This is a genomic window from Mesorhizobium sp. BHbdii (assembly GCF_053848045.1).
On the sequence record NZ_JBSPKX010000008.1, the window covers coordinates 1 to 57,671 of the forward strand.

Genomic DNA, 57,671 nt, shown 5'->3' on the forward strand with positions numbered 1-57,671 from the left:
ATGAACAAGCTGGTGACGATGATGGCAGCTGCGGCATCAATCGCAATTGGATCTGTGGCTTCGGCGACCACGGCCAATGCCGGCGGCGTACTCGACAAAGTGCTCGCCACAAAGACGCTGAAAGTGGCGGCTGGGACGGATTGGGGGAAAATGTCATTCCTAAACGACAAACGCGAGCTTGACGGTTATGATATAGATGTCGCCAAGGGCATCGCGGAACATCTGGGCGTGCAGGTCGAGTTTGTGACGCCGGGCTGGGATGTCATAGCCGCAGGCAGGTGGCAGGGCCGTTGGGACATGGCTCTGGGTCAGATGGTGCCGACTAAGGCTCGGGCTGAAAAGTTTGCTTTCCCTGCGTTCTACATCTACGGCGTGGCAGTCGCTGTTGTTCACAAAGATAGCAAGGCGACCAAGCTTTCCGATCTCGACGGCAAGGTAGTCGGTGCCACAGCAAACACGACCTCAGAGTTTTATGCCCGTCACAACCTGACACCGGACTGGATTGACGCTAAGCCAATTGAATACCAATTCAAGCCGGGGGAGGTGAAGACCTACGACAGCACCAATGTTGCGCTTGACGACCTTCGCCTCGGCGATGGTGTTCGTCTTGATGCGGTCGTCACTGACAAAACGCTGGCGGTCAATGCAATCGACGCCGGCTATCCATTGAAGGAAATCGGCGGCGCTCTGTTCTCCTATCCTGGCGCTATTGCAATCGAACCTGGCGACAAGGAATTTAGTGACAAGATTGCGGTCGCCATCAAGAGCATGAGGGATGATGGCACGCTCTCCAAGCTATCGATGAAGTGGTATGGGGTGGACTACTCCGTTGAAGAATAACGGTCGCGAAGCTGTGGCGGCCCAGGCTGGTCCGGGCCGCTTTCTTTTATAAAAAGGCTGCTCATGCTCTACCAGGATACAGTCGAATCCGAGGTTCTCGTCCACAAGCCGTGGTTCATCGCCTCGATGTTCGCAGTTGTGCTCGCGGTTTTTCTTATGTTCAACCTCACGGGCACCACCATGGGCGAGCTCATGCGGCCGGTCATCGGCGATCCGCTGACGAGCGGCTTTTACGGGCGCTTCGCGATTGCTTTTGTGATTGCCGTTATTTTCTGCTTCAACCTCGTGCTGATCGGTTTTGCGCCGCTCAAGGTGCAGATCGGCGTCGTATGGTTCGAACTGCTGATCCTGTTTCTGGCGTTCTTCGAGTCATTTGACTTAAGCATGCCCTTCATCTGGAAGAACCTGCCCTTCCTGATCACGCAGGGGGTAGTGACGACAATCTATGTTTCGGCGATTTCACTCGTTTTCGCGTCGCTTATCGCGATCATTGCCGCCATTGCGAAACTGTCCAGCAACGGCTTTGCCTACGCGATCGCCAGCTTTTACACTTCGTTCTTCCGCGGTCTGCCGCTTCTCATGCAGATTTATCTGATCTATCTCGGCCTGCCGCAGCTGGGCATTGTGATGAATGCCGTGCCCTCGGGGATCTTGGCACTCTCGCTTTGCGTTGGTGCGTACATGACGGAAATCTTCCGCGCTGGTATCCAAAGCATCGACCGCGGCCAGTGGGAGGCATCCCGGTCTATGGGTTTCGGCTTTGGGCTCACCATGCGCAAAATCATCCTGCCGCAGGCGCTTCCCGTGATCATTCCCCCCATGGGAAACGAGTTCATCGCGATGCTGAAGAACAGCTCGCTGCTCTCGGTCCTCGGCGTGTCAGAGCTGACGTTCCTTGCTCGCACACTTGGCCAAGAAACCTTTAATCACATGGAGATGCTGATAGCGGTGGCAATTATCTATTGGATTCTGTCCATCTGCCTCGAGCTGATTCAATCCAGGATCGAGTGCTATTTTGCCAGGAGCAAGGTGCGATGACCGTCGACAGCATAGTTCAAGTGAAGGGCGGTCCAAACTGGTACTCTAAGGCGCCTGCCGATATGCCGTATCCAGAGTCAAGCTCGGATCGAAAGTCATCGAGCCAGAGGCAAGCGGCAGTGAGCGACACAGTCATCGAAGCCAGGAATGTCTCGAAGTGGTACGGCGCCTTCAAAGCACTGACTGATGTCAACCTCACCGTCCGCAAAGGCGAACGCGTCGTCATCTGCGGCCCTTCCGGATCGGGAAAGTCGACGCTGATCCGCTGCTTCAATCGGCTCGAGGCGCACCAGGAGGGCGAGATCACCGTAAACGGGATCAGGTTGCACAGCAAGATGCGCGACGTGGGTGAAGTTCGCAAGAACGTCGGCATGGTGTTCCAGCACTTCAACCTCTTCCCGCATATGACGGTGCTGATGAACTGCATGTGTGGCCCGATGTGGATCAAAGGCGTGCCCGAGGCCGAGGCTAGGAGGCTCGCCCTCAAATTCCTCGAGCGCGTGCGCATACCGGAGCAGGCGAACAAATTTCCGGGCCAGCTCTCCGGAGGCCAGCAGCAGCGCGTTGCAATTGCCCGTTCCCTCTGCATGGAGCCTGCCGTGATGCTCTTCGACGAGCCGACCTCGTCGCTCGATCCGGAGATGGTCGCTGAAGTGCTCGAGACGATGACCAGTCTCGCGCGTGACGGCATGACCATGGTCTGCGTCACCCACGAGATGGGTTTCGCACGATCCGTTGCCGACCGGGTGATCTTTATGGATACAGGCCACATCGTCGAAGAAGGCAAGCCGCACGACTTCTTCACCAATCCACAACACGAAAGAACAAAGCTCTTCCTCAGCCAGATCTTGAAGCACTGAGGGAGGGGACATACTGCCATCCACAGAATGCAGATCTGGATCAGCAACGACCAGGCTTCATCGATCTCAACGAGAATGATCAAGATAGCATTGGGTTTGCAATGACAAAGTTCCCAAACGATTTTCCGGATTTCGGGCTGACACCCGAGGAGAGGCGATTTACCGAGCGCGGCCATTTTTATGAGCGGCCCGGTATGGATGGCGCGCGTGGCGAGATCTGGTGCTACAGCGACCGATTTTCATATCGTCCAGGCGACACAGTGCGGCTGCAGGTAAGTTCGACCGCACCGCGCTTCGCCATTGAGATCATGCGCGACGGTGCGACCGAAACAAAGGTATTTGAGCAGAGGGGCATCGCCGCACATTGGCAGGACACGCCGGACCAGTGCTCGGTCGAGGGCTGCGGCTGGGACACGACCTTGGAGTTCAAAATTGGAGAGGACTGGACGTCCGGCGCCTACCGCTTGAAGCTGACGGCGGACGGCGACAGCGGCCGACCAATACATTGTCATCACATTGTGATCGTGCTGCCAAAAGTAGGTCGCAAACCTGGCCGTATCCTCCAAGTGGCAGCGACCGGCACCTGGCTCGCCTACAATACCTGGGGCGGCTCAAATCACTACGATGGCATCACGGGTCCGGAGCGTAACCAATATTCGCCCATCGTCTCCACGCAACGGCCATGGTGCCGCGGCTTCGTCGTCCTTCCGCCGCAAGCCCCGCGGGTGCCGCTGGAAATGATGATGGCCCCCAGGACGGTACCGCGTCATCCACACAAGGAATGGGCCTACGCGACTGGCCACTCGAGGAAATACGCCTCTGCCGGATGGGCAAGCTACGACAGCCAGTTCTTCCGCTTCGCCGAGCGCGCTGGGTATGGTATCGATCTCGCCAGCCAGCACGACCTGCATTTCTCACCGGATATCCTGCTCGATTACGACTGCGTCGCCTTCGTCGGCCATGACGAGTACTGGACTTGGGAAATGCGCGACGCGGTTGACGCTTTCGTCGAGCAGGGCGGGCGTGTGGCGCGCTTCGCCGGCAACTTCATGTGGCAGACCAGACTGGAGGACGAGGGGCGTCGGCAGGTCTGTTACAAATACCGGGCGCGTGCTGAGGATCCGATTTACAAAAGCGGCGACGTTACCCGCGCCACCAATTCGTGGGAAGCGCCGGAAATCGGAAGGCCAGGCGCAAAGACTTTTGGTCTCAACGCTACCAATGGCATCTATGTCGGCTGGGGAGGGTGCGCACCGCGCGGTGTGCGAGGCTTCCCCATCTATCGGCCGTCCCACTGGGCCTTTGCCGGCACCGGTCTCTTTTACGGCGATTTGCTCGGCGCCGAGAGCCACATTTATGGCTATGAGGTGGACGGGCTGGATTACGAAATCCGCAACGGCCTGCCTTATCCTTCGCCTAAAAGCGGCGCGCCGGACGGGCTCGAAATCCTTGCTCTCGGCATGGCCACCCTGGTCGAAGAAAGCGCCGATTTGGCGCCCGAAGACGAGATAATCAGCGACGGAGACGGTCGGTTCGTCGCCGAGTTGCTGTTCGGCGAGGCGAACAGCGCCAATATAGACAAGGTCAAACGCACGAGCGGAATGATCGTCAATTTCAAGCGAGGTAAGGGTGAGGTGTTTCATGCCGGGAGCTGTGAATGGGTGGCAGGCCTTCTGAGGCAGGACGCCATGGTCGAATGTGTGACCAGCAATGTCCTTAACCGCTATCTCGAGGGCAGGTAGCATCCCACGTGGCTAATCCGACACACTATCCTCGACGCAAAGATGACTGAGGCACCACCAGCTAACCCAAACACCCACTCTATTGTCAGTGACACAGGTGTTTTCGGAGTCTAAAATGACATATGCGAAGCCGCGTTCGTTCGGAATTCTACTCCTTGACCGCGGGCTGCCGCCCGGTGCCCCGCCACCGACGCTGGCCCACGCGCCGATGCGAAATCCCGCTACCTTCAATTTCCCAACTACCTACGAAACAGTGGATGGAGCTTTTGCGGAGAATGTGATCTGCGGCGATCCAGCACTTGAGGCGGCATGCATTGCGGCTGCCCAACGTTTGGTCGAGCAAGGTGCGGTTGCCATAAGCTCAAACTGCGGGTTCTTCATCCGCCATCAGGCGGCGGTGGCCGCGTCGGTGAAAGTGCCCGTTGTGATGTCAAGCCTGCTCCTGGTACCCATGCTGCTCCGCCAGCTGCCGCTGGCGGCCAAACTCGCAGTCGTGACCGCCGACTCAACGCATTGCAGCGAAGGTCTGCTCGGTGTCAAGGATCCAGCCGAACGGGGAAGGGTGATTATCGGCGGCGTCGAAGGCGGCAAGCTGTGGCAAAACGAGATGAAGCTCCCCCCAATGCCCACCGATGTCGCTGATATTGAGTCGGATGTTACCGCCTGCGTCGCACGCCTCCTCGCCTCGCATCCGGAGATGGCGGCGATTCTGTTCGAATGCAGCGGCTTCCCGGTCGTGGCACCGGCGATCCGCCGCATGACGGGGCTGCCCGTCTACGACATTACGACCCTCTGCCGCATGACATTCGCGTCTGTTGGGTGAAAAATTCAACGCACCGACGTACCATCGTGAATTTCCAGCGCGGCAGGGGCGAGGTGTTTCGTGCCGGAGCTGTGAATGGGTGGTGAGCCTGCTGACGACCCCGCGTCCTGCTGCGGCGTGACCGCGCCGCTCTTGATCGCCTTGCGCCGCCGGACGAACAGCTGCGAGGTCGCCAGTCCAGTCTCGCGCGCGATCGCCGACACATTCGCCCCAGGCTTCAGCGTCCCCTCGATCAGCCGCGCCTTCGCCTCCGCCGACCAGCGCCGCCGCGGCGCTGCGGACTTACATTCAGCCGGTTCGGAACCGTCTCAAGGGAATGTAAACTTCTCATTAGGCATAGGCGCGGACATAGAAATTGACACAATAAGCTCCTCAGCTTCTTCAGTGTCATCGTCAATACAAGCATACAAGCGGTGTTTCGGCAGCACCTTTCAGGCTGGCTGATCCGCAACAAGTGAACGTATGGCCCGTCCCGTCTGCAAGGGTGTCGTTGAAGATTTCTCTGCTCAGTCTGCGTCAACGTATCCGGTCTCGGGGTCATGCCCCGGCCAAGATGGAGATCCGCGCAGCTGGTCAGCCCGGTCTTGAGCGACCGTTCACTTCGGCCAGGTTTCCAGACCGCCGTTCAAACTGTCAGGCCAACTTCCTTTCACCACGCTCACCAGCTCAAGTGCTGGTGAGCGCCCTGTTCCTATGCCTCCGCGATCGGGAATCGAAACCGCGATCCTTGCGCAGCACCGTCCGGGCGATGCGTGCCAGCTTGGCCGCTAGCGCGACCACGACAACGTTGTGATTTTTCTGTTTGAGGGGTGATTTTCGCCCAACGGGGGTCAGACTCAATCTCGCTGCAAATGAAGCATGATGTCGCGCCATTTCGAGAGGGTATCAGCGCGATGGAACGGAGATTTGGGTCGACGAGACTGGCGCCGGCGGGGTTGCTCGTTGAGCATGCCGAAATCGACACGGATTGCGTATTTCTTGACGTGCGCGCAGCAGCGCTTTCGGCAACATGCCCGTGCTGCGGGACGAGTTCACGCCGGACCCAGAGCCGATATATGCGGCAAGCCGCCGATCTGCCCATCGCTGGCCGGCGGGTGGTCTTGCGGGTGACGGTTCGCCGATTCTGGTGCGATGCCGTTCTTTGCCGCCGCCGCATTTTTGCCGAGCGGTTTGGCGCCGATGTTTTGGCCCCGTTATCACGGAGAACCGGACGCCTTGAGACAATCGTTCATCACTTGGGGACTGGCGCTGGGCGGCAGGCCTGCGGCAGCCTTGCCGATCGCCTGATGATGCCGGTGAGCAAGGATACCGCTGTTGCGTGTCGTGCGCCGCAGGACTGAACAGCCGCGTGATGAACTCGCCATCATCGGCATGACGACTTCGCCTTCCGGCGCGGCCAGCGATACGGGACGATTGTCTGCGATTTCGAACGCCGCAGGCCGGTGACATTGCTGCCCGATCGCGAACAGGCGACATCGCAGGCTTGGTTGGCGAACCATCCCTCCATTGTGGCTGTCGCTCGCGATCGGGGTGGCGGATATGGCGAGGCGATCCCCAAGGCCTTGCCTGATGCCGATCAGGTGGCCGACCGCTGGCATCTGATGGAAAACGCCAGCCGCGCTTTCCTTGATGCAGTCAGCAAGTCCATGCGGCATATCCGAAGACCGTCGGCAGCACCATCATCCATCCAAAGCTTCTCACCTATACCGAGCGGCTGCAATATGAAGGATATCTGCGCCGGCAGGAGACGAACGAGGCCATTCTGGAATTATCGAAGCGAGGTGTGCCGATCAAACAGATCGTGAAGCGTACCGGGCATAGCCGCAAGCTCGTCCGCAGCATCCTGCGCGGTCAGCGCTGAGTTCGCTCGAGGAATGGCTTCCCTGGCTTGACGGCCGCTGGGAGCAGGGCGCGCGCAATGCTTCGGCGCTCTGGGGCGAAATGCGCGAGAAGGGCTTCCGCGGCCAACTCGGCGTGGTCTCTGAATGGGCGCAGCGCAGACGCATTGCTGAAAGGGCCGATCAAAGCGCACTTGCCCGCACGCCTTCGGCACGAAGCATCGCCAGGCTCATGACGCTGGCGCGTGACGACCTGTCCAAATCGGACGCTGTACTGATCGCGGCGATCGAGAACAATGTTCCTGACCTCGTCACCGCGCGAACGCTGATCGACGCTTTCAGCAGATGATCCGATCAAGGGCGGTCGCAAAACTGGACGCTTGGCTCGAGAGGGCGCGAAGGCAAGCCTCGTCGACTCTTTTGCAAACGGGGTCGAAAAGGACATCGCCGCAGTCCGCAACGCCTCCGTGGGTCGAATGGCCAGACCGAAGGCCAGATCACCAAGCTCAAACTCATCAAGCGGCAAATGTACGGCCGCGCCAAGATTGATCTGCTCCAGGCGCGCCTCGTCGGTGCAACTTAGGCTGTGCCCGCAGCGAGAGTGCGTCAGAGCCCCTTTTGCGCAAAAATGCGGGGTCCCGATTCCAGGTCATTACATTGATACCATTCGGCGCAGTGCGTTGCCGACGCCGCCTCGCGCGCGTTGATCTCGCACGATAGGCATCCTCACGGCGCTCATAGTCGGATCTTGGAAGCGGAACGCCGGGCAGCGTAACCGCTGAAGATGTACTACTGATAAGTCACCTCAATCAGTCTCCAATATTGTAAGGAGGCGCTATTCCGCAACCGTAGACTTCCGCTAAGCCTTTGTTGCGGCCATCACTGATGTTGCGCCGCGTAGATGGCTTCACGCTAGGCCTTCAACCTGCTTGAAGTGTCGTTCCGGAACTCGCTCGAACCGACTTACCGTCCACGATGGTGCGCAACCCGGAGGCTGCGTGGACCCGCCTTTCAATTGGTAACGCGCGCGTCGGCGTCGAAACGTAATATACCGGAAGATTTGTTCGCATTCAGATTCGAGCTTTAGAGGGGTGATCGTCAGCTGCCGCCACTCGAACTTTTGGTCGCCGCTGGCACCACGGTTTGGCTTCCTCCAGATCGCGTGCGACACGGACCAGTGTAGCCTCGTCGCCAAAGCGGCCGACGATCTGAATACCGATCGGCAGCCCGCTGGTGCTTTGTGCCAAAGGCAAGGAGACTGAAGGCTGTCCGGTGACATTGAAGATGCCAGTGTACTGACAAATGGCCGTATCCGCTTCCACGTATTCCTCGGGGGAGATCATCGGGTTGATCGCAGAATAGATGCCCCCATGTGGCACAGCCACGGTCGGCATTGTGGGGGTCAGCAGTATATCGAAGGCGTGAATTGCCTCGCCCACGCCGAAACGCAATTTCCGGAGGGCCTCTTCTAAGTCCCATGCTCGGGAAAGAGGTAAATCGCGGCCAAATTCGTACCGTTTGAGGTTGACCGGCTCCAAGGTGTTTGCGCTGATAGTGCGCCCCATGGCTCGCGCCGCTTCTTCGAGCCAATTCGGGGTCGATGAGGCGACATATGTTCTGCTGTACTCAATGGGCTCATACGGCGGCTCGATATCCGTCACCGTGTGCCCCATCTCCTGCAGAAGCGCTGCCGCCGCCTCGACAGCCTGCAGCACTTCCGACTCGAGGTTCACCGCGCCCCAACTGGTTCTCGCGACCCCGACCCGCAGATGACCAGTGGGCTGTGAGAGTTCCTCCACATAGGGCCGGTTCGGCTGGACGATGATAAACGGATCGCCGGGGTGAGGACCGGAAAAGACGTCCAGGGCGGCGGCCATGTCGCGCACAGTTCGACATAGAACAAACGCGCGGCCGCGACCAAACGATTTGTCCTGGTTGTTTGGACCGCCGGAGACGCGTCCGCGGGACGGGTTCAGCCCGACAAGGCCGCACCAAGACGCTGGGATGCGAGTTGACCCACCGCCGTCGCTGGCATGTGCAATCGGAGTAATGCCGGCCGAAACCGCCGCTGCGGCTCCCCCGGAGGAGCCACCTGCGGAGCGTTCCAAAGCCCATGGATTGCGGGTGATGCCATTGAGAAGGGATTCCGTTAGAACGGTGGATGCGAGCTCGGGTGTTGCTGTTCTTCCTAAAATCCGAAGCCCAGCCTCCCGTGCCCGACGAAAAAAAAAGCTGTCAGCATCGGAGCGGCAGCCTTTAAACAGACGGCTTCCGTTTTCTTGGAGGCGGCCAGCTTCGGTTTCGCCAAAATCCTTGCGTAAGAATGGCACGCCATGGAAGAGCCCTCCGTCCGCTCCGGCAACGGACTCAGCATCTTCATAGAACTCGATCACAGCATTGATGCGCGGATTGACCGCGTCATGGGCTTGGCGGGCCAAACGCGTCAGTTCCACAGCAGTCACTTCGCCAGCGCTGACGAGAGAGGCCAAACCGGTCGCATCGTACTCTACGTATTCACTTAACCTCATCGCAGTTATCCTTATTCCCCCTTTGCCTCGGGTCAGCGACAGAGAGTAATGGCATGCACAAGCGAACCCAAATTGCCAACCAGAGCTGGATCCAAGTGGAGTGAAAAGCTGTCCAACGGGCAGCGCAGCGCCAGGTGGCGGTCCTAGGGCAGACCTACAATCGAATTCAAGCAAGCGGTGATCAAAGTTGGTTAAAGATGTACTTCGTCTCAAACTCAGATGCAGATCGAGTATAGCGCCCGTTGCTGACCATCGTGGTTCCCGTCTAGAAGGCGCGATCCGCCCACTGCAAGATCGGCTAAAGTTCGAAAGCGCGGTCAATCCGCGCCTGTCCATTAGACACTCACCCCCGGTATCGGCTCGCGTCAAATGCAATTTCGATATTGCAATCATCTGGCTACGTGATGGATTTCAACTCCACAATCCGGCAGCTAGCCTTCTGACGAGTCGCCTCTGGTGAGCTGGAACCGCGCCTGTTGTTGTAATCGGCATGGGCGAGGCGGCGAGGGCCTATGCGCTGGAGGTCATGACGGATCTCAATTGCCGCTTCGGCAAGGAATCACGCACTCCCAAGAACCTGCATCGCCTCCTTACCGACCATGAGAACCCGGAGGTGCGATGTGTCGGAACTAGGTTTGCACGCTGGCACAGGCTCTGACGCTGCGCTACCACAAGGCGCTGTCCATCATCGACCGACTGATCTCGCGCTCACGCGCTATCCCTCAAGAGCGTGTGCGTCTACCTAATCATAATCGATCGGGAACTAGATTGGCGCATTGTCCGTCGTCCGGGGAATTTGAGACAACTAGCGCTCTGATTCAGCGGAGGCTCTGGCGCATCTCGGTGGTCATCTTAAGCGGCGTCTCTGCGGTGTCGCAATCGCCGTTGTTCGATGGTCTTTCGCTTGATCCTTTCTCGTTGCAACAGGATGGTCTGGCCGCGTCAGAAGTAGACGTCCGCAGGCGTCAGATCGTCGGGGCTCTCGTGGTATCGCCGATAATTGTAGTTATCGACGAAGGCGGCGATCTGGCCTTCAAGATCGCCCGGCAGATCGTTCTGTTCAAGCAGTAATGCGCCGACGAGGCGGAGCATGGCGTCGTCATCGGTAGGATCTCGACAACCTCGATCCCTCCGCTCGATCTCGCCATTGACCGTTCGGACGGGCTAATAGCCGGTATGACCATGACGGTAACACCTTGTTACCCGCTGGAGAGAGCCTTTTCGGCGTATTATGCGACCATTCGGGACAGGGGCACTGGGAGCACGCCAAGTGCCGGCAGGCCGATACACTGGATGAGCTGCGAGCTCGTGTTGATATCTGGCCGGCCCTCCGATCTGCCAAGATGCACTGTGGGCGTGGATCCGTAGGTGTCGCGTCGCCCGTCGGCTCTCGAACTAAACTAAAGGCGTGGCTGAGGCCTTCAGCCATCTAGGTTTGAGATGGATACGATATCGATTATGTTCTTGCCAATTGCTTGGTCGGTGGACGTAGGATGAGCATCGGCAGTCGCAGAGAGGTACGCGCCCTCGCCGCTAAAGCCGACAAGAATCCTAATCGGTTTCCTAGATCCAAAATCAATAACCTGACGTGCGCGAACTGGTACGTTCAAAGTAACCAGGCCGGTAAAAAGGGAACAGCTCATGAACATTCTAATAAAGATGATAGCAGGTGCAGCATCGCTTGCGTTTGCGTCCGCGGGTTTGCCGTCCGCGGCTAATGCCGGCGCTGTACTCGACAACGTGCTCGCCACAAATACGCTAAGAGTGGCGGTCGGGACGGACTGGGGGACGATTTCGTTCTTGAACGACAAGCACGAGCTCGATGGTTCTGATGTGGATGTCGCCAAGGCTATCGCGGAAAATCTGGGCGTGAAGGTCGAATTCGTGACGCCGGCCTGGGATATTATCACCTCAGGCATGTGGCAGGGTCGTTGGGACATGGCCATGGGCGAGATGGTACCCACCAAGGCCCGCGCCGAAAAACTTGGGTTCCCGGCCGTGTACGCCTACGGGGCGGCGGTCGCTGTCGTTCACAACGATAGCAAGGCGACCAAGCTTTCCGATCTCGACGGCAAGGTAGTGGGTGTCACAGCAAGCGGAGCGGCCGAGTCTTATGCCAATCACACCCTGACCCCGGACTGGGCAGGCGCTAAGCCAATAGAATTCAAGTTCACGCCGGGCAAGGTGAAGACCTATGCAACTGACAATGTTGCGTTCGACGACCTTCGGCTCGGCGACGGGGTTCGTCTGGATGCGGTTCTCACTGACCGAACGGCGGTGCGCAGTGCGATGAAAGCTGGCTATCCATTGAAGGGGCTCAGCGAGCCCCTATTCTTCTCGACGAGCGCTATTGCAATTCAACCCGGCGACAAGGAGTTCAGCGACAAGATTGCGGCCGCCGTCAAGAGCATGAGGAATGATGGCACCCTCGCCAAGATAATGATCAAGTGGTACGGCGTGGATCGATCCGTCGAAGAGTAAAGTTGCGAAGCTGTAGGGGCCCCGGGCTAGCCCGGGCCGAGCGCGGCCATTTTTACGAGCGGCCGGTTGCGGCTGCAGGTAAGTTCGACCGCACCGCGCTTCGCCACTGAAATCATGCGCGACGGCATGACCGAAATTCTAATCCCCGTTTCAACCGAGCATATCTACCTGCCGGAGGCGGACCCGAAGCATTTTTATTTCGGACAAATTGCAGGCTGAACAGACCACATCAGTGGCACACACGGGCAAGCTAGTCCCATGTCTACCCCCACCGCCACCCTTTCAAATTTGAACGGAGATTAACTCGATAAAGAACTGCACTTCGAACTTGGCGAGTTTTAAGCGGTCTGGCAGCCGTGAAAGCAGAGATGGCAAAGAGAGGGATAGTGGCGTCTCCTTTCGCTCAACAGGCGCCGTCAACGGTAAAGAAGATTGGGCGCCACGCCGTTCCGCCGGGCGACGGATGGCACTGTCTCGCCCGGCTCAAAACTCTCCTCGAACATCCGCAGCTTCTGCTCCGTCGACTGACTGAGACCCTTTATCTCCCTCCGGTTTGAGGGAGAGTCCTAGGTTTCATTTCTGGCCTTTGGCAGTCTGTTTTTCCAGTGTGGATTTCGGTGCGAACTCGGCCGGCGGCATGTTGCCGAGGGCCGAGTGTGGTCGGTAGTGGTTGTACAACTCAGCGACGGAACGCCCACGGGACCTGTATTGAGCGCGAGCTTCTTTATCCATGGCATCCATGGGCTGCGCGGCAAGTCTTTATCCATGAAGTAATCGAGAAGGGTGACGCGTCGGTCTTCCGCTGCACCCTTTCTGGCCAGCCATTGCACCGGTGGTTGGAGGTTCCGGCGTGGATGTTCGATCGGGCCCCCAGCGCGAGCTGGCGTATCACTACTGCTCCGCACGTCGACCTTGCCGCGCTTGGCGCCCTGGTGACACTGCTCCGGGACACCGGTACCCCATCGCAATCGCAGGAGATGGGCGCAGCATTGGGCTCTCACGACGCGAATCGGGGAGATATCATGCCGCGCCAGCCCACGACATGCCAGTTCGATCTGTTCTCGAAGCTGAACGACGCCGAGACGGTGCAGACGCCGCAATGGCAGGCGCTGCCCGCCGAGGCGCGTCGATCAGTGACGAAGCTGATTGTCAGCCTGATTCTCGATCACGTCGACGGCGACCGCTCTCCCGGACAGGAGGAGGTACGTCAGGGCAATGATCGCCTGCTGCTGGGATTGAAGGGCAGTCTCAACGAGTATGAACTCGATCTTCTGCGCCAGCGTTCGCTCTCGGCCCGCTACGAAAAGCCCCGCCGTGGCGAACTCGTCGTTGCAGCCCCTGTCGGCTTTGTGAAGGTTGGCGATCGGCTCGAGAAGCATGATGATCGCCGCGTGCAGGAAGCCATCACTCTTGTGTTCGACAAGGTCGCTGAACTTGGCAGCGCCCGTCAGGCCCTGATGTGGTTCCTCGAGCATGGGCTGGATTTGCCCGCCAAGCGCAACAATGGGGACGTCGTGTGGCGCAGGCCGAACTATGCGACCATCCACCGGATGATCGAGAACCCGATCTACGGCGGCGCCTCACAGCCACCGCCTTTGCCGCAACCGTGGAGGATCCGGCGAACTTCAAGAACTCGCGCGCCGTGGGCGCATGGGTGGGGCCTAACCCCGCGGCGCTACCAGTCCGGCGAGGTCGATCATGACGGCTATCCCTCGCGCCGTGGCGACAATATACGAGGCGGCCGCGGTTATCCTGAATCGCTCTACCAGCACCTGCCAACCTGGGCGTTGGAGCTGAAAGAACGGCTCGGCTACAAGCGAGCGGCCGTGGCCCTGGTGCGCGGCGACTAGACGACCTCATCAAATTTCCTGCCGGGATTTGCGAGGGCCGGCATGGATGACGAAACCCAACTCGAATGTCTTCGTGAACGCGCGCTGGCGCGGGTTGCAGCCGGTGAGACGATCCGCGTTGTGGCGGCCGCTTTGCAAGGTGGGCATCCACAAGCCGCGCGTTCTATCAGGCGGGCATGCGGACTGGCTGCGCGAGCGCGTCTCGTCCGGCGGGGGCTGGCGACGGAACTGGCCGAGCGTGTGTGAAGGTCGACTACTGAGCGATCTGGGAGGCTGCCCATCATGAAGGGCTGAGCTTCAAAAAACCGCGGAGCAGAGCCGGCCTGGATGGCCTATCAGGGACGGATCGAGGCCAGGCACCTGGTTTTCATCGACGAGACCTGGGTGAAGACCAATATGGCGCCCGCTCAGGGGCTGGGCGCCCCGCGGTCAACGCCTGAGAACCTGGATCCCCCATGGTCATTGGAAGACGTGACCTTACTGGCCGCGTATGCGTCTTGGGTCATCGACGATCCGATCAATGGCGAATTGTTCCGCCTCTACGTCCCCGAGGTTCTGGTCCCGACGCTCGAACCGGGCGACGTCGTCGTGCTCGACAATCTCGGTCGCACAAGGGACGCGCCGTGCGCGCCGCCATCAGAGCCGCCGGAGCCCGCCTTTTATTCCTGCCGCCCTACAGCCCCGACCTGAATCCGATTGAACAGGTCTTGGCAACACTCAAGCACCTGATGCGAAAGGCCGAAAGCCGGCGAGCGGACCATTGAAAATACCTGGCGGCGGGCCGGCGCACTGCTCGAATGCTTCTCACCAGGTGCAGTGTCAAACCAGTGAGAGGACCCGCTCCCTGGAGCAACGCCCCATGGGCCGTCACTCAAACTAAATTGCTTCCAGTAAGCTTGGCGTGGTTCAATCGGTGAGGAGGATGCTCGTCGCATGAACCCAGCAGGAGTGGGTGACCCTAAGCATGCCACCCCCGCTGAAATGTTAATTAAAAATTCTCGAGCATAGTGGACATCAGTCCTGATCCTGCACGACTGCTTTGCGCAGCTTGCCACCCATTTGCTTGCTCATGGAAGACGCGGACGGAGACGAGCCGACTTTTCGAGTCCAAGCCGCCCTCGATTTCAAGTGTGTGTTCAAATCCGCAAGGTGAGAGTCGAACCGGAGTAGAGCCTCGCGCGCAGCATCTGCGCTCTGTCCGGCGATCAACGCGCCAAGCACTTCAGCGACCGCGAACGCCGGTGTCATCGTGTGAAAAAACGAGGGACTTTTCGTCTCGACAAGAACGACATCGTCGGCAACTCGGGCGAGCGGGGCGACCTCGCTGTCGGTGATGGCGACGATCGGAATGCGATGCCGCTGCGCATATTCGGCGATCTCAACGGTGACGCGTGTGTACGGAAGCACACTTGCCGCGAAGAGCACATCTTTGTGAGTGGCGCGGGCCAGCGCGTCCGAACCGGTGCCGCCGATCGCGTCGAGCATGACCACCTTGTCTGTGATCATGGACAGTATGTAGTGCAGATGCCAAGCGATCGCATGGCTAGACCTCAACCCGATGCAAAAAATACGCGTGGCAGACGCAAGGCGCCTGGCGGTTGATACGATTGCATCGAGTTGAGGCGAATCGGCCAGATGGCCAATCTGGGCCGCTTGGGCTCGAAAAATTTCGCGAGCAAGGCCATGGTCGCCTTTGCGCTTCTGAGTAACCGCTTGCGCATCAGCCTTTCCAGCGAACCCGACATCGCCACTGCGAACGGCCTCAGCGTAAATTTGGCGAAGCTCGTCGTAACCGCGAAGGCCAAGATACTTGGCCAGTCGTGTCATGGTGGCCGGCTGGACTCCGGCCAGACGCGCCTGATCGCGCATGGACAACAGCGCGACGTCGTGTGGTTGGTCGATAATGTAGCGCGCCGCCAACTGGAACTGCTCCGACATGGCGTCGAAGCCCGCGATCAATCGCTCGGTAAGAGGTCCGTCAGCCATCACCTACACGTAGCGTAGCATTTCAGCATGTGCAACGTATGTTGCACTGCTTGACAAGTGATTTCTCGGGCTGACGTGGAGCCCCACCGTTCTTCCTTCACAGTCAAATTCCGACGATCCGCTCGCGTCGAACCGATAGATGGTTTGAGCCGATGAACAACAGGCGGCAGTGATTTCGGCATGAGCTCACCTTCGTGTGGCAGCGCTCCTTTAGCCCCGGAGATCGCCGAGAGGAACGCGGCGAAGCACGATAGTCAAATCGGCGTTCCCCGAAGAGGAATCACAGTTCGTGCCAAGCCTGCCGCAGGTCGGTTGCGCTGGCTCTGCGGAGGCCAAGTCCTAGGAGGCTTCCTGATACACCTGCGACTAAATCGGCATTGGAGTCCGCCATTCTCCCGTCCGCCAGCTGGCGATTGTTTTCAAAGCCGACGCGAACATGCCCGCCGAGAAGAGCCGCTGCAGTAACACATGCAGCTTCACGCGCCCCAAAGGCGCAAACGCTCCAATGAGCAAAACGGGGCACCGATCCATTGAGGAACGGCAACAGGTCCACAGGGTCCGATCTCTGCGCGGTGGTGTAACGTCCAAGTACAAAAAGAACCGGAACCTGGTTCCACGGAATCACACCACGGCGGTAATACTCGTCCAGGCGCAATATTTCGTCAGCATCATATAGGATTATCTGCGGAACGGTGGCCTCGGCCTTGAGCCATGACAAGAACGACGCGAACTCCATTTCATGAGCTTCCGTTGGCACTAATTCGCGAAGCGCCAGCGAGACGGCTTCCGGCCGAGTTTCCTTAACAACCGCAATCTGTTCCTGCGGCGTGTAGCGGCCAAGCGATTCGCTCGTGATCTGAATGATCATTTCATCGCCTACGGCCCGGCCGATTGCATCAATGGCATCCCGATATGCTGGTGCGTCGAGCACATGTAACCCGTCCCGACCGCGCACATGGACGTGGATAAGGCACGCTCCCGCGTCTAGGCACTCTCGTGCTGTCTGCGCCAGGTCGGCCGGTCCGATCGGCAAGGAAGGATGATCAGCCTTGGTCAGCCGGCCGCCATTAGGCGCAACGCAAATTGCGGTTGGTCTTTCAACTTCGATCATTTCTCGCCGTCCGCACATTCATTTTGTTTCCCTTCTCTCGAACAGGGAGACAAACCTCTGTCAAGGTGCGGCTCTCGCCCGCATTTCGACTCGCGGCGTTTCATTATGATCCATATAGTTCTGCAATTCTGAAACATATATTGCAAATAAAATCGCGCCTGCTGGTGCACAGCTCTCTGGAAACCGCCCTGCGGTGCATGCAGGCTCTGTGGAGGACGGTGAGGTGGGCCGCGCTTTTGCAGCGTTACCGCCAAACCGAGCGGGGCACGGCAAAAGTATTCGAACAGGTTCTTGCGCAGTGGGCCGAGGGTAGGCGGGTAGATTTGGAGCACGAAGGGCGAGCCAGCCTGCAAGAGTCCGGGCCGGATCTCGCTCCGGCTTTGCTGGCTGCGGATGAACATGAGGCGGAGGAAGCCTTTCTTAATCTCGTGGCACAGAGATCGTTGCCAATGCCAAGGCCTATCCAAACGGTCTGGCCCGTCTTGGATGTTCGTATCCTTCTCACCGAGTCCTCAACAGCGCGGTCGGCAGAGGCATGACCGAACGACGACCGCCATATTGATCCACTCGGCGCACTCGACAAGTAGTGAAACATATGTTGCAATTCAGGCTGATTTTGCTATTGTCGCCGACAGCGAGAGGCTAAGGCCCGGTCCGACAGCAATGGGCGAGCCGCCATATGTTCCTGGACTTTTTATGAACGTCGACTTCCTTTCCCGTGCGAGCCACTTATGACCAAAGTTTTGCACCGCTTGATCCATGCAGACCTAGCAGTAGCCGTAGGCGGACGTGGGATTGAGTTGTTCGATGCCGATGGCAAGGCATACGTTGACGCCTCCGGTGGCGCCGCGGTGTCATGTCTTGGCCATGGTCATTCGGAGGTGCTCGCGGCGCTGCACGCTCAACTCGACAAACTCGCGTACGCTCATACGGGCTTTTTTACAACGGAAGTCGCCGAGCGGCTGGCGGACCGCCTCGTTGCTGATTCGCCGGATGGCATCGACTACGTCTATCTCGTCAGCGGGGGGTCGGAAGCGATGGAGGCGGCGCTGAAAATGGCGCGGCAGTACTTCGTCGAGAAGGGGCAAGACCGGCGCAGACATGTCATCGCCCGCCGTCAGAGCTACCATGGCAATACGTTGGGAGCGCTGGCCGCCGGCGGCAATGAATGGCGCCGGGCCCAGTTCAGGCCGCTGCTTATCGAAACCCACCACATTGCGCCGTGCTATCCATATCGTGGGCGCTTGCCTGCTGAGAGCGAGATTCAGTATGGAGAACGTCTTGCCACCGAGCTCGAAGCGAGAATTCTCGAACTCGGCCCAGACGAAGTGATCGCATTTGTCGCGGAGACAGTCGTTGGCGCGACGGCCGGTGCAGTGCCGCCGGTGGACGGCTATTTCAAAAGGATCCGCGAGATCTGTGATCGCTACGGCGTTCTCTTGATCCTCGACGAAGTCATGTGCGGGATGGGGCGCACCGGGACTCTGCACGCTTTCGAGCAGGAAGGCATCGTGCCTGACATGGTCGCGATCGCGAAGGGGCTGGGCGGCGGCTATCAGCCGATCGGCGCGGTGCTGTTCGGACACCACATCTACGACGCCTTCGCTTCCGGATCAGGCTTCTTCCAGCATGGCCACACCTACATGGGGCACCCAATGGCAGCGGCGGCCGCTCTTGCAGTGCAGGACGTCATCCGGGAGCATCGCCTCCTCGACAACGTCATACAGATGGGCGAACTGCTCAACCGGCGGCTTCGTGAGCGGTTCAGCAATCATCATCATGTCGGCGACATCCGCGGACGCGGTCTCTTTCGTGCCATAGAAATCGTGGCCGAGCGCTCGGATAAGTCGCCGTTTGATCCGGCGTGGAAAGTGAATGCTGCCGTGAAACGAGAAGCTATGGCGCGCGGGCTGATGGTGTACCCGATGGGAGGCACGATTGATGGCGTGCGAGGCGATCACATCTTGCTCGCGCCCCCGTTTATCGTAAACGCCGGCCAGATCGACACGATTGTGGAGCGTCTAGGCGATGCCTTGGATGCCGCGGTCGCCTATTGCGTCGCCCGATAAACATAGCGCGCAAAGGCATGTCCATGAGCAATGACCGGGACCGGATGATGCCGCGCCCGCTATCGATATCTATGGCTAATGTGATTTTGAGTTTCCGCAGGCCGTGACCGCATGGGACTTTCAAAGGGAACTTTGAACTGTTCGGGGGCCCGGTACTCCGAGTGCACGCAGCCAGGATAAGAACTTGCGACCGGGCATACTTTCTTTCGGACCTGAGATGAACCGCGATTTCCAGTACCCCGGGGCGCTCGCGCGTGATGGCCACGAACGGCAAGGTCGCCATCTCGCATCCGCTGCCACTTGACGGTGGTTGAATCCTGCTGACTGCGGCAGGGCGGCGGATGCGGGCGCAGGCGCCGACCCCTGGGGGTCGGCGCCTTCGCCCGGCAGCAACAACACTGAGTTGGGGGACAAGGACCGTAGCTGCTCTGGTTTGATCCGTTTGCATCACAAACCTCATAAAGAAAACATCTGTTGCAAACCAGGTCGGGATGGGCTAGCTTTAATTGAGCAGGCACCGTTCAGGGAGACTGATCGGGTTCTTGGGTCCAAATCCGCATTTCAGGTTCGGGATGAGCCCGTGTCAAAGACTAATATCCACCACCACAGGGGAACAGCGATGAACAAGCTGGTGACGATGATGGCAGCTGCGGCATCAATCGCAATTGGATCTGTGGCTTCGGCGACCACGGCCAATGCCGGCGGCGTACTCGACAAAGTGCTCGCCACAAAGACGCTGAAAGTGGCGGCTGGGACGGATTGGGGGAAAATGTCATTCCTAAACGACAAACGCGAGCTTGACGGTTATGATATAGATGTCGCCAAGGGCATCGCGGAACATCTGGGCGTGCAGGTCGAGTTTGTGACGCCGGGCTGGGATGTCATAGCCGCAGGCAGGTGGCAGGGCCGTTGGGACATGGCTCTGGGTCAGATGGTGCCGACTAAGGCTCGGGCTGAAAAGTTTGCTTTCCCTGCGTTCTACATCTACGGCGTGGCAGTCGCTGTTGTTCACAAAGATAGCAAGGCGACCAAGCTTTCCGATCTCGACGGCAAGGTAGTCGGTGCCACAGCAAACACGACCTCAGAGTTTTATGCCCGTCACAACCTGACACCGGACTGGATTGACGCTAAGCCAATTGAATACCAATTCAAGCCGGGGGAGGTGAAGACCTACGACAGCACCAATGTTGCGCTTGACGACCTTCGCCTCGGCGATGGTGTTCGTCTTGATGCGGTCGTCACTGACAAAACGCTGGCGGTCAATGCAATCGACGCCGGCTATCCATTGAAGGAAATCGGCGGCGCTCTGTTCTCCTATCCTGGCGCTATTGCAATCGAACCTGGCGACAAGGAATTTAGTGACAAGATTGCGGTCGCCATCAAGAGCATGAGGGATGATGGCACGCTCTCCAAGCTATCGATGAAGTGGTATGGGGTGGACTACTCCGTTGAAGAATAACGGTCGCGAAGCTGTGGCGGCCCAGGCTGGTCCGGGCCGCTTTCTTTTATAAAAAGGCTGCTCATGCTCTACCAGGATACAGTCGAATCCGAGGTTCTCGTCCACAAGCCGTGGTTCATCGCCTCGATGTTCGCAGTTGTGCTCGCGGTTTTTCTTATGTTCAACCTCACGGGCACCACCATGGGCGAGCTCATGCGGCCGGTCATCGGCGATCCGCTGACGAGCGGCTTTTACGGGCGCTTCGCGATTGCTTTTGTGATTGCCGTTATTTTCTGCTTCAACCTCGTGCTGATCGGTTTTGCGCCGCTCAAGGTGCAGATCGGCGTCGTATGGTTCGAACTGCTGATCCTGTTTCTGGCGTTCTTCGAGTCATTTGACTTAAGCATGCCCTTCATCTGGAAGAACCTGCCCTTCCTGATCACGCAGGGGGTAGTGACGACAATCTATGTTTCGGCGATTTCACTCGTTTTCGCGTCGCTTATCGCGATCATTGCCGCCATTGCGAAACTGTCCAGCAACGGCTTTGCCTACGCGATCGCCAGCTTTTACACTTCGTTCTTCCGCGGTCTGCCGCTTCTCATGCAGATTTATCTGATCTATCTCGGCCTGCCGCAGCTGGGCATTGTGATGAATGCCGTGCCCTCGGGGATCTTGGCACTCTCGCTTTGCGTTGGTGCGTACATGACGGAAATCTTCCGCGCTGGTATCCAAAGCATCGACCGCGGCCAGTGGGAGGCATCCCGGTCTATGGGTTTCGGCTTTGGGCTCACCATGCGCAAAATCATCCTGCCGCAGGCGCTTCCCGTGATCATTCCCCCCATGGGAAACGAGTTCATCGCGATGCTGAAGAACAGCTCGCTGCTCTCGGTCCTCGGCGTGTCAGAGCTGACGTTCCTTGCTCGCACACTTGGCCAAGAAACCTTTAATCACATGGAGATGCTGATAGCGGTGGCAATTATCTATTGGATTCTGTCCATCTGCCTCGAGCTGATTCAATCCAGGATCGAGTGCTATTTTGCCAGGAGCAAGGTGCGATGACCGTCGACAGCATAGTTCAAGTGAAGGGCGGTCCAAACTGGTACTCTAAGGCGCCTGCCGATATGCCGTATCCAGAGTCAAGCTCGGATCGAAAGTCATCGAGCCAGAGGCAAGCGGCAGTGAGCGACACAGTCATCGAAGCCAGGAATGTCTCGAAGTGGTACGGCGCCTTCAAAGCACTGACTGATGTCAACCTCACCGTCCGCAAAGGCGAACGCGTCGTCATCTGCGGCCCTTCCGGATCGGGAAAGTCGACGCTGATCCGCTGCTTCAATCGGCTCGAGGCGCACCAGGAGGGCGAGATCACCGTAAACGGGATCAGGTTGCACAGCAAGATGCGCGACGTGGGTGAAGTTCGCAAGAACGTCGGCATGGTGTTCCAGCACTTCAACCTCTTCCCGCATATGACGGTGCTGATGAACTGCATGTGTGGCCCGATGTGGATCAAAGGCGTGCCCGAGGCCGAGGCTAGGAGGCTCGCCCTCAAATTCCTCGAGCGCGTGCGCATACCGGAGCAGGCGAACAAATTTCCGGGCCAGCTCTCCGGAGGCCAGCAGCAGCGCGTTGCAATTGCCCGTTCCCTCTGCATGGAGCCTGCCGTGATGCTCTTCGACGAGCCGACCTCGTCGCTCGATCCGGAGATGGTCGCTGAAGTGCTCGAGACGATGACCAGTCTCGCGCGTGACGGCATGACCATGGTCTGCGTCACCCACGAGATGGGTTTCGCACGATCCGTTGCCGACCGGGTGATCTTTATGGATACAGGCCACATCGTCGAAGAAGGCAAGCCGCACGACTTCTTCACCAATCCACAACACGAAAGAACAAAGCTCTTCCTCAGCCAGATCTTGAAGCACTGAGGGAGGGGACATACTGCCATCCACAGAATGCAGATCTGGATCAGCAACGACCAGGTCCATTGTCCCCGGATGCGCGTTTGGGAGTGAGCAACCACAAGGTATACAGCCGATCAGTCGCGGCTTGGAATGTTGAAGGATTGCAGAAATGCTTAGGTTTGAAGTGTCTGAATACAGAACACGTCTTGAAAAGGCGCGCAAGGCAATCGAGCAGGCGGGCGTCGATCTCCTGGTCGTTACGGATCCGGCCAACATGAATTGGCTTACTGGATACGACGGCAACGCCTTCTACGTCCCTCAATGCGTTGTTGTATCCAAGGACAAGGACCCTCTCTGGTTCGGCCGCGAAATGGACGCCAACGGTTGCCGCCGGACGGCCTACATTGGCGAGGATCGGATAAGGTGGTACGAAGACCAATACGTCCAGTCCGACACGTTGCATCCTATGATGGTTCTCGGTCAGATCATCACTCAAGAGGGGCATGGCACGGCGACCATCGGCGTCGAAAAGGATAACTACTACTTTTCTGCCTTATCATATGAGGTTCTTTCAGCAGCGCTCCCTAACGCAACGTTCAAAAACGCTGACCGACTGATCAACTGGGAGCGCATTGTAAAATCACAACGAGAAATCGAATATATGCGCGGTGCTGGCAAGGTCGTCGAAGCTATGTACCAACGCGTTTCCGAAGTGCTGCGCCCTGGCGTGAAGCAGTCGGATGTAGTTGCGGAATTGACGCATGCGGGAACGCGCGGCGTGGGAGACTACTGGGGGGACTATCCGGCCGCCGTGCCTAACATCGGCGCCGGCGCGGATGCGTCTGCCCCCCACCTCACGTGGAGCGACCGCCCAATCCGACCCAACGAAAGCATTTTCTTTGAACTCGCGGGTGTTCACAAACGGTATCACTGCCCCCTTGCCAGGACTTATTACCTCGGGAAGCCGACCCCTCAGATACTCGACGCTGAGAAAGCCGTTCTCGATAGCATGCAGGCTGGTCTTGAGAAAGCCGTGCCCGGTAATTTCTGCGAGGACATCGCAAAGGCTTACGTTGGCGCGTTAGCTCGCTATGGCTTGGTCAAGACCGGCCGCTCCGGCTATTCGATGGGCCTCGGCTATCCGCCAGCATGGGGCGAGAATACCGCTAGCTTCCGGGACGGCGACAAGACGGAGTTGCGCCCAGGTATGACATTCCACTTCATGACTGGCCTATGGTACGGTGACTGGGGTATCGAAATTACCGAAAGTATCCTGATCACCGAGGGCCAAGTTGAATGCCTGTCAAACGTTTCCCGCAAGCTGTTCGTAATCGACTGACCTACTTCTGGCGGCTGGCAACCACTGCTGCGGCTTCGTCCTGGTCAGTTCTGGGATCTGTGGCCGTGAAGTTCTCAGTTTCATTCGCCACTCGTCACGACCAAGGAGAAACTCAATGAGATCGGTTTCGTCGCCGGAAGCGCCGTTCACGCGGTGATGGTTGGGCCCGTTCGAGCGCCAGCAACTCTGGACAGGCGGAGACCATCGGCATGGCGATCGAGAAAATCGTCGTGCCATCGCTTTCGCCGGCTACAGGCCCATTTTAGTAGCGGCAACGCGAGGCCCATGACTACCGCTTGGCGATATCGGGGATTGTTTTGGACAAGGTATTTCTCCACGCCAATTTTGCCGACCACTGGCTGTCCAATATTCGGGAAAGCGGCACTCGCTCCTGATCCAGCAGCCGGCTGGAGTGGCTCCCATTTCACCGGACATGCGGCGGTTGGGTTTAGGCACTGAGGCGCAAGAACTCGCGAGGTGAGCGGAACTTGAGGCCGGAGTGCGGGTGGAGCTCACAATAATCGTCGATCCATTTGGGCAGCAAGGCCAGGATGGTGTCGGCGTCTGGGAGGATGACGATCGAGGCATAGTCCCTATTCAGGGTTTGATGAAGGCCTCGGACATGCCGTTGCTCTGTGGGCTTCGAACCGGGGTGTAGAGTAGGCCGATGCCGAGGGCCGCGGCCATCTGTGCAGTCTGGCGGGCGATATCGGCGCTGCCATTGTCAGAGAGCCATTCCAGTCGGTGCGGAACCTTGAGGGTCTGGAAGCGTCGCTCGACCGCCGCGATCATCAGGTCAAGGACCATCTGGCCGGAGATGCCAGCATTGGCGACCGCCGACCAGGCAATGATCTCTCGGTCGCAAGCATCGATGACGAAGACGATGCGGACGACCTCGCCATTGCGGGCATGGATTTCCAGATGATCTGAGCACCAGCGGATGTTGGAACGCAGGGCAACAACGCTTGCGATAGGGCCCACGCGGCATGGAGGGCTTGCTGCTGCGGTTAATTAGATTCGACCGGGAGACGCCCAGCGTTCTGGCAATCGCGCTCATTGGGAATCGCCCTCGGGATCGCTCCACGACAGCAACGGCGACGACCGTTTTTTGGGGCGAGCGAGGTCAAGGGCTTCCTTGAGAATCTCGGCTTCCATGGTCTTCTTGCCCAGCATGCTCTCGAGATCGCGCACCCGCTTCTCCAGCTCGCGGACCTGGGAAGAGCCCACAACATCTTCGTCGGCCTGAACGGCGGCATGGCCGCCCTCGAGCATGCGGCGTTTCCGGGCGAAGAGCTGGCAGGGGGAAATACCGGCGCGTCGTGCCACGTAGGAAACGCTGATGCCCGGCTGCATGGCTTCCTCCACCAGCCGAACCTTCTCGGCGACGGACCAGCGCCGGCGGCGCTGCACCAAGGTGATAACTTCGACCCGCCGAAACGGCTCATCGGAACTCTTGGACATAGTCGTACTCATAGGCGCATGCCTATGCCTATCGGCTATGCCGCCTGTCCGGTCAAAATGGGGTGCGCTCCACGCCACTTGGTCATTAAGCTGAATTGGGCCTATCAAATTCAGTTGCTCCTTGGAGCGTTGATGGTACTGTTATCGGGCCAACGCGTGAACTTTCATCGAGGCGCTTCGACTGAAGGATTTGGTCTTTCGACCGGTGAGCGAGCCGGCGATCAGGCGGTGCATTGTGCTGCTTGAGAAGGCGCGGGGCCCCGCTTGGTCTATGTCCAGCGCTTTGTCGATCTCTGAGTGTGCAGGCGACAGTGATCAAGGCCCGACGAAGTCACCGTTGCAGCGTCAAGCTTCCATAAAGATAGGGACGCCGGTCGTTCCAGAGATTGAAGAAACTGCGATACCGAATGACCTCTTCAAGGTCGATCTTTGCGCGCAGGACCTCTTCGCTCTCACTATCAGCAGAAGCCACTATCCGGCCATCGGGAGCGGCCACCACGCTGTTTCCCAGGAAGCAGTGGCCGCTCTGAACACCGACGCGGTTGCAACTGAGAAAGTACACTCCATTTTCTTGCGCGCGCGTAAAGACGCGATGATGGAACTGCGCAGCGTCTAGCGGGTCTTCGTTCTCTGGCCTGAACGAGGCCCAGACATTTGTCACGACCTCCGCGCCCAAAAGCGCGAGAGCCCGCGTCGCCTCGGGGAAGCGGATGTCATAGCAGACCTGCATGCCAATCCGACCGATCGGAGTGGTCGCGACCGGGAAATCCTGACCGGCCGCAAACAGCAGTTTTTCGTTCTGCCAAAGATGCACTTTATGATAGACGCAGGATGCGCCGTCAGGCCCGATCAGCACTGAAGCATTGGTCAATCGACCGGATATCAGGGCATCACGCAGCGCCATGCCAATGACGATGTGGGAATCATGCTGGCGAGCAATGGTCGCAAGATCGCTTATTGTTGGCCCTTCCAAAGTTTCGGATGCCTCGTGCAAGCGTGCGGCATAATCCCTGAAGCCGGCAAGCCCAAGCCCGACCGGGGTACCGGGAACCAGCGGTTCCACATATCCTGTGATCGCGAGTTCCGGAAACAGGATTAGGCGGGAACCCGACGCCGCCTCAGCCTCGGCGATCTCAAGAATCCTGCCCCGGTTGCTATCCGGATCGAGAGCGACAATCTCGATCTGCGCCAGACTCACCTGGAACGGATCGGGCATCTGTTCCTCCATCTAGGTGTCGCAAAAAGGAAAAACTCTGCTACCAAGCCGCTCGGAAGGCAGGAGTATGACGTCTGCCGGACATAATCCAAAGTGGCGAGCATCAAGATCTGCGACGACCATGCCACAATGTCAATTTGACTATTGACACCATTCCACTTTAATGAGGATGAATGGGCGAGATTCGGGTCGAACACGACGGCTCGTGGAGCGTTTTCCAAAGCCGAACCACAGTAGGAGTAGCAAGTGAAGGACTGGGTGCCGGACCTGTCGAAGGCGAGCGGCTATCGATATCGGGCCCTCGCCGAAGCAATAAGGGCCGCGGTGCAGTCGAGCGAACTCGCGCCGGGGGAGCGCTTGCTTTCACACAGGGACATGGCCTGGAAGGCCGGAGTGACGGTAGCGACGGTGGCCCGCGCTTACCAGATCGCCGGAGAATGGGGAATGGTCTATTCCAAGGTAGGGCACGGTACGCGGGTGCGCGAGATAGCCGATAGCAGGCGGCCGCTCGTGCTGCGGGAAGAATCCAACCACCTGGTGAATTTCGGACTGCTGCTGGCCACTCCGCTCACCGAGTCTGCATTGCGCAAGCAGGCTTTCACCAGTGTGTTTGCCCACATTGGCACGAAGATCGTGGAACGCTCCCTGTCGGGCTATGCGCCCGACCTTGGCTACCGCGCACACCGCGACCTCGGCGCAGCGTGGATCGAATCTCTCGGCGATGCTTGCGAAAGCGAAAACATCACCATCACGCGTGGCGCTCAGGAAGCGTTCCTAATCCTGCTTAGCATGCTTACGCAGCCGGGGGATCCAGTGCTGGTGGAGGAGACTACATATCTCGGCTTAGCGCACATGCTAAGGTTGCGGAACCACCGCATGGTAGCGACGCCGATGGATACGGAAGGCATCACGCCGGACGAATTCAACGAACTCGCCCGCAGTTCGAAGGCTCGCCTCCTGTTCGTGAGCCCGACGCTGCAGAATCCGACCGGTGCAACGATGTCGCTGGAGCGGCGCCAGGCCATTGTGGATGTAGCTCGCAGTAACGACCTTCTCATCATTGAGGACGATCCCTTCGCCGCATTGCTATCAGGCCAGCGCCCCACGTCAATTTCTAATCTGGCGCCGGAACGCACCTTCCATCTCTACAGCCTGTCCAAATACGTCGCGCCCGCTATGCGAGTGTGCTTCATGAGCTGCCCAAGCGCCCACATTCAGATGCTGGAGGGCGTCAAGCATTCGGTGACACTCGGCGGGCCCTTTCTGCAGGCGGAGATCGCAGCGGAATGGCTTCGGCGCGGAATTCTAAAGAAGCTCTGTAACTGGCAGGCCGAGGAAATGCGCCACCGCTGGGCGCTAGCACGAAGCGCTTTTGGACACCTCATCCCGGAGGATGCGTCACCCAGCCCCTTCGTATTCCTCCACCTACCCGAAACATGGCGGGCCGGCGAGTTCGTCAGCGCCGCGCGGGCGGCTTCGGTGAGCTGCATCGAGGCGGATCGGTTCACAGTTGGACGAGCGTCGGCACCCCAGGCTGTCAGACTGTCGCTGAGTTCGCCAGTGACCGATGACGAATACAGGCTGGGCCTCACCCGCCTGTCGGACCTGGCGACTTCCAGCTATGTTCCCTCGAGCGCGATCCGCTACTGAAGCACCCTCCCGCCCGACGTGCCCTTTCATAGCGCTGTGGGCACTGTATTACCGACTTCTTTGCCGTCCGTAGGGCCAAGACTTCGGTAACGGGGCCGGTGCAGTCAAGTCCAAAGAGACGCAGCGAGCGGTTCGGCAACACTCTGTGCCGGCCGATTGAGGACTGTTCATTCCGAGCGCGTGATCGCGATGAGAGCGCTGGATCGCATCCCTTCTTCTGAGGCCACCCCGGGGTTCATGCTTCGGTCCGTGGGCAGCGCGATGTCTGCCATCATGATGCTGGTCAGTGCGGTACGCGACCGGAGGCCGGCGACAGTCCTGACCACGGCATCATCGGGGACCGCGTCCCGGTAGGGACCTCGAAGGGCTGCGGTCATGCAGCCATCAGTTGAGCGCTCCTGCAAGCATTTGATCTGTCATGCTCGGGCGGTCTACGCCGCAGCATCGATCCGGAACTCTGTGGCATCGCTCCACATGCGATGGAGCACAACACCGATCCGACGGCCCAGGGCAATCATCGCCTTTTCGTGCCTCGCCGTTTCTTGACTTGTACAGCCCACGTCCTGAGCCATGAGGGGCGTCCCGCGGTTCATCATCACTGTAGCCGCTTGGCACAGGGCCCTGCATAGATTGGTGTCGCCCGCACGGGTGATACCACCTGTCGCGTCACGCTCTCCCGACTGATGCCGAGATGGTGTGAGCCCGACCCAAGGGCCGACTTTCTTGGAAGAAAAGAAACGGGCGGGATCATCGATTGCGGATCGGAAGCCAGCGCGACCACGGCGCCTACTCCGGGCATGGTCATCAGCAATCTGCACACCGGGTCCTCATTGGCGAGCAGTCGAACCGACCGTTCGAGCGCAGCCGGTTCGCCGCGCAGGGCGGCTCTGGCCCTCAGCATGGGATCGCTCGCCGCCTTGAGCTTGGCATTGCCATCCACCAATTCGCGCACCCGTAGGTCAAAACGGCCACGTGAGATCGCCCCTACTTTCAGGCCAAAGTTCCGAAGCAGGCCGCGCAGCGACATCTTGAGAGCTATCATGCCCTGCTGGATGGCCTTGCGCGCACCGAGCAGGGCGCGAACCTCCTGCGCCGAGATGGATTTGCAGTGCACCGGACGGAACCAGCCCAGATGCAGAAGTCGCGCAATACCCTCCGCATCCCGGCGATCCGTCTTGACCGGCATCGCCATCAGCGCCCCTTTCACCTGTCGGGTTTCCATGAGCACGAGTTCGAACCCGGCCTCTGTCAATCGCCGATGCAACCATTGTGACAGCGGGCCAGCCTCCAATCCGATCACTTCTATCTCGTTGCCCAAGGCTTGAAGGAAGTCGTGGAGTGCCTCCGGTTCACTCGGAACCTGGGCCTCCTTCACGATCTTGCCATGTTCGCTGATCACGCAGACCGACGAACTGGCGAGAGATACGTCCAATCCTACAAAAAGCTTCATGTCATCCGTCTCCATCCAATCCTGACACGGGGATGGCTGCGGTTCGCCCGAAGCATTGCAAGGTGTAACGGCAGGCCCCGTTACGGCATCTCATAACCAGTTCTGACGGTTGCGGCGATGCAGACGGCGGCGAGGAAGTTCCGGGCGAGCCGATCGTAGCGGGTTGCGATGCGGCGGAAGTCCTTGATACGACAGAACATGAGCTCAATCGCATTGCGGTCTCTGTAGAGGAAGGGCGAGAAGCAGTTCTTCCATTTCCGGTTCGCCTTGGGCGGGATATTGGCCAAGGCGCCGCGTCCGCGAGCCTGCTCCCGGATGGCATTGCTGTCATAGCCTTTGTCGGCATGCAGGATTGGCGCCGCCGGCATCTGTTCGATCAGCAGCGCCCCGGCAGTGCAGTCGGCTACCTGGCCGCCGGTCAGGAGAAAGGCGACCGGCCGGCACAATCCATCCGTCAGGGCATGGATTTTGGTGGTCCGTCCGCCTCTCGACGACCGATGGCCTGATTTTGCTCGCCCCTTTGCCGCCGGCCGCACAGCGATGCGCCCTTACCGCCGATGAGTCGATGAAACGCTCGGCCGGAGGCCCCCCTGCGTTGGCGAGAGCATGGACAATGGCGCTCCAAAGGCCCCTTGGCCGACCAGCGCTGGAACCGGTTGTAGAGAGTCTTGCGCGGTCTATAGACCGACGGAGCGTCGACCCAGCGTGCGCCGCTCTTCACCACATGGATGATGCCGCTGATCACGCGGCGATCATCGACGCGCGGCTTGCCTCGGGTGTCGGTCGGCAGATGCGGTTCAAGCAGCCCAAACTGCTCATCGCTGAGCCAGAAATATTCGCGATTCATGACGGGTCCCCCTCAGAGACCCTGAACGTATGGGCCGCCCCGTCCGCAAGGGTGTATTGAAGATTGCTCTGTTCAGTCTGCGTCAACGTATCCGGTCTCGGGATCTGTCCCGGCCAAGATGGGGATCCGCGCAGCCTGCTCCTCATAATCACAGCGGTCTCGATCGAGCGTTCAAGGTTTCAGGTTTCCAGGCTGCCGTTCAACTGTCAGGCCATCTTCCTTTCACCACCCGCAGACAGGCACGCCCGCCGGTTCAAGTGCCGGTGAGAGCCCTGTACCGATGCCGCCGCGATCGCCGGATCGAAACCGCGATCCTTGCGCGGCACCGCCCAGGCGATGCGTGCCAGCTTGGTCGCCAGCGCGACCACGACGACCTTCTTGTGCGCCCGTTCCGACAGCCTACGCGCCCAGCGCCCCAATGGCGGGTCCTGGGCCATGATGCGCGGCAGCACCGCCCGCGCACCGTGGATCAGGTTCGCCCGGAGGTACCGGTTGCCGCATTTGGATATGCCAAGCAATCGCGGCTTGCCTCCGGTGGTCGCCTGCTGAGGCGTCAGGCCAAGCCAGGCGGCAAGGTCACGGCCGCGCCCGAAGCTGCGAGCATCACCGACCGCGGCCGTCAGTGCGGTGGTGTTGATGGCGCCAATCCCGGGGATCGTCGCAAGGCGATGGGCCGCTTCGTCCTCGCGCGCCATGTGCGCGAACTCCGCATCGAAGGCGGCGATCCGCTCATCTAGGTTACGCCATTCGGCGCGCAAGTCCTCGATCAGAACCCGCATGCGCGGCGATAGCAGGGGATCGTCTTCGTCGGCGAAGACTGAAAGCGCATCCTCCAGCCTGCGCCGTCCCTGCGCCACGACGATGCCACGCTCCAGCAAGAGCGCGCGCAGATGGTTGATCAGCGCTGTGCGCTCCGCCACCAGACGCGAGCGCGCCCGATGCAAGGCCTGGGTGTCCGATTGCACCTCGCTCTTGACCGGCACGAAGCGCATCGTCGGCCGCGTCGCCGATTCCGCGATCGCCTCGGCATCGTGGTCGTCGTTCTTATTCGCCTTCACATAGGGCCGCACATATTCCGGCGACATCAGTCGGACCGTGTGACCCATGGCGCCGAGCACCCGACCGAGGTGATGCGCGCCGCAGCATGCTTCCATTGCCACAATGCAAGCCGGCAGCCTGCCGACGAAATCCGCAACGCCGCCACGACGAACGCGCCGACGCAGAACACGGCACCAGCTTTATCCAACCCGACGAGGCTGCACACCTTCTTGCCAAGGTCAATTCCAAGCACGAAGATCGACATCAGTCCGTTCCTCTCTCGTTCCAAAACAAAGCAATCCTAACGGATCGCTCGGAGAGGGGCAGGCTATCCCATAATCACAATCCCGCCGTCAGAGGAACCCCTTTTATGGGTCCGGACCCTAGGAGGCTGTGCTGGCAATCACATGCTACGGTGTTCTATTCCGATTTTAGACACATCGGTGCGCATGCAGCACCGACCGGCCCATCAACGGCCGTACTCGCGAATTCGTCAGTCAGATCCTTTAACGGCGCGCCGCTACCGCTAAACATTAACACCAGGTCAATACCAAAATTGACATATGAGCATCTGAAGTCATCTGATACGCCAAGGCCGTCGGGGTTAACCGACGCTGTTGGCTTGTGGACTAAGGACCTGATGTTGGTGGACAATTCAGAAACGTCACCGGATTTTGCCGAAGCTGTACCAGGCGATGCCGATATTGTCGTGATCGGCGGCGGCGTGATGGGCTGCAGTGTTGCCTATCACCTCGCCAAGTTAAGCGGCGGTACAAAGCGCGTTCTCTTGCTGGAAAGAGACAAGCTCACTTCGGGCACTACTTGGCACTCGGCTGCTCAGGTGCGGCAGTTGCGTTCTACGGAAAACCTGACGCGGCTCATTCAGTACTCGACCGAGCTTTATACGGCACTCGAAGCCGAAACTGGACAAAGCACGGGCTGGTTGCAGACGGGTTCAATAAGCATCGCCACCAATCCGGATCGTCTTACTCACATACGACGCCAGGCCGCTCTGTCGGAAGCATTTGGAATACCAGCCCAAGAAATTACGGCGCGGGAGGTGGCGGAAGCATGGCCGCTCGCGAACGTGTCCGATGTTATCGGGGCAATCTACTCTCCCAATGACGGACGGGTAAATCCAAGCGATCTGTGCACCGCTCTCATAAAGGGATTTCGTTCACGCGGGGGCCGCGTGCATGAAGACACGCCAGTCACAGGGTTAAAGCGACACGGCAGGCGCCTTACCGCAATTGAAACGAGCAAGGGCACGATTCGCTGCGAAACCGTTGTCCTAACGGGCGGGCTATGGAGTGCCAGTATCGGGGCTCTGGCGGGGCTTCACGTACCGCTCTACGCTTGCGAACATTTTTATCTCCTCACCAAACCGGTGGACGGCGTCGTCCGTCATCGGCCGACCCTCTCGGATCACGACGGGCATCTTTATATCCGCGACGAAAGCGGTGGGCTCCTCGTCGGCTGCTTTGAGCCGAGAGGAAAGCCAATCGATGTCTCAGAACTGCCGGCTAACTTCGCATTTGGCCTGCTCAATGAGGATTGGGATCATTTCGAACCCATGATGCACAACGGCATCCATCGCATTCCGGCGTTGGAACACGCTGAGGTGCGAATGCTTTTGAACGGCCCCGAGAGCTTTACGCCTGACGGCGCTTTCCTGCTTGGGCCTTCGGCAGAAGTGGACAATCTGTTTCTGCTTTGCGGCATGAATTCTGTGGGTGTCGCGACCGGAGGGGGCGCTGGCAAAGCTCTTGCGCAGTGGATACTGGAGGGCGGCGCACCGATGGACCTCACGGGCGTGGACCCGCGCAGATTCCCACCGATCGAGAGCAATATCGGGTTTCTGCGGGAGCGCACGCCGGAAGTGCTCGGCGAGCACTATGCGATTTCTTTCCCCGGCCACGAATGGAAGAGCGGGCGCGACCTCCGCCGCGGCCCGCTGCACGACGACCATGTACGTGTTGGCGCGCAATTGGGTCAGCGCTTCGGATGGGAGAGACCTCTGGTTTTCGGCACCGATGTCGACATGAGGCCAACGTTTGGAAAAGCTGGCTGGCACGATTTCGTCGCGAAGGAAGTGGAGGCCGCGCATAAGGGGGCGGCATTGTTCGATCAATCCACGTTCGGCAAGATACGAGTCGCGGGTTCTGACGCCGAAACGTTCCTCCAGCGCCTTTGCGCCAACGATATGGCACGCGACCCTGGACGTGTCATCTACACGGCCTTTTTGGATGACCGGGGTTGTTTCCAGAGTGATTTTACTGCCCAGCGGATCGACGAAGATGAATATGTCCTATACGTGAACACAAACGGTGTCCTGCGCGACCTCGTCTGGCTTCTGAACCATCGACGCAGTGATGAGCGCGTCGAGATCGAAGACGTTACGGAGGCGTTCGCCGTCATAGGATTGATGGGTCCGTTATCTGCAGATGTCTTGAGCAGCGCTTGTGACGGATCTGATCCGCTCGCTGATCTTCCATTTTTTGCGCACCGGACATTCTCGTTGAAGGGCATAGATCTCCGCGCCGCTCGCCTGTCTTATGTTGGCGAATCGGGATGGGAGATCACAGTCAGCGCCGCAGACGCTCCTCGATTGTATAGAATCCTGCGCGAAAGTGGCCACGCAGCGGGAATCTGCCCGGCAGGTCTGCTAGCTCAGACTTCGATGAGAATAGAGAAAGGTTTTCTATCGTTTGGACACGACATAACGCCGGACGACACGCCCGTTGAAGCAAGGCTCATTCATGCGACAAAACTCGGAAAGGACATTGACTTCATCGGCCGGCCGGCGTTGGAGCGGCGGCTTAAGCAGCGTCCTGATCGCCAAATGGTGACTATCCTTCTGGATAACGCATTCCAAGCCAATCCGATCGGCGGTGAGCCAATCCGAATTGAGGGCAGAATAGGAGGACGTGTCACTTCAGCGAGCTTCGGATTTCGTGTTCAGCGGCCGGTTTGTCTTGGTTACCTGAAAGGTGACTTTGCCGAACTAGCCGGCGCGGAAGTTGAGGTCGACATCGCAGGCCGGCCCTATCCCGGCCGCGCACAAACAGCCGCTGCATTTGATCCCAAGGGGCTACATCTCCGAGCCACCTCGGCAGCGGTGGTAGCATAGGCGCACCTCCAAAAATTTGCCGTCAGATGACTGAGAACTTGTGGTCTCGCGAGGCTATTTGCGCGATCAATTAACAACTGCCACCTATTGAGCTTGCGTGCTCGTGTAGGCCAGGCACCCATTCTTCATACAGCTGCGATGCACGATCCACTGGTCGAGGCTTGCAGCCTTCTCGGAAGTATTCAGCAAGCCGCGTATCCGCGACTCGCTATTCGTGAAGGACGGTCAGTATTCAACTTGCGCCGGGGAGTTGGCGGCATTCGATTTGGCTGTGGATCTCATCAGGACCCATGCTGGAGGAATAATCGCCCAAGAGGTCTGCCGGCATGCAACGGTAGAGGGGGGCAGCGCTCCGGTTCGAACCGTCAGGCATGTCCCTCGGGCATAGCGTTCGCGGGCGTGAGCGAGAGCCTTGTCGCCGCCACAAGGGTCATGGAGGAGAATATTGAGTTTCCACTCACGATCTCCAAGCTGTCCGAGCGTGTGGGGCTTTGAGGCGTCAGCTTGCCCGGCTCTTCGCGAAACACATCGGTGTCTCTCCCGTCAAATACTATCTCAAACTAAGAGTCGATTATGCCAAAAGATTGATTGAAGGCACGCGGCTGCCCCTGGTCGACACCAGGATAGCCAGCGGCGTCGTGTCCAAGTGCTTTCGGAAGATCCACGGGGTCTCGCCGCAGCAATTTCGCTTGACCGTGCCTGCCTGGGTCGGTCGAGGTATCGGCTGTTGCGATCGGTACCGGCCGAGTGATGCCCCTACTCGGCGCGCCTACCGGTGAGCTTCTAACAGCCAAATCAGCTGTACTGCGGGGGTTCGAAGAGGAATTGCCCTGCCGTGGCGACCCGCCCCGGGAGAGTGCCGTTTTCAAGGCGCTAAATTGGAGTTCTTAGGGCGGATCCGAGAAAAGGCAGTAGAGTGATCCGTATATCCGAATTGCACATGGAGCTTCCGCCATGCCGTTCGCTGCCCGTGCGGCCGGCTTACTCCCTCTGGGCTTTGTAGGAAGCATCGGGCAGTTCTCGGACAGCTGTAAACTCATCGAGCCGCGATGCATGCGCGACGGGTTGGCTTCGCCGGCGCCCTGGCGATCCATCCGGCACAGGAGCTTTCTCGCCGACTCTAGCGAAGATCGAATGGACGCGCCGTGTCGTCGCGGCGGAAAGGCTGCCGCAGGGCCGGGTCTGTACGCTTTTGCTATGGATGGCAAAACGATTGACCGCCGGTGGTGCGGCGTATCCATGAAGTCCTGGACCTTGTGGGCAGCAACTAACCTGCCTCTGGTTCGGCCGTATGGGGCCGCCAATCCCAGGTATGGGCGCGGCAGTATTGCAGCTTGCTCACCATCTCGTTTCAAGATAGATATCAAAAAATGGGGAGGCCCCAGCTAGGTTCCGTAAGCCGTGGAAATCAGGCAGTTAAAATATTTCGTCGGCGTAGTGGAGGCAGGCAGTTTTACGAAGGCATCTGCGCTCCTCCACATCGCTCAAAGCGCGCTTAGCCTTCATGTACGCCAACTGGAGGAACGCTTCGGCACTCAGCTTCTGGTACGTGACAGAACCGGCATCAGCGTGACGGCGTCCGGAGCCAAGCTGCTTGAGCGGGCGCGGACGATTCTTAAGGAAATCCAGCTCACCGAGGCGGAACTGACCAATACGGTGACCTCTCCCTCCGGAGAGGTGACTATTGGCATTCCGTCCGGAGCCGCTCGTGTCCTCAGCGGCCCACTGCTTGAGGCGGTAAGGAACGAACTACCGAGGGTCTCCCTCAAGATGATCGAGGGTATGACGGGACCGCTGGAGGAGTGGATGGCAGCCGGACGATTCAATCTGGCGGTTCTCTACCGCACCGAAGACAGTGTTGGGCGAATGACGGTCCTGGCGCGCGAAGAGCTTTCTCTGGTGGCGCCGACGGAGGAACCGCCTTTCGAAGAGTCGGTATGTCTTGCGGGCCTGCACGCGTTCCCGCTGGCGGTTCCTATGCGCAATAACAATGTCAGGCGTTCAGTGGCTGATGTCGTTGCACAGCACGGTTGTATGCTGGATGTCAGGTTTGAAGTGGACTCCCTCTCGACCATTATCAACATGGTCATTGAGGGAAAGGCATATTCTATTCTCGCCCCGTCGGCCGTTCAGAAAGAAGCCGCTCAGGGACTGGTCCGGACGGTCAAAATCGTGGATCCGGTGATTACCCGTTCCGTCGTGCTTGCGGTAAACCCGAAAGATGAGCGTTCTCCGGCCGTCTCCGCGGTTCGCAAACTCATCCCCAAGGTCGCCAGGACACTGATCGAGAACCGGCGCTGGTCAGCCACAGCTCCGGACGCGGGCTGGTAATCCCGTCACCCATAGGGCATCGGCCATTTCTAGTTTCCGCGGCCAGTCGATCTGGATTCCAGATGGAACTCGGCAACATTCCATATTTGACCAACCGCGACCATCGCGATGAAAATCGGCTCAAACGAGCATAGCGATTTGGTTTCGAACGCCGCTCGTATGGCAAGAAGTCACACACCTGGAGCACGCGATGTCCCACGGCACCAGCTACGAGCTTTTCATTAACGGCATGTGGCGAGCGGGTAGTGACGGAATCACTCTGCCGGTGATCAATCCGGCGACGGAGAAGGTATTTGCCTCCGTGGCCTCAGCGTCGGCGCCGGATATGGATGAGGCCCTCGCTTCGGCAGAGCGGAGCCGCACGGCTTGGTCCTCATGGCCTGCAAAAGATCGTGGCGAGATCCTCGTAGCAGCAGCCAGGATCTTGGCAGCGAAGGTCGAAGCCGCAGCCAAGGACCTGTCGGCCGAACAGGGAAAGACGATTGCCGAAGCGTCGGGTGAGTACGCGCGCGCTGTCGAAACGCTGGAGTGGAACGGCAGGCACGCCGAAGAGCTGTCGGCCCCGATTCCGTTGGGCCCGAACCGGATGATTGTGCCGGAACCTCTCGGTGTCGTTGCTGGCTTTACACCTTGGAACTATCCCGCCGTACTTATCGCCCGCAAGCTCGCTCCTGCGTTGGCAGCAGGCTGCCCGGTGATCCTAAAAGGGGCTGAAGAGACGCCCAGCGCGGCTGTCCATATCGTCGAAGCCTTGTGCCAAGCGGGTCTCCCGGACGGCGTGGTCAATCTCGTCTTCGGTGTGCCGGTGCTAATATCGCGACATCTTATCAGTTCGCCGATCGTGAAGGTCTTGACTTTCACGGGCTCCACGGCGGTTGGAAAACAGCTGGCAAAGCTCGCCGCGAATAACTTGCAGCGGTGCATCCTTGAACTCGGTGGGCATTCCCCGGTCATAATATGTGAGGATGCCGACCTGGCAAAGGCCATACCGGCAATCTCAGATTACAAGTTCGAATGCGCGGGCCAGAGTTGCAATGCGCCCAGCAGAATCCTCGTCGCGCAGGCTCTTTATGAGGAATTCCTGACCCAGGTGACTGAAGCCGCCAGCAAGATCAAGATCGGCCCACCGAACGAACCGGCGACGGAGATGGGACCGATGGCAAACGTGCGGCGAATCGAGGCCATGCAGCGTCTGATCAAAGATGCGGTCGATCGTGGCGCACGCATCGAGACAGGTGGCACCCGCCTCGACCGGCCGGGCTTTTACTGGCCGCCAACCATCCTGACAGGGGTGCGAAAGGATGCGAAAGTGCTTCATGAGGAGCCGTTCGGGCCGATCCTCACTGTGGCGCCGTTCGACACGATCGAAGAAGCGATCGAAGAAGCCAACGCCACCGAGTACGGCCTAGCCGCCTACTTCTTTACCGCCGCCGCCGATGTGAAACAGAAGCTGATCAACGGCCTTTCGGCGGGCGCGGTCAGTGTGAATTACCTGAAAGGGGTTTCCGCAGATGCGCCTTATGGAGGCGTCAAACAGAGTGGCTATGGATATGAAGGGGGCGAGCAGGGGGTGCGGAGCTTCCAAAACCTGAAAATGGTCAACGGGCTTGGGTCATTCGGATGAAATTTCGTGAATAACATCACACGGACCATCGCCGGCAAGGACATCACAAGGAGCGTTGCAGACGCCCTTCAATACATCTCATACTACCATCCCCCGGACTATATCCGATACCTTTCGCAGGCTTACGTGCGCGAACAGAGTCCGTCGGCGAAGAACGCCATCGGGCAGATTCTGCTGAACTCCCGCATGGCGGCCTTCGGGCGACGCCCGATCTGCCAGGACACCGGCCTCGTGGTGATCTTCGCAAAGATTGGCATGGGCGCCCGCATCAAATCAACGGCCAGTTTCGCGGACCTCGTGAATGAGGGCGTCCGTCGGGCATATCTCGACCCCGACAATCCCCTTCGGGCATCCATCGTGGCGGATCCGCTCGCCGGAAGGGTCAACACTCGTGACAACACGCCGGCGGTCATACACATCGACCTTGTGCCCGGCAATCAGATTGAGATCACCATTGCCGCAAAAGGGGGCGGGTCGGAAAACAAGGCGCGTTTCACCACCCTGAACCCCAGCGCGTCCGTTGCCGACTGGGTGGTCGACACCGTTTCGACCCTTGGCAGCGGATGGTGCCCGCCCGGCCTGATCTCGGTTGGCATCGGTGGTAGTGCTGAAAAGGCGATGCTGCTGGCCAAGGAGGTCATGAACGAGCCCATTGACATGTCGGAACTGATCGCCAGGGGGCCGTCAAGCGCAGAGGAGGCACTGCGGATTGAGCTTTATGAGCGGATTAACGCGCTGGGCATCGGCGCCCAGGGCCTTGGTGGTCTGACCACAGTCGTTGACGTCAAGGTTGCGACCTATCCTACCCATGCGGCTTCCAAGCCCGTGGCGCTAATTCCGCAATGCGCCGCCAACCGGCACCTGAAGTTCAGCTTGGACGGCTCTGGACCCATCAGGCTTGAGCCGCCCGACTTGCGCGAATGGCCAGAGATTGGGATCGAGGAATTGAAGCCAGCCGGCGTCCGGCGTGTTAACCTAGATATGCTTACGAAGGAAGAGACGGCATCGTGGCGCTGCGGGGAAACCCTCCTGTTGTCCGGAAAGATGCTGACGGGCCGTGACGCCGCCCACAAGCGAATGGTCGACTTGATCGATGCCGGCAAGCCGCTTCCGGTCGATCTGCGGGGACGCGTGATCTACTATGTCGGACCAGTCCGCGCGGTGAGGGATGAGGTAGTCGGGCCGGCTGGCCCAACAACCTCCAGCCGCATGGACGGCTTTACCGATAAGATGCTCGCCGAAACCGGGCTTTTCGCGATGGTGGGTAAGGCGGAGAGGGGTCCGGCGGCCATCGAGTCGATTGTCAGACACAGGACGCCCTATCTCATCGCAGTGGGTGGCGCTGCCTACCTGATTTCAAAATCGATCAAGTCGGCGCGGCCTGTTGCTTTCGAGGACCTGGGCATGGAAGCCATCCATGAATTCGATGTGCAGGACATGCCGGTCATCATGGCTGTCGATGTTGAGGGAAACTCCATTCACAATTCCGGACCTGTCGAGTGGCGTAAGCGCATGGCGGCCGACAGTATTGCGCGCAGCATCGGCCTGTAAATCTTTGGGGCTATGCAATCGGGTCGGCCTCTCGAAGCCCATCGAAGCGCTGCACAAGTCCGGCGGATCGTCTTTTGCCCCGCTCACCGGCAGCCAACGAACAATCTCTCCCCCGCCTACCGGTTTGACGTAATTGATTTCAACAATACATTGGTTAGGCATCAATTCCACGCCGACAGCGGGTTAGAGTAAAAAGTCATGAAGTCGAAACCCAACACTGTGCGCCTAGATGCCTGGGACATCCGGATTCTCTCGGAAGTCCAGGCAGACGGTCGGATTTCGAAAAGCGAGCTTGCGAGACGCGTTCATCTTTCGGCTTCGGCTTGTTCGGAGCGGCTCCGTATACTTGAAGCTGCAGGTATCATTGAAGGATATTACGCGCGGCTGAGTCCGACCCTCACTGGGGGCGTGATCTTCGTGATGGTGGAAGTGGTGCTGAACCGCCACCGTCTCGAGGACCAGCGACATTTCGAGACCGCGATTCAAGAGATCCCGGAAATCCTGGACTGCTGGGCTATTGGGGGACGGATCGACTACCTGATGCGCGTCGCAGCTCCTTCTATGGCTGCGTATCAGGATCTCATGGAGGGACTGCTGCAGACAGGCTTGGGAATCGATCAGTACTACAGCCTTATTGTGACGAAACCCGTCAAATCCAATTCCGCGATCCCCTTGGCCGCCTAGGGATCGGTGAGTTCGGGAGATGTGGTTTCGACGGCGATTGCGGCCAATTCCGTGAATTCGTCGGCTACGGACGCGCATTCCCGCGAAACGCGAGGTGTGTTTGCCGATATGATTAGCTCTAAAGAGGCGGTGAACCGGGTGTTCTCCGCCGAAGGAGAAGACGATGAGCCTGATCAATCTAGGAACCGAGCAACTCCGCGAGAAGGATCGAAGCTTCGTTTTTCATCCGTCCACGCACTTAGCCAAGCACAGTCGCGGTGAGACGCCGAACCGGATCATGGCCGGTGCAGAAGGCGTCTACATCTGGGATACGGATGGCCGAAAGAGCCTCGATGGTTTCGGCGGGCTCTACTGCGTCAATATGGGATATGGATGCACGGAGATTGCCGACGCCATTGCCCGGCAAGCGCACGAGTTACCTTTCGCACATGTCTATGCCAGCCAGGGCACGGAGCCAGTCGCCCTCTTGGCGGAGGCAGTAGTCGAATATTTCGGGCAGGAGATGCGAAAGGTCTATTTCGGCCTTTCAGGCTCTGACGCAAACGAAACCAACATCAAGCTGGTCTGGTACTACAACAACATTCTCGGCCGCCCTGAAAAGAAGAAGATCATTTCGCGACATCGCGGCTATCACGGATCCGGGCTGGTCACAGGAAGCCTGACGGGCCTTCCCTTCTTTCACGATTTTTTCGACCTACCTCTGGATTTGGTGCGCCATACAACGACGCCGCACCACTATCGCCAGGCGCATGACGGCGAAAGTGAGAAAGCCTTCTCCCGGCGTTGCGCCGACGAACTTGAAGCCCTTGTCCTCGCTGAAGGCCCGGAGACGGTTGCAGCCTTTATCGGAGAGCCGGTACTTGGGACCGGTGGCATCGTTCCGCCCCCAGAGGGATACTGGACGGCCATCCAAGGGGTGCTCGACAAGTACGATATCCTGCTAATCGCAGATGAAGTGGTTTGCGGCTTCGCGCGAACCGGCGCGAAATTCGGGTCCCACCTCTATGGTATGCGTCCGGACTTCGTCACCATCGCCAAGGGTTTGAGCTCCGCCTACCTCCCTATCTCTGGGTCAATAATTGGTGACCGAGTCTGGTCGGTATTGGAAGAAGGAACGGAAAAGCATGGCCCTCTCGGCCATGGCTGGACATATTCTGGTCACACCCTTTGCGCTGCGGCCGCACTCGCGAATATTCAATTGCTCAAGGAAAGAAATATCCTGGAACATGTCCAGAACGTCGGGCCCTACTGGCATGCTCGCATGAAAGCCGAACTGGGAGGCCATCCCATGGTCGGAGAAGTTCGCGGCGTCGGCATTCTTTCCGCCGTGGAACTAATGCAGAATCCAAAAGAACGGGTACCATTCAAGCCCGAACTTCAGGTCGGCGTTCGCGCCGCCGCAGCCCTGCTTGAAAACGGCGTCATCGCGCGTGCCATGCCCCATAGCGATACCCTCGGCTATGCGCCGCCACTGATCATCACCTGCAAGGAGATCGACGTCATAGTCGACGCGACCGCAAAATCGGTGGATACGACCTATCGCGCGCTGAAGGCGGAGGGTGCGATGTGATTCTGACGGAGCCAGCGAATACAAGCCATTCAGATCGATCTATGGCGCACATCACTGTGCCGACAGATAGGACGTGGTCCTTTCAGTTCAAGCGATCGTGAGTGGGCGAACTGTTGCGCGAACCTCCTGAAACAGCCTGGACTCACGCGCCGTCCTGGTTTCGCCGGCAACATGGAGCGTCTCAGCAATCGGGCCCTCTTGCACGAGATTATTGTTGATCGCCTTGCGCAACTACCAAGCGACGAAGCGATGAACGAGCTCGAAGCAGCAGCATCGCCTACGCCGCCTATATCAGCAGGCGGATATTTCGCAGCAGCCGCATCTGAGTCGAGCGGCCGTGTCGACCCAAGGTGGAGACGTCGACGTGATCGCGCCCGCCGCAGTGTTCCCAGAAATAGCTCCGGCGTTCCGCCTGTTGCCGCCCTTAGCGCCAAAGAGTTTCGGATTTCCCTGCGGCAGCAGGCGCACAGGTGATCAACCGATCGCCTTGGCGGTGCGATGTCAAAGACAAAAGGTGATGGCCGTTTTCGCTATCTGGCCGCACAGGTGGCGGCGATAAACTGATGTCAGGCGGCCCTGGTCATGGCTTTCCATTGGCTATGGCGGTCAGCCGGTAGAGATCGATCTGGAGGTTGGGCACTTCTGGAGTTCTGGCGTCGCGGGACGAAATGGTTCTGAGCGCAGAGAAGAACGAACGAACCTCTGCAGGCCTACCGGCGAGCGGAAGCCCCTGCATGGTGTTCTCCGTGTTCGTAATGGAAGTGCGGCCGTGGTGTCGCAATCGCCGAGCAAGGCAATTCTTTTCCCATAAGAATGATCGCCAATCGGATCGGACGCGCAGCTGATGCGGCTTTCGGTGGAGCTACGAATCCGGAGCAAGCAAATTCGTTATGAGGATCTGGAGAAGCACGGCGCCTCCATCCCGGACGGTCTTCAGCCGCGAGGAACTGATCGGAGGGTCTGGGTCGGAAACATTTCCAGCTGAGCACACGTCGCATAAGCAGCCGAAACTCTTCAGAATTTGAAGAGATGCCTCCAAATTTTAAACTTCCCGAACAGCTAGCGTAACCTACACTTTACTAAAGATCACTTTCCGGGTCGGGTGATGTGATGCATCTTTGGCGATGCCGGCCTGCCGAGGACGGTGAAGAGCAGCCCTACAGCCGGCAGGTTGTGCACCAGTGAACATCCGGCGCAAATGGCTGCCCGCAATTGGCTGCTGAGGAGAGACTATGGAACGCCCGCAGATGAATGCGGCCTCTCATTTTCTAGGGCTGGCAACCAGAGTGTCCGACCAGTTTTCTTTGGTGCCGTCGCTGCATTTCCCGAAGGCGCCTAGAGGAGCACTCGCGGTCGAGTTTGGTCGCTTTATCGACCAGACTGATGGTATTGCTCAATCCGAGCAATTGTTCGAGCTACTATCTGCTTTTGCCTTGAATCTTGATTTCCCGTGGATCGCCTATGACTCTCTTACACCCGACCAAAAATGTTTAATGCCCGTCCGACGCGATGAGGCGGTCATGCTGAATTATGCTGATGAATGGCAGAAGCGCTATTTCGAAATGGGTTATGACAGGATAGCCCCCATTTTAAAGACGTGTCGAAAGCGGGCAGGCGCCTTTCGATGGAGCGAAATGTATAACGACACAAGCACGACTGAAAACGAGCGGCGCGTTTTTGACGAGGCTGCGATGTTCGGCTTGAGGTCAGGCATTAGCGTTCCATTGCACGGCCCCCATGCCACCTTCGCGATCATGAGCTTTGCTCAACCCTGGGCCTGCGAACTCCAAAATAGAACAATCGATTATTTGCAGCTTGCCGCGTTACAATTTCATCATAAGGTCGCGAAATATACAAATCCGAGTGACGTCAAGGAGGCGCCTAGGCTTTCTTTGAGAGAAACTGAGTGCATTCTATGGGTTGCGAGAGGTAAATCGTCTTGGGAGATAGGAAGAATACTAGGGATATCATTAAACACGGTCAATTTCCACATAAAAAATGTAATGCGAAAATTGGATGCTGCTAACAGAAGGGTCGCTGCTGTAAAGGCCCTGAACTTCGGAATTATTGAGTTGTAAAAAGAGGTAAGATACTTTGCTATCGCGGCCCGCGGGCCGGCAACATCTGAAACGTCAGGACGAGCAGAATGATGCCGGCCCTTCGGACAGCACGACAGCCTGTGACGGGAGGGCGTTCCCGTCACAAAGGATGTTGACGCGTAAACTGCCGGCGGAAGCCAGTCAGTCGCTGCAACATCAACTTCAGGTCCACCAGAGAACAAGATCCGGCCGCGCAAATCCGAAGAAGCAGTTCAGCAGAAGGCGACGCTTTCCGTTGCCTGATTGTCGGGTGACACCGTGAACGAAACCGCCGTCGATTAGGACGATATCCCCGGCCTTGAGCTGGAAGTCGTGACAAGGAAAGGCATCGAGATAAGCTGCCGAATAGGGATAGCCCGTGGTCTCCACACCCTGCGACTTGCGATCGGTGACTGTCGGCTTATGACTCCATATCCGCACATTGCCGCCTTCCTCGGGCATGCTGGCATAGAAGTTGAGCGCGGCGACGGTGTTGTCCGCCACCGCAGGAATCTCGTAATTGCTCCCGGCAGATACGACTTGAGCAACGTCGTCGTGAGGCTCCAAGGCATACATGCCCGTGCCAGACCAAGACAGGGCACGACAAACATTGGCTTGGCCGTCCTCCGAACGAGCCAGTCGCAATTCAATGCCCTGATTGTGAAGCTCGCGCTTCAGGGCGTCGAATACTCCGCGGACCGGATCAACCAAGGTACCAAAAAGAGCGTTGACGAAGGGTCGCGCATCTTCCGCCTGTGCGAAATACGTGGCTGCATCGTTCCTGTAGTGAGATGCGCCGACATACTGTCCGGGAACGCCGTCTTTGCGCTCTTTGAGACCGGGATTGCGAATAAAGTTCGCGGTGATCTCCTCGGCCACTTCGCTACTGAAAGCTTGCTTGATGTGCAGGCCGGTGATGTCACCTTTCAGCACCGAGATTATCTCCGCAGTGCTGATCGAGCCCGTGCGTTCCGCGAGCGTAAGAGGCGAGATGGCTGGCGCCTGAGATACTTGGTCAGCGTTCATTGGCTTGCTCCTGTATTGCCTGATCGAGGATGGCGATGCCATCATGGAGTTCGTCATCGGTGATGGTTATGGGTGGGAGGACTTTGATGACGTCGCGATTTGGCCCTGAAGATTCGATCAGCAGGCCGTTTTCGAACGCGACATCGTGCACACGGCCGACAATGGCCGGTGAACGGCACTTAAGGCCAGCCATCAGGCCGCGGCCGCGTTTTCGTTCGATGCACTTCGGATATTTCCCAACGAGGCCATCAAGGAGTGCTTGCAGTTTGACGGCTGTCCGCTCGACACCTGCAAGAAACTCCCTGTCGGACCACATTTTGCACATCGCCCCTGCAGTCACGAAGGCGAGATTGTTGCCTCTGAATGTTCCACTGTGTTCCCCCGGCTTCCATATGTCCATTTCGGGGCGAATCAGAACGATAGAGAACGGACTGCCCGAACCGCTTAGAGACTTCGACAGGCACACGATGTCGGGTTCGATTTTCGAGAACTCGAACGAGAAGAAATCGCCCGTTCGGCCAGCACCTGCCTGAATGTCGTCAACGATCAAAACGATCCCGTGGTTGCGACAAATTCGCTGAATTTCGATGAGCCAGGCTGTGGACGCGGTGTTCATGCCGCCCTCTGCCTGGATGGTCTCCAGAATGATTGCGGCGGGCTTTTCTATGCCGCTCCCCGGGTCCCGCAGTACATGATCGATGTAGCTCGCGGAATCGAAGGTTGGGTTCGGATAGCCGTCATAGGGGACCCGGATCACATCGTGGCGAGCAACGCCGCCTAGCTCCCGGGTCGACGCCGAACCCGACACCGCCAACGAGCCCAGCGACATGCCATGGTACGCATTTGTGAAGGCCATGATGCTCGAGCGGCCGGTATATTTGCGCGCCAGTGCCAGTGCCGCTTCGTTAGCGTTTGTGCCGGTTGGCCCAGGAAACTGTATCTTATACGAAAGGCCCCTTGGTTTCAGAATGGAATCGACAAAGATTTCAATGAAGTCGCGCTTTGCGACCGTATACATATCAAGCGATAAGAGAATATTCCCGTCGACAAGATATTCAATTGCCGGAGCAACGATTTTTTCGTTGTTGTGTCCGTAGTTGAGGGCGCCAGATCCCACAAGGAAATCAATATAAGGCTTACCGGCCTCGTCCCAGATTGTCGCTCCAAGCGCTTTCGTAAAAATTGTGGGAAACGACCGCCCATAGCGACGGACGTTAGACTCATAAGCCGCGAAAACGTCGGTATTCATTTAGGGATCCCTCTGCACGTAGGCATTGCGTTCAACTAGATGGCAACTAGACGCGTTTGGTCGGCGATCGATATTCTTCAGCCAATCACCGAGCCACAGGGTATGGATTACGCATTCAGGCCATTCATTTCGTGAGACCGGTGTGGCGCCTTGCCAATCACTCCATCCATGGTGGTCTCCTTCGCAATTAAGTGGTTCAATGACCACAAGCACGCTGTTCTCAGATCGCGCGAGCTGTGCGCGATCGCGGGCCCTAACGTGCTCGCGTTTCGGCGGAAGTTAACTCATATTGAATGACGCGTGTTCGCGCTCACTGACCTGTAATAACTGAGAAACGCGAACAACCAACCTACTAAGGCTGGTAGTCTCCTGCGATCCAGAGCTACGTTTGTATCCTGCACATAGGCTCGCGTCGTCCATTCCGGATAAACTGACCCGTTTCAGTGTTTCGATGATCGGCTTCCGACCTAGAGGATCAGGAGCTGTTAGCGCTTGATACGCAGCTGATTTAAGTTGTCTGCCGAGTCGTGGAGGTTGGGAGACACTTGCCTCGCGAGGAAATCCTGTCCACAATGCTGCGCAACCGACACCTTATGTCGGGTTTGTCGAGTCCGCGACACGGTGGCGTTCGGTCTGGGTTGCTGCTGCAACTCGTTAGACCTTAATAATATATAGCAAACTCTTTATTGGCTCTTCGCCTTAGTTGGCATGAATCTTGATGCTCCTTTTCGGAAGGCGGCAGGAGCTGCCGTATCATCTCGTAGATGACATCGCGAGCGATGGAATGACGAAAGGAAGCCAAAGTGTCAGGCCTGCATCAGATAGATCGTGCTCGCACGAAGGGCGTCCCGACTTTGCTGTCGACGCTCCGCCCACAGGTAATAGGTGGCGTGGACGTGGATCCCTTAAAGCACCGCTTCCATTGCATCGGCCGACGCCGGCTTGGGGGCGCGTTGTCGAAAATTGACCGCGGTCTCCATTGCCGCTCCCGGGAGAGGCGGACCGCCGATATAGGCTATTTTATTTTGGGGGCATCTGTTTACGGCAACCGGAATTTCGAACCGGTCGCAGGCCGCGCCGGGAGTGGTTTAGGATCGGACAGATGAAACGATTTGGCCGGCGCAACGGACCGGCCCTTACGAGTAAGTTGCCGATGACACCGGTGCCGCTCCTTGATTGACGCAGGGAGCCCGCAGATGAAGCCACTGGTTCTAATCTGTTCGGAGGATGCTGAGTTCTACCTGTTCCTCAGTCACATCCTGGAGGTGGACGGCTTCGCGACCGAGCTGGCCGGCGGCGTCGAGGAAACGGTCCGGCAAGCCACTGAGCGAGAACCCCAGGCTGTCGTTCTCGACTGCCAGCCGGCCAGCGCTGTGGGGCAGGCGATCTGTGCCCGGTTGAAAGGCGAAATTCGGACCAGCGCCCGGCCCGTAGTCGCCCTAATCGCGCCCGGCGCCGCCGAGCACCAGCACCTCGATTTGCTCAAAACCGGCATCGACGAGAGTTTCGTGCGGCCCTTCGCGCCGGCCAAGCTGCTCGCCTACCTGCGCGCGGAGCTGGGGATGGCGCCCCTTGGTTCCGATGGCGGGGAGGGCGGAGAGTCGCTGATCTTCGGCGAGCTCGAAATCCGGCCTGCCAGCCACCGGGTGCGCTGCAACGGCCATCAACTCCATCTGGGGCCGATCGAGTTCAACCTCCTGTGTCATCTGATCGAGAATCCCGGCAAGGCGTGCAGCCGAGACGAACTGATTGGCGCGGCTTGGCCCGCTAACATCCATGTCGGCCCGCGCACCGTCGACGTCCATATCAGTCGGCTCAGACGGACCCTGAAGAAGGTCTCGTCCGAGAACGTCATCCGTACCATACGCTCGGCCGGCTATGCCCTAGAGCAGGAAACCTAGGCCTGACTGCGCACCCGGCAGCTATTGCTAAAGGGCAATAACTTTCGCTTTGGAGTGATAGTGGCCTTCCCGACCAGGTCCACCGCATAGAGCCGATCAAGCTCTGCCGCAGTTGCGCAAGGTACCGAATGTCCCCCGCGGCGGACCGGCGCGACCCACCGCAGACTCTGCCGTCTTATTTCGCTGCCCCTGCGGCACAGCGGAAGCAGAAAACTGGCGGTTCGACGCGCTCCGAGCCATCTCGCTTCCAGATGCCGAGGGCATGTAAACTGAATTTGACGCAAGCCGTGCGGCGGTTGATCCTCAAGAAAAATGCGCATAGCGCCATCGAAATTGGGAACCTGCAATGCAAGGGGTTGAGACCTTCCGGAATCTCCAGAACGAGGCAACCATATGGCACCGTTACCTCCATCACAATCGTGATCTGGATCTCCGGCTACAGGACACTGCAAGGTTCGTGACCGAGCAGCGAGCCTCATCCGGTATCGCCCACATCATAACGGGGGTATCTGAAGTCGCCGTCGCCGCTTCGATTGACTTAAGCGGCAAGCTGGAAGCCGAGTTCAACCGTCAGAGGGGCGGAGACGGTCGAGATCGGCCCTGCCAAACTCGAACAGAGGGATCGCTGTAACCGGTGCCAAGGTGGGGAGGGCGCGCTTCTTTATGCAGCGGCTGGAACCTCGAACCAGTGGGTTCGTCCGATCTCGTGGTATGCCGCGGTCCGGTATCGGCATGCAACGAGGACGCGTTGATTGTTTTCAATCAAACACAGGTGCGGTCCACCAAGACAACTAATCGCCGCCGCTTTCCGGTCGCCACGTGGCCGCGAGTTTTGCGCGGCGTGCCCTGCCGGTGTGCCTCCCAACCGGCAGGGCAGTTTTTCAAAGCACCGGATGGCGCTTTCGCAAATCGATGTTTGAGAAGAAGGTGATCCGCATATTGGGAGCGCACATTATGTGAACAACGGTTGTCAGACTCTCTATCCGGTTATCGCCCGCGCGCAGTGTGGCGGATGCCCATTTTCGCTGGGACTCGAACACAGCCGCACCGGTGTTTCAACATTCGAGCAGCAGCTGTTCGACGAAGCGCTGAGGAAAGCCGGATTCGGTTCAGCAGCGGCTTCAGCTCATGGCCACCTGCTTTCATATTTGCCCGCGGCAACGCCCCGCGAATATGCCTGCCTGCAATGGCGCGCGCGCGGCAAATCGGCTTGGGAGATCGGCTGCATTCTGGGGGTCAAGCGCCGCAGAGCAGCGTTTTCATCTCGCCTACCTGCGCGCAGAGTTGGGAATGGCGCCACTTGGTTCAGATGGCAGGGAGGGCGGAGGGTCGCTGATCTTAGGCGAGCTCGAAATCCGGCCTGCCAGCCGGTTCGGCCGCCTCGTGGATTTACGTCACAGAGCCGGCCAAGCTCAACCGCAGTTGCGCAAACTGCCGAATGTTTGCCGCCGAGGCAGCAGAACGGCGCGACCAATCTCCGACATTGCTCTTAAGACGGCTAACTCATCGCACCGATGCCGCGACAATCTGGTAGTGGCCTCTCACCTCGGCAGTACTGACCTCATTTATGCCGGCACCATAGTTGCGCGCGCGCCCTGGGGCTCCGCATTTTGCTCTCCCAAGCTCACCGCGCCCACGCCGAGCGCGCTTACCTTCAGGCCCTCGAGCAGTTTAGGATGTGGCATCGGCCATCTTCTTTTTCTCGTATTGGCCGTCAGTGCGTCAAGGCATGAGGCGTCGGCGAAACAGTGCCGATGACAGGAAGAACGGCAACACTGTGTAAATGCACAGTGCGCCGATATGCAGGCCGACGCTGACGGCCGGGCGACCAAGCATCGCCGGGCGAATAAGCTCGATCGAATGTGCAAGCGGCAGAAAGCCGCCCACCTGCTGAAAAACCCCAGCCATTCGGCTCACCGGGAAAACAGCCCCGGATAGGAAAAGCATGGGTGTGATGACCAGCGTCTGGTAAAAAATGACGTAGTCGTAACTGGGCGCAAGCGCCGTCACCACCATCGCCAGGCTCGCGAAAGCGAGGCCAGTAAGAGCAATGACAGGCAGTGCATAGAGAGCGGATGGCCATGCCACATAGCCCAGCATTGTGGCCACAATCATGATTCCGGTGCCGGCTAGAAAGGCCTTCGTGGCTGCCCACGCCAATTCACCCAGCACGATGTCGCCGAGCGTGAGCTGTGTGTACAGGATTCCTTCCCAAGTCCGCTGCATGCGGCCGAAAGTTGCATAGATCGTTTCGAAAGTGGAGGAGGTCATTGCGCTCGCGGCGACCATGCCCGCTGTTAAAAACGCAATGTAGGACGTGCCCTCAACGCGCCCCACCATTATTCCGAGGCCGAAGCCGAGCCCGAACAGGGAGATCATAGGGTCGGCCAGGTTGCCGATAAGCGAGGCAAGCGCGACTTTCTTCCATGCTAGATAGTTTCGGCGCCATACAGCAATCCAATTCCACGCATTGGCTGGCATAGCCGCCGCATAACGTTCGCCTATCATCATTTCTCCATCTCGCGTCCGGTCAGCCGCAAAAAAACGTCTTCCAGATTCGGCGGCCGCTGAAGCAGACGCAAACCCGCGCGCCCGTGCAGCTGCACGCGGACCTGCTCCGGATCGGGCGCATAGCAAAAGAGCGTCTCACCGCTCACCTCGATGCGCTGTACATAGGGCTTGATCATCGCAGTCAGTTCATTCGGATCACCACCGTATATCTCAAGCACCTGGCACCCGATCTGTTCTTCGATCAGTGCGTGTGGGCGACCCTCTGCGATAATGCGCCCTGCCTCCAGTACGCACAGCCGGTTGCACAGCCGCTCGGCCTCTTCCATGAAGTGGGTGGTCAAGATGATCGTCTTGCCCAGCGCCAGGAGCTTGCGCAGCCTCTCCCAGATCAGGTGGCGCGCGTGCGGATCAAGGCCTGTGGTCGGCTCGTCCATGACAAGCAGCTGTGGGTCGTTGATCAGTGCACGCGCCAGCGTCAGGCGCCGCTTCATGCCACCGGACAGTGCGCCGACGCGGGCATCGGCCTTGCTTTCGAGGCGGGCGAACTCAAGCAGAGATGGTATCACTGCTTTCACCGCGCGTGTGCTCATGCCGAAATAGCGCCCGAACACCAACAGGTTCTCACGTACGGTGAACTCAAGGTCGAGGTTGTCGAACTGCGGGACGACCCCGATGCGCCCGCGTGCCAGGCGAGCGCGTGCTGGTACTGGCATGCCGAGCACCGTGATCTTACCGGCGTCAGGCGGTGTCATGCCGAGAAGCATACGCGTAATCGTACTTTTGCCCGCGCCGTTCGGGCCCAGCAGGCCGAAGCATTCTCCTGCCGCAACAGTGAACGACAGCCCGTTCACTACCAATTTGTTGCCATATGACTTGCTCACGCCGTCCAGGTCGATGGCTAGCGTGGTGGACATGCGCTCGCCTCCCCCTGCAAAACGCCGTCGACCAGCACCACGTCCCTTGGAGAAAACTGCGAAGACTCGAGGGGAGAGAGGAGGGGCACGCCGCTGATGACCAAGATCTGCGAATTGGCCTCACCGTGCCAGCACTCGCTCACGCCCTTATCACCATCCCTTGCATCCTGACCGCCTTCCGCGACTGCGGTCCCACTCGTGTCAAGATACCCGGCGATCTGATTGGGCAGACCCTCGTCTTGCCTCTCCTGTTCAAAGTGACAGACGAGGCATCCGTCCTCGACATGGCCAATCGCCCCGTCACGCGTCAGCTTCATGCCGTCCATGCGCATAGTGCCTCCGTTTGACGCACGCACGCTAGTCAGCCTTCACAGAGAGGTCGTCACTGCTTGCAGTCAGATGCCGTTTCGCTTCCTGTGTGTCTGGTCGTGAACCGGTTGTGGAGCTCCGCTCCGTCCTCCACATCAGATAAAGCATGGCTAAATAGTACCCGACCTGAGTGAGCACGGCGCAGAGAACCGTCTGACCGAACGAACCGGTCAAGCAATAGGTCGCCGCGGCGAAGGCCGCTGATGCACCGATCACGTGTATCAAGAAATATGATGCTTCCATTCGGCTCTCCTAGTCTCCCGCTTTCGTCGGCCGGAATTCGATCCGCCCCGAATCGAACTTCGAAACCGGAGCACGCTGTCTTTGTTGATGATTCACATCTGCACCTGCTGACGGTGGGCCTGGTCTTATGGGGCATGCTGTTGCGGTGTCCGCGCCGGCGGCGTGCCCCAGCACCGACCAGTGGCATCGCGCGCTGAACGAAAGCCAAATGCCGCCCGACGCGAGCATAGTCGCCAGCTTTCGGATAGCCGCGCACATATCGGCCTTGACCGCGGCGGCCGTATAGAATTTCCGCAGCGACAATCAGATCGAACGGCTCCTGGCTCGAGAACATTTCAACCTCTCTGAGCCTCAGGCAGACGTGTTGCGGCTCGTTCATTGGTTCTCGCCTCGAGCTTTTGCTCGCGGCACGACAGCGATGACCGTGAGCCTGCGGCAGTGAGGCGAATGTTCCGTCAAATGCCCCGGCCGGGCATCCGATTTGGAGCGCGTTTGTAATAGGCCACTGGGAAAGCGACAGCTCGGGCGCTTGCGGGCGATGCCTGCGCTCGAACGGATTGCCGTCGAGCCACCATGGACCGTCCGTGGCCAATTCTAAATGCAACCAGTGGCGACTATCGTGCTCTGTCAAGACTTGTCTCTAAGATCCGATAGGCAATCACTCTTGGTGCCGATGCCGGACGACGTCACCGTTGAGAACTCCCTCAAAAGAGTGGGCCTGCGCGATGGCGCCGCATTATCCGGCAAGTCCGTGGCTCTCGAACCAACATCGGGGTTTCTGATCGGGACGCCTTTGCCACCGCCGTCTGGAAGCGTGGCAGCAGAGTCACGCGACAACCAGTCGCTGTTGCTCAATGTGCAAAGCGCATACGCCTTCAAAGGAAGCAGAAGAAAGAGATTGATTGGAGTGTGTAAACAAAACCCCAAAAACCGCAGTTCGCGAGCACGAAATGCTGCCACGCTGCAGCGGATCATGGTCATGGCCGCAATCATGATGCCTGTCCACCAAGGCACTGTGCCAGTCAGCGCCAGGTGCGCGATCCCTGTTGATACCGAGACGGCGAGGAGCAGCGGCCCGATATTTTGTCCGACCACGTCCAACGTGAGATAGCGATCAAGGCTGGGTAGCAGGCGCAGCGAAAGCAATGTGTCTCTGAAGGTGCTTCGCGCCCATCGCAGTTGTTGGCGCAGATATGGTCGCAGCCGATCCGGCACGACCGTTGCCGCGATCGCGTCCGGGATATACTCGGTTCGATGGCCTGCCTTCAGCATGAGGATCGTGAGATGGCGGTCCTCACCGAAGTCGCTTAGCTTCCCACGAAACAGCTGCGTTTCGTACTGATCAAGAACCTTAAGCAGCGCCGACCGGCGGTACATGGCACATGGGCCACAGCAGCACATGACCGCACCGAAACGAGCCTGTGCCGCGCGCTCCTCGTTGCAAGCAAGCCAGTATTCCATATCGATCAACCGGGTCAGCCAATTCTCGTTCCTGTTGCTGGCTATCAACTGACCCATGGCAGCGCCGATCTGTGGATCTCGCATCTTCAGCGCGAGCTTCGTCACGACGTCGGGAGCGAGCGTCGTATCGGAGTCGACGTTGAGCACCAAGTCTCCGGACGAGCGGCGTATCGCGGCGATCTGCGCCTTGCGCTTTCCAACATTCTGCGGAAGCAGAATGAAGTTAAACCTCGGGTCAAGCGCATAGAGATCGTGAACAGGTCCCACGGCAACGCGATTTGCAGACCCGTCATCAACCACATAGACCCGCAGTTTTCCGGCGTAGTCTTGGTCCGCAATTGAGGCTAGGCAGGCCGAGAGCGTGCCCGGGCCCTCATTGTAGCAGGGAATGATGACGTCCACGCTCGGCAGAAGCTGCGAGCCGGCCGGGCCATCCGAGGTCGACGGGAGATCGGCCGGCGAAGCATACACCGTCTGCATGCTTTTGTACGCAGCCGAGAGCAGCGCATAGGTCGAGACAGCACCAGTGCTGATTGCGTCGAGCAGGGTCATGGGATTTCACTTCGTTCAGTGGTGTTGGGGGAGGGAGCGGATTGCAAACCCCCGCTCATGCAGCTCCGGAATCAGCCGAGACAGAGCCATGACGGTCTGGTCCCGCAGACCGGCCTGAGCGTCCGGTCTGAACTCGCTGGGAGGACAGCCGTCGTGCAAGAGCACGATCGCGCCCGGCCGGACAGAGCCACTTACCGTATCGACAATCGCGTCGACGCCAGGACGAGACCAGTCTCGAGGGTCAATCGACCAGTGAACCGGCATCAGGCCAGCGCGCACACAAGTCGTGAGTGCTTGTTCCGTCCAGGTGCCATACGGAACGCGCATATGCGCCACTGAAGCTTGGGGGCAGGCAATCCGAATGACCCTGTTTGCCTCAAGTATTTCATAGTGTATCTGGCTAGGTCGGCATTCGGAAAAGTCGGGATGCGTCATTGTGTGATTAGCGACCCTGTGCCCTTCTGCAATCATTCGTTGGATGAGTTTGGGCTGGTCTGCCGCATACGCCCCGATGACGAAGAAAGTTGCCGACGCCTGGTTTTCCGCCAGCAGATCGAGGACGTCCGGTGTGCAAACCGGATTAGGACCGTCGTCAAACGTCAAATAAACTGCGCGCCGGCCAGTGCCGTCGGCACATTCACCACGGACTTCGGATATGCAGTTGAGGGCTCTCACAGCTCTGGTCCGTTCCGATCGATTATCGTGCCGGACGGCCATTCGGACATCGGCTGTGCAATCGGGAGAACAATGAGGACTACGTCCTCCGTGCGGGTGGGCGGTTTGTCCAAACGCGCACATGGGAGGGTCGATCGCATGCGGATCCCAGCCATGATCGTCGCCAGACCGTGTCGGCTGAACCTTGCAATATGATGCTGCAGCGCGGGTCGAACCGTCCCGAAGGCGAATGGGATCTTGAGCTCCTGCAGTAAAGGATGCATGACCCGGACTGAATGGCCAATCCAGAGTCCCTCAAGATCCGGACGTACCCCATACAGGCCAAGTTCACCCACCAGCAGATCGACGGCGCCAATCCTGATGAAGCGGCGCAGCAGGCCGATGTGAGCCGCCACCCCCTTCGAGTCGTAGCCGATGGCACGCAGCTCGGGCCTCGCGCCGCCCCAACTTTGGCTGCCTTCGAATGGCTTTGCGTTGAAACTCCCGGTCTGCCCATAGATCTTGCGAAAGAACGCGGCAAGTTCCACATGGTCGTCAAGATCGAGTTCATTTTCCCAGCACAGTCTCCAGCGCAATTTAGAGCGCATGGAACAACTCACCATTTCTTGCTGTTCTGTTGACTCACGCATCACGCGATCCGATTTATAAACAACTTGAAAGCTATCCGTTGCGGTTTGAGCAGATTAGCTGGAGCTTGGTCAGTTAAGCCAGCGAGATGTAGCTTGCTCACACTGACAAATAGCGTGGCCGCAATGGACACGGTCCTCGATTGACGCTCTGAATACCACGAGAGGTCTTTCTCCTTACAGATCTGAATCTAAGCTTCGACTGCTTAATGCAGCATTTGCTAAACTAGGTAAAATCGATTGTTTTGATGGAAGTCATCCATGGCGTGGATAAGCCATCGTCACCCTGAGCATCAGGCGTCACGAGCAGCTTGTTCGCCCATTCACCACCCCATGCATTCAGGCCGCGCCTGGCGACGGCCATACTTGGTCCAGATAACCCACGTCTGATAGGCAGACCGGCGCCTTCCTTCTCCTGATCAAAGTCACAGAAAGGTGTCGGTCCTGACACGGGGCGCTCGCCCCGTCTGCGTCAGCTTGAGGCCACAAACTCGCATAGTGCCTCCATGTTCAATGCCCGCGGGCTATCCAGGCTCCATAAAGACATCTTTACTGCTTTCGCTCAGAGGCTGCCGCGGCTCCTGTGTGTTTTGACCGTGGAACTTTTGTGGAGCTCCGCTCCGACCTGAACACGGCATAAAGCATCGCTAAGAAGTACCCGACCGAACGAGCACGTGGCAGAGAACCGTCCGAACGAACGAACCGGTAAGGTAATAGGTCGCGGCGAAAGTCGCCGACGCGCCGATCAAACTTATCAAGAAACGTGATCCGTCCATTCGGCTACCTTGGCCTCCCGCTTTCGTCTGCCAGAATTCGAGATAGCCAAAGCCGGCTTGGGCTTCGAAAGCGAGCGAACAACAAGTCTTTGTTGATGGATTCACTTCGGCACTGCTGAAGATCGACCTGGATCAAGATCTCGTTCAACATGGCAATTAAGGTCTCGGCGCCAATGACGTGCCCCCAGAGGCCGGCAAGTGGAATTGCCGAAAACCAGATGCCCTTCCGGCGAGAGCATGCTCACCAGGTTTCCGAGGCTGTGCGCACATCGGGTATCCCCCCGAGGAAGTAGTAGACATCGCAGTTCGCGAGCACGGAACGCTGCCACGCTGCAGCGGACCTTCGCCGGCTCCAGGATCATCAGGGGCGGATCTTGGCTGTCATCGCCATGTGCCGCGTGCCGGAGCCGAGTGCTCGTTGATTTCTGTCACAAACGATTCCGCTGTCACAAACAAACCCAGCAAGCCACGCGGTTGCAGCCAGCAGGGAGGACTTCCTCATTTCTGTCTCCGTTAATCAATTTGGGAAGGATTAATCGTGTCAAAGCCACCTGCAATGTGGGTCGCAGGGTGGCGGGCCATCGCAAACCCGAACATAGAGACCATTGCTGACGATATCCTGACGAAGTCGCGGTCATCGTCAAAGATTGGGGTTGGTTTCCGACTTTCAATCACCCACCTCTTGCAGGTGATGAATCGCGCGTGCTTCCTTGTCTGGCACGGAATCACGGGGGCAATGCCATCACGGAGGGCTAACGCATGGTTTGTAGCGCCCCTACTCTTAGCAGATCAGCATGGCCTTCCCCCCGTAACCATCCGCCCTTTGTCCAGGGCCACAATCTTGTCGGTCAAATGAATGGTGCTCAGTCAACGAGCGATGACGACGACGGTCTTACCGGC

The 57,671-nt window shown here is 58.6% G+C and carries 38 protein-coding genes and 11 pseudogenes (1 of these 49 running past the window's edge); 27 read left to right on the forward strand and 22 right to left on the reverse strand.

The features are described 5' to 3' along the window. The 5 genes from ACWTU8_RS27805 to ACWTU8_RS27825 form a co-directional block, all read left to right on the forward strand. Positions 1–840, forward strand: an 840-nt coding sequence (locus ACWTU8_RS27805; protein WP_455850657.1) for a transporter substrate-binding domain-containing protein, incomplete at its 5' end; no start/stop codon positions are given. Between the two features lie 63 nt (positions 841–903). Beyond that, positions 904–1,878, forward strand: a complete 975-nt coding sequence (locus ACWTU8_RS27810) for an amino acid ABC transporter permease (RefSeq protein WP_455850658.1) — start codon at positions 904–906, stop codon at positions 1,876–1,878. A 62-nt stretch (positions 1,879–1,940) separates the two neighbouring features. Continuing rightward, the gene (locus ACWTU8_RS27815) at positions 1,941–2,738 is read left to right on the forward strand and encodes an amino acid ABC transporter ATP-binding protein (protein WP_455850755.1); all 798 of its coding nucleotides are present in this window, start codon (positions 1,941–1,943) and stop codon (positions 2,736–2,738) included. 101 nt (positions 2,739–2,839) lie between these two features. Next, positions 2,840–4,480 (forward strand): N,N-dimethylformamidase beta subunit family domain-containing protein, encoded by a 1,641-nt coding sequence (locus tag ACWTU8_RS27820; protein ID WP_455850659.1) that lies wholly within the window; start codon positions 2,840–2,842, stop codon positions 4,478–4,480. 115 nt (positions 4,481–4,595) lie between these two features. Continuing rightward, positions 4,596–5,303: a hypothetical protein gene (locus ACWTU8_RS27825; protein WP_455850660.1), complete on the forward strand. Its 708-nt coding sequence runs from the start codon at positions 4,596–4,598 to the stop codon at positions 5,301–5,303. A gap of 5 nt (positions 5,304–5,308) precedes the next feature. Here ACWTU8_RS27825 and ACWTU8_RS27830 read toward each other — a convergent pair. Then, a pseudogene (locus ACWTU8_RS27830) lies at positions 5,309–5,560 on the reverse strand (transposase); the annotation flags it as partial. 636 nt (positions 5,561–6,196) lie between these two features. Between ACWTU8_RS27830 and ACWTU8_RS27835 the strand changes: the two are divergent. Then, positions 6,197–7,724 (forward strand): annotated as a pseudogene (locus ACWTU8_RS27835) (ISL3 family transposase). A 487-nt stretch (positions 7,725–8,211) separates the two neighbouring features. Here ACWTU8_RS27835 and ACWTU8_RS27840 read toward each other — a convergent pair. Both ACWTU8_RS27840 and ACWTU8_RS27845 read right to left on the reverse strand, forming a co-directional pair. Next, entirely contained in the window at positions 8,212–9,669 is a 1,458-nt protein-coding gene (locus ACWTU8_RS27840; protein ID WP_455850661.1) for an amidase, read from the reverse strand. An 852-nt stretch (positions 9,670–10,521) separates the two neighbouring features. Further along, a pseudogene (locus ACWTU8_RS27845) lies at positions 10,522–10,752 on the reverse strand (IS3 family transposase); the annotation flags it as partial. A 558-nt stretch (positions 10,753–11,310) separates the two neighbouring features. Between ACWTU8_RS27845 and ACWTU8_RS27850 the strand changes: the two are divergent. Next, positions 11,311–12,150, forward strand: coding sequence for a transporter substrate-binding domain-containing protein (locus ACWTU8_RS27850; RefSeq protein WP_455850662.1), 840 nt, complete (start codon positions 11,311–11,313; stop codon positions 12,148–12,150). A 66-nt stretch (positions 12,151–12,216) separates the two neighbouring features. Then, complete coding sequence (locus tag ACWTU8_RS27855) at positions 12,217–12,369, forward strand: hypothetical protein (RefSeq protein WP_455850663.1); 153 nt, start codon at positions 12,217–12,219, stop codon at positions 12,367–12,369. Between the two features lie 200 nt (positions 12,370–12,569). Here ACWTU8_RS27855 and ACWTU8_RS27860 read toward each other — a convergent pair. Continuing rightward, a pseudogene (locus tag ACWTU8_RS27860) lies at positions 12,570–12,692 on the reverse strand (transposase); the annotation flags it as partial. A 480-nt stretch (positions 12,693–13,172) separates the two neighbouring features. Here ACWTU8_RS27860 and ACWTU8_RS27865 point away from each other — a divergent pair. From ACWTU8_RS27865 to ACWTU8_RS27875, 3 pseudogenes are all read left to right on the forward strand, one after another. Beyond that, positions 13,173–13,670 (forward strand): annotated as a pseudogene (locus tag ACWTU8_RS27865) (hypothetical protein); the annotation flags it as partial. Positions 13,671–13,729: 59 nt separating this feature from the next. Continuing rightward, a pseudogene (locus ACWTU8_RS27870) lies at positions 13,730–13,884 on the forward strand (transposase); the annotation flags it as partial. 252 nt (positions 13,885–14,136) lie between these two features. Beyond that, positions 14,137–14,758: pseudogene (locus tag ACWTU8_RS27875) on the forward strand (IS630 family transposase); the annotation flags it as partial. Positions 14,759–15,014: 256 nt separating this feature from the next. Here the strand turns inward: ACWTU8_RS27875 and ACWTU8_RS27880 are convergent. Continuing rightward, positions 15,015–15,986: a MurR/RpiR family transcriptional regulator gene (locus ACWTU8_RS27880; protein WP_455850664.1), complete on the reverse strand. Its 972-nt coding sequence runs from the start codon at positions 15,984–15,986 to the stop codon at positions 15,015–15,017. A 280-nt stretch (positions 15,987–16,266) separates the two neighbouring features. After that, entirely contained in the window at positions 16,267–17,097 is an 831-nt protein-coding gene (locus ACWTU8_RS27885; protein WP_455850665.1) for a 3-keto-5-aminohexanoate cleavage protein, read from the reverse strand. A gap of 731 nt (positions 17,098–17,828) precedes the next feature. Here ACWTU8_RS27885 and ACWTU8_RS27890 point away from each other — a divergent pair. The 5 genes from ACWTU8_RS27890 to ACWTU8_RS27910 all read left to right on the forward strand — a co-directional run bounded on the left by ACWTU8_RS27890 (position 17,829) and on the right by ACWTU8_RS27910 (position 23,838). Then, a complete protein-coding gene (locus tag ACWTU8_RS27890; RefSeq protein ID WP_455850666.1) occupies positions 17,829–19,166 on the forward strand; it encodes an aspartate aminotransferase family protein in 1,338 nt (445 codons plus the stop codon). A 619-nt stretch (positions 19,167–19,785) separates the two neighbouring features. Further along, complete coding sequence (locus tag ACWTU8_RS27895) at positions 19,786–20,625, forward strand: transporter substrate-binding domain-containing protein (protein ID WP_455850657.1); 840 nt, start codon at positions 19,786–19,788, stop codon at positions 20,623–20,625. Between the two features lie 63 nt (positions 20,626–20,688). After that, on the forward strand, positions 20,689–21,663 hold the full coding sequence (locus tag ACWTU8_RS27900; RefSeq protein WP_455850658.1) for an amino acid ABC transporter permease: 975 nt from the start codon (positions 20,689–20,691) through the stop codon (positions 21,661–21,663). Between the two features lie 62 nt (positions 21,664–21,725). After that, on the forward strand, positions 21,726–22,523 hold the full coding sequence (locus tag ACWTU8_RS27905) for an amino acid ABC transporter ATP-binding protein (protein WP_455850755.1): 798 nt from the start codon (positions 21,726–21,728) through the stop codon (positions 22,521–22,523). 145 nt (positions 22,524–22,668) lie between these two features. After that, a complete protein-coding gene (locus ACWTU8_RS27910; protein WP_455850667.1) occupies positions 22,669–23,838 on the forward strand; it encodes a M24 family metallopeptidase in 1,170 nt (389 codons plus the stop codon). A 448-nt stretch (positions 23,839–24,286) separates the two neighbouring features. Here the strand turns inward: ACWTU8_RS27910 and ACWTU8_RS27915 are convergent. Next, positions 24,287–25,311, reverse strand: a pseudogene (locus ACWTU8_RS27915) (transposase). Between the two features lie 319 nt (positions 25,312–25,630). Beyond that, entirely contained in the window at positions 25,631–26,515 is an 885-nt protein-coding gene (locus ACWTU8_RS27920; protein WP_455850668.1) for a carbon-nitrogen hydrolase family protein, read from the reverse strand. Positions 26,516–26,761: 246 nt separating this feature from the next. Here ACWTU8_RS27920 and ACWTU8_RS27925 point away from each other — a divergent pair, with 246 nt between their 5' ends. Beyond that, positions 26,762–28,165, forward strand: coding sequence for an aminotransferase-like domain-containing protein (locus ACWTU8_RS27925; protein ID WP_455850669.1), 1,404 nt, complete (start codon positions 26,762–26,764; stop codon positions 28,163–28,165). 431 nt (positions 28,166–28,596) lie between these two features. Here the strand turns inward: ACWTU8_RS27925 and ACWTU8_RS27930 are convergent. From ACWTU8_RS27930 to ACWTU8_RS27940, 3 pseudogenes are all read right to left on the reverse strand, one after another. After that, positions 28,597–29,615: pseudogene (locus ACWTU8_RS27930) on the reverse strand (IS110 family RNA-guided transposase). Positions 29,616–29,695: 80 nt separating this feature from the next. Next, positions 29,696–30,462: pseudogene (locus tag ACWTU8_RS27935) on the reverse strand (IS5 family transposase). A gap of 281 nt (positions 30,463–30,743) precedes the next feature. Beyond that, positions 30,744–31,765, reverse strand: a pseudogene (locus tag ACWTU8_RS27940) (IS110 family RNA-guided transposase); the annotation flags it as partial. Between the two features lie 291 nt (positions 31,766–32,056). Between ACWTU8_RS27940 and ACWTU8_RS27945 the strand changes: the two are divergent. The 9 genes from ACWTU8_RS27945 (at position 32,057) to ACWTU8_RS27985 (ending at position 44,468) form a co-directional block, all read left to right on the forward strand. Further along, positions 32,057–34,630, forward strand: a complete 2,574-nt coding sequence (locus ACWTU8_RS27945) for a GcvT family protein (RefSeq protein WP_455850670.1) — start codon at positions 32,057–32,059, stop codon at positions 34,628–34,630. Positions 34,631–35,121: 491 nt separating this feature from the next. Beyond that, the gene (locus ACWTU8_RS27950; RefSeq protein ID WP_455850671.1) at positions 35,122–35,409 is read left to right on the forward strand and encodes a helix-turn-helix domain-containing protein; all 288 of its coding nucleotides are present in this window, start codon (positions 35,122–35,124) and stop codon (positions 35,407–35,409) included. A gap of 622 nt (positions 35,410–36,031) precedes the next feature. Beyond that, the gene (locus ACWTU8_RS27955; protein WP_455850672.1) at positions 36,032–36,961 is read left to right on the forward strand and encodes a LysR family transcriptional regulator; all 930 of its coding nucleotides are present in this window, start codon (positions 36,032–36,034) and stop codon (positions 36,959–36,961) included. A 190-nt stretch (positions 36,962–37,151) separates the two neighbouring features. Next, entirely contained in the window at positions 37,152–38,585 is a 1,434-nt protein-coding gene (locus ACWTU8_RS27960; RefSeq protein ID WP_455850673.1) for an NAD-dependent succinate-semialdehyde dehydrogenase, read from the forward strand. A 6-nt stretch (positions 38,586–38,591) separates the two neighbouring features. Further along, positions 38,592–40,136 (forward strand): fumarate hydratase, encoded by a 1,545-nt coding sequence (locus ACWTU8_RS27965; RefSeq protein ID WP_455850674.1) that lies wholly within the window; start codon positions 38,592–38,594, stop codon positions 40,134–40,136. A gap of 198 nt (positions 40,137–40,334) precedes the next feature. Then, positions 40,335–40,820 (forward strand): Lrp/AsnC family transcriptional regulator, encoded by a 486-nt coding sequence (locus ACWTU8_RS27970; protein ID WP_455850675.1) that lies wholly within the window; start codon positions 40,335–40,337, stop codon positions 40,818–40,820. Positions 40,821–40,983: 163 nt separating this feature from the next. Further along, the gene (locus tag ACWTU8_RS27975; protein WP_455850676.1) at positions 40,984–42,390 is read left to right on the forward strand and encodes an aminotransferase; all 1,407 of its coding nucleotides are present in this window, start codon (positions 40,984–40,986) and stop codon (positions 42,388–42,390) included. Between the two features lie 66 nt (positions 42,391–42,456). Then, positions 42,457–42,864 carry a CoA transferase gene (locus ACWTU8_RS27980; protein WP_455850756.1) on the forward strand — a complete coding sequence of 136 codons (408 nt, stop codon included), beginning with the start codon at positions 42,457–42,459 and terminating at the stop codon, positions 42,862–42,864. A gap of 758 nt (positions 42,865–43,622) precedes the next feature. Beyond that, positions 43,623–44,468, forward strand: coding sequence for a LuxR family transcriptional regulator (locus tag ACWTU8_RS27985; protein WP_455850677.1), 846 nt, complete (start codon positions 43,623–43,625; stop codon positions 44,466–44,468). Positions 44,469–44,651: 183 nt separating this feature from the next. Here the strand turns inward: ACWTU8_RS27985 and ACWTU8_RS27990 are convergent, their stop codons facing one another. Together ACWTU8_RS27990 and ectB are read right to left on the reverse strand one after the other, a co-directional pair. Beyond that, positions 44,652–45,494, reverse strand: a complete 843-nt coding sequence (locus ACWTU8_RS27990) for a 2OG-Fe(II)-dependent halogenase WelO5 family protein (RefSeq protein ID WP_455850678.1) — start codon at positions 45,492–45,494, stop codon at positions 44,652–44,654. Next, a complete protein-coding gene (gene ectB / locus ACWTU8_RS27995; RefSeq protein ID WP_455850679.1) occupies positions 45,484–46,743 on the reverse strand; it encodes a diaminobutyrate--2-oxoglutarate transaminase in 1,260 nt (419 codons plus the stop codon). Before ectB ends, ACWTU8_RS27990 begins: the two co-directional genes overlap by 11 nt. Positions 46,744–47,939: 1,196 nt before the next feature. Between ectB and ACWTU8_RS28000 the strand changes: the two genes are divergently transcribed. Then, on the forward strand, positions 47,940–48,644 hold the full coding sequence (locus ACWTU8_RS28000) for a winged helix-turn-helix domain-containing protein (protein WP_455850680.1): 705 nt from the start codon (positions 47,940–47,942) through the stop codon (positions 48,642–48,644). 1,722 nt (positions 48,645–50,366) lie between these two features. On the opposite strand, the gene ACWTU8_RS28005 is transcribed toward ACWTU8_RS28000, so the two are convergent. The 9 genes from ACWTU8_RS28005 to ACWTU8_RS28045 all read right to left on the reverse strand — a co-directional run. Further along, positions 50,367–51,152: an ABC transporter permease gene (locus tag ACWTU8_RS28005; protein WP_455850757.1), complete on the reverse strand. Its 786-nt coding sequence runs from the start codon at positions 51,150–51,152 to the stop codon at positions 50,367–50,369. Further along, on the reverse strand, positions 51,152–52,069 hold the full coding sequence (nodI, locus tag ACWTU8_RS28010; protein ID WP_455850681.1) for a nodulation factor ABC transporter ATP-binding protein NodI: 918 nt from the start codon (positions 52,067–52,069) through the stop codon (positions 51,152–51,154). Before nodI ends, ACWTU8_RS28005 begins: the two co-directional genes overlap by 1 nt. After that, positions 52,054–52,395, reverse strand: a complete 342-nt coding sequence (locus ACWTU8_RS28015) for a hypothetical protein (RefSeq protein ID WP_455850682.1) — start codon at positions 52,393–52,395, stop codon at positions 52,054–52,056. The genes nodI and ACWTU8_RS28015 overlap by 16 nt, the downstream gene beginning before the upstream one ends. 56 nt (positions 52,396–52,451) lie before the next feature. Then, positions 52,452–53,312, reverse strand: coding sequence for an SAM-dependent methyltransferase (locus tag ACWTU8_RS28020; RefSeq protein ID WP_455850683.1), 861 nt, complete (start codon positions 53,310–53,312; stop codon positions 52,452–52,454). Further along, a complete protein-coding gene (nodC, locus tag ACWTU8_RS28025) occupies positions 53,309–54,694 on the reverse strand; it encodes a chitooligosaccharide synthase NodC (protein ID WP_455850684.1) in 1,386 nt (461 codons plus the stop codon). The genes ACWTU8_RS28020 and nodC overlap by 4 nt, the downstream gene beginning before the upstream one ends. A gap of 15 nt (positions 54,695–54,709) precedes the next feature. Next, positions 54,710–55,369: a chitooligosaccharide deacetylase NodB gene (gene nodB, locus ACWTU8_RS28030; RefSeq protein ID WP_455850685.1), complete on the reverse strand. Its 660-nt coding sequence runs from the start codon at positions 55,367–55,369 to the stop codon at positions 54,710–54,712. Next, a complete protein-coding gene (locus tag ACWTU8_RS28035) occupies positions 55,366–55,956 on the reverse strand; it encodes a NodA family N-acyltransferase (RefSeq protein ID WP_455850758.1) in 591 nt (196 codons plus the stop codon). The genes nodB and ACWTU8_RS28035 overlap by 4 nt, the downstream gene beginning before the upstream one ends. Before the next feature lie 819 nt (positions 55,957–56,775). Further along, positions 56,776–56,991, reverse strand: coding sequence for an SAM-dependent methyltransferase (locus ACWTU8_RS28040; protein ID WP_455850759.1), 216 nt, complete (start codon positions 56,989–56,991; stop codon positions 56,776–56,778). A 672-nt stretch (positions 56,992–57,663) separates the two neighbouring features. Next, positions 57,664–57,671, reverse strand: the final stretch of a protein-coding gene (locus ACWTU8_RS28045; protein ID WP_455850686.1) for an ATP-binding cassette domain-containing protein. The gene runs 178 nt beyond the window's last position; the window shows 8 of its 186 coding nt (coding positions 179–186); its start codon lies beyond the right edge, outside the window — the gene reads right to left on this strand; its stop codon occupies positions 57,664–57,666.

Coding starts and splice junctions, on each gene's coding strand:
- ACWTU8_RS27810 (WP_455850658.1), top strand. CDS start 904: ATGCTCTACCAGGATACAGTCGAATCCGAGGTTCTCGTCCACAAGCCG.
- ACWTU8_RS27815 (WP_455850755.1), top strand. CDS start 1,941: ATGCCGTATCCAGAGTCAAGCTCGGATCGAAAGTCATCGAGCCAGAGG.
- ACWTU8_RS27820 (WP_455850659.1), top strand. CDS start 2,840: ATGACAAAGTTCCCAAACGATTTTCCGGATTTCGGGCTGACACCCGAG.
- ACWTU8_RS27825 (WP_455850660.1), top strand. CDS start 4,596: ATGACATATGCGAAGCCGCGTTCGTTCGGAATTCTACTCCTTGACCGC.
- ACWTU8_RS27840 (WP_455850661.1), bottom strand. CDS start 9,669: ATGAGGTTAAGTGAATACGTAGAGTACGATGCGACCGGTTTGGCCTCT.
- ACWTU8_RS27850 (WP_455850662.1), top strand. CDS start 11,311: ATGAACATTCTAATAAAGATGATAGCAGGTGCAGCATCGCTTGCGTTT.
- ACWTU8_RS27880 (WP_455850664.1), bottom strand. CDS start 15,986: ATGGCTGACGGACCTCTTACCGAGCGATTGATCGCGGGCTTCGACGCC.
- ACWTU8_RS27885 (WP_455850665.1), bottom strand. CDS start 17,097: ATGATCGAAGTTGAAAGACCAACCGCAATTTGCGTTGCGCCTAATGGC.
- ACWTU8_RS27890 (WP_455850666.1), top strand. CDS start 17,829: ATGACCAAAGTTTTGCACCGCTTGATCCATGCAGACCTAGCAGTAGCC.
- ACWTU8_RS27895 (WP_455850657.1), top strand. CDS start 19,786: ATGAACAAGCTGGTGACGATGATGGCAGCTGCGGCATCAATCGCAATT.
- ACWTU8_RS27900 (WP_455850658.1), top strand. CDS start 20,689: ATGCTCTACCAGGATACAGTCGAATCCGAGGTTCTCGTCCACAAGCCG.
- ACWTU8_RS27905 (WP_455850755.1), top strand. CDS start 21,726: ATGCCGTATCCAGAGTCAAGCTCGGATCGAAAGTCATCGAGCCAGAGG.
- ACWTU8_RS27910 (WP_455850667.1), top strand. CDS start 22,669: ATGCTTAGGTTTGAAGTGTCTGAATACAGAACACGTCTTGAAAAGGCG.
- ACWTU8_RS27920 (WP_455850668.1), bottom strand. CDS start 26,515: ATGCCCGATCCGTTCCAGGTGAGTCTGGCGCAGATCGAGATTGTCGCT.
- ACWTU8_RS27960 (WP_455850673.1), top strand. CDS start 37,152: ATGTCCCACGGCACCAGCTACGAGCTTTTCATTAACGGCATGTGGCGA.
- ACWTU8_RS27970 (WP_455850675.1), top strand. CDS start 40,335: ATGAAGTCGAAACCCAACACTGTGCGCCTAGATGCCTGGGACATCCGG.
- ACWTU8_RS27975 (WP_455850676.1), top strand. CDS start 40,984: ATGAGCCTGATCAATCTAGGAACCGAGCAACTCCGCGAGAAGGATCGA.
- ACWTU8_RS27985 (WP_455850677.1), top strand. CDS start 43,623: ATGGAACGCCCGCAGATGAATGCGGCCTCTCATTTTCTAGGGCTGGCA.
- ACWTU8_RS27990 (WP_455850678.1), bottom strand. CDS start 45,494: ATGAACGCTGACCAAGTATCTCAGGCGCCAGCCATCTCGCCTCTTACG.
- ectB (WP_455850679.1), bottom strand. CDS start 46,743: ATGAATACCGACGTTTTCGCGGCTTATGAGTCTAACGTCCGTCGCTAT.
- ACWTU8_RS28000 (WP_455850680.1), top strand. CDS start 47,940: ATGAAGCCACTGGTTCTAATCTGTTCGGAGGATGCTGAGTTCTACCTG.
- ACWTU8_RS28005 (WP_455850757.1), bottom strand. CDS start 51,152: ATGATAGGCGAACGTTATGCGGCGGCTATGCCAGCCAATGCGTGGAAT.
- nodI (WP_455850681.1), bottom strand. CDS start 52,069: ATGTCCACCACGCTAGCCATCGACCTGGACGGCGTGAGCAAGTCATAT.
- ACWTU8_RS28015 (WP_455850682.1), bottom strand. CDS start 52,395: ATGGACGGCATGAAGCTGACGCGTGACGGGGCGATTGGCCATGTCGAG.
- nodC (WP_455850684.1), bottom strand. CDS start 54,694: ATGACCCTGCTCGACGCAATCAGCACTGGTGCTGTCTCGACCTATGCG.
- ACWTU8_RS28035 (WP_455850758.1), bottom strand. CDS start 55,956: ATGCGCTCTAAATTGCGCTGGAGACTGTGCTGGGAAAATGAACTCGAT.